Origin of the sequence: Cellulophaga sp. 3_MG-2023 (assembly GCF_030546975.1) — a bacterium.
In the GTDB taxonomy this organism is placed as follows: domain Bacteria; phylum Bacteroidota; class Bacteroidia; order Flavobacteriales; family Flavobacteriaceae; genus Cellulophaga.
Genome location: NZ_JAUOPS010000004.1, coordinates 173015 through 230685, shown reverse-complemented (window position 1 = coordinate 230685; position 57671 = coordinate 173015). Strand labels below are relative to the sequence as shown.

Genomic DNA, 57671 nt, shown 5'->3' with positions numbered 1-57671 from the left:
AGGTTTTTGCGGTCTGGACGGGACTCGAACCTGTTGAATTGATTTATTTTTTAATTGCTTGTGTGCTACTTTATTTGTTTTTAAAATCAACAATTTCAATGTCTTGTTGTGTTTTTTAATTATTTAATTAAATTTAATGTTATTTAAATAAATATAAAAATGGTTTAGTAAGTGTTTAGTAAAATTGTTTTTTTGATTATATTTGAGTATTCAAATGTTTGAAATATGGCAACTTTAAAATTCGTGTTACAGAGTAAATCTGAGAATGCTCCAATATATCTTAGGTTATCTGTTAAGAGAGGGCAGATAATATATAGAAAAACAGGTCTTACTGTAAATCCTAAAAATTGGAGTTCTACAACTGGTTTGCCTAAACAAAATGATGCGACCAATAAAAACCTAACTGTTAAGTTGAAGAAATTGAATACTTATGTTTTTGATAATATCAACAATACAAATGTTATAAATGGAGATTGGCTTTTACATCAAATAGATGTTTTCTTTGGTAGAGTTTCAGAAAATAAAATAAGTCAAAACGTTTTAGATGTGATACAGGAGATTATAGATGATGCTCCTACGCGAAATAATGGCAAGGGAGGTATTGGATTAAGTCAAAGTAGAATAAACTCTTACCGTCGCTTATATGAGTTGTTTAATGAGTTTCAAGGGAAAGAAAATTATATAGTTTCTCAATTAGATAAACAGTTGTTTGAGAATTTTAAAAAATGGTTGCTTAAAAATAAAAAGTATTCAGATACTTATACTTTTAAAAAACTATCAGATTTAAAAGGGGTCTGCAAAGAAGCGAGAGCAAAAGGGGTGATAACCTCATCGGATTTAAACGATATTAAAACCAAACAAGTTTCCGCTTATGATGATGATATGGACGTTATCACATTAACTAATGAAGATATTGAAAAAATAGAAAAAGCAGATTTAAAAAGCGAAGCACTTATAAATGCAAGAAAATGGCTAATATTAGCGGCTTTTACGGGTCAAAGAGGACAGGCATTAACTCAGAGAGTAAAAAAGGAGAACTTTGAAAAGTATGGTTTAGATCTTGTGATTAAGATAAAGCAGAAGAAAGGAAACAAGCACGTAATAATACCCGTTCTACCAAAAGTAAAGGAGATATATGAAAATGGAATGCCTTATGTTGTTTCAACTCAGAAACTAAATGAACACTTTAAAAAAATTGGAGAAATTGCTGAGGTTGATGAAATGATATTAGGTAGAAAACAGGAGAATAGAAGAGGGGTAAAAAAATTACGCCCAAAGTATGAGTATATTAGTACACATATAGGTAGAAGGACTTTTGCAACGATACACTACGGTAAAATACCAACACCTATTATAATGCGTGTAACGGGGCATAGTAAGGAGTCTACATTTTTAACCTATATTAATCAGAGTGATGATAGCCACATAGATACATTCTTAGAGTATTATAAGACAAAAGAAAGAATTGTTAGTCGAAAACCTAAAATGGAAGTAATTAAAAACTTAAAAGGTTTATAATAGATTTAATGCAATATTTTGGTATTTAAGATTATTGCCGACTCTTTTTGTTAAAAAAACAAACAAATCATTGGATAAACTAAGATTTAGACAAAATAATTTAATCTTTTAAGTACAGATATAATCGATAAAATAGACGGTTAGTCTTGTTTTTATGATGTTGATAAATTCCTGTCAACAACGGGTTAAATTTTTAAGTGTTTTGTTTTTAAGTGTTTAGGGCGTTTTTGAGGTTTGTTTTTTATGGTAATTGTTAATAACCTTTATTTGATTACAAATTGCACGTGATTGCATTTATATAACTTTGAATCAAATAAAAAAAGGATAATAGTTTACTATCGCAAATCTAATACCCTTTAAAGTGTGAGAACTACAAAGGTAGAAAAAATGATAGTGATTATTGTTTAATTATTAATTAAATTTTAATCAATGCAACAAATTCAATTCGTTCAGGTAACCCCTGAGCAACTTCAAAACGCCATAATTGAGGGTGTTAAAACTCAATTGCAAGACCTTAAAAAACATTTTGAGCCGAAAAGCCCTAATGTGTATCTTACGAGGTTGGAGGTAGCGGAAATGCTGAAAATAAATATTTCTAGCGTTCATAATTGGACTAAAAAGGGGGTGTTAACCGCCTATCAAATTTCAGGGCGTGTATATTATCTACGTGATGAAGTAGAAAAAGCAATAGTTAAATTAGAAAACTAAAGTTTTGGCTACGGTAACGATAACACCTGTTATCCATATTTATAAGGAAATAAATGTGGGTAAGTATAAGAGCGTAAAACATTATGAGCTTATAAGTACGAAAAACGGATCAAGTAAACTAACAGATTTAATTAACATTAGTAAAGATAGGAATTGTGCCAAGTCAAGCCCTGTATTTTGGTTACAAATTAGGAAAGGTAATAAATGGGTTAAACCTCGTTTAACAGGATTATTTAAAACCAGTGAAAAAGGTTTTTTTAAGGGAGATTTAGATAAACGTAGATGCTTATTGATTTTTCAGTTTGTAAATGATGGTCTAGTTATTTATTGCTTTGAGAACTACTATCCTAAAAACTTAAATAGTGTTTTCTCTGTGATTGAAGAATTCATTGTTAACGACAAAAAAGTAATACCTGTTTACTTATAAACCTTGCTTACGCAATATAATTAACATAGTATTTTTTTTAATGAGAAAAGAGGTTGTTTTAATAACTAAAACAACCCCTTTTTAAGTGTTCAAATGCTTGTGCTACAGCAATGTAGTTCTAGTGCAAATATAGTATTTATAATTGATAGATTACGTAAAAATATTAGTTTTAAAGACTGATGTAGATAGGCTGTTAAGATGTCTAGACTTTAAATCCGAGATATCGGAAAATACAGGGGAAATCTACGGAAAGAAAGTAGCATTGTATCATTATTGCAAAATAGTGATGTACGATAGTGGTTTAGTGTTGTTTACAGGAAGTATACATAAAATGTTTAATTCGCTTTGCAACATAAAATCACCTAATTACAAAAAATATTCAACGTCAGATCACCCTGATGGATTTAGGGAAATTTACAAAGGTTATAATGGAAACCAATTTAATATTAATAATGTTTTGAAAATAAAGGAGCATTTAATAGAGTTGTTTGATTGTAGTGCTAATGAGTTAGAATTTCAAAATATAGAATTTGGTATTAATACAGAGCCTAAATTCAATCCAGATATATTTATTAAAGGTTTAATGTATCAGAAGGGTAAAATGTTTGAATTTAGATTTGATAATAGTTTCGCGCAAGTGGTTCATCAAAGGTATTTTTTTAAAATATATAACAAGTCTAAGCAATACGGTATGTCAAAAGATACCCTAAGGGTTGAGTTAAAAATAATTAAAAGTGAGTATCTAAAAGAGATTGGTATTAAAACCTTTGAGGACATCAATGAAGCAACTCTAAAAAAGGCTATAGGTTTACTTTTAAGACGTTTTAAAGAGGTCGTTTATTATGATTATACAATAGATAAAAAAAAGTGTTTAAAGCGGAATTTAAAATTCTTAAAATCATATTCAAATACTAGGTTTTGGATATATGATTTAAAACCTCAGCATAGGGATAGACACAAAAAAAGATTAGAGAAAATTATTAATGAAAACTCGTTAAAATTAAAGAGTCAAATTAATGATGAAATAAATAAAAAGTGTGTAATAAATAACCGCCTTTTAAATTCTTTTAAGTGTGTAATAAGTAACAATTCAAATATAGAGTTATTGATTACACATAGTAAGTCAAATAGTAATGCTTTTTTATCTTCATAAATCGTTTATAAAACAAATAACTTTCCCATTACTTAGGATTTAAATAAATGTTTAGAAACTAAGTAAAATGGATTTATTATAGGAGTGAAATAAAAAAGTAAGATAACATAGTGGTGCTAAGGTTTTACTAAGGTTTTTGTAGAGTCATACGCGTACACGTAAAAGGGTCAGAGAGGATTGCATTAAAATAACCCCTAGATTACCCCCATTGTTGCTTGAGAAGATTAAAAACGAAACAGTACGCACGCGCGTGACTTCTAAATACTCTTTATATTTGATTAGTCCATAAACATCTTAGTATTAATTTAAAGTGTGTTTTCTATTTTGATGACATTGCGCTAAAATAGAAAACTTTTGTTATTTGCATTTTTGTAAACTAGAATATACCTCAACCTTATTATAGTTCATATTTTTAACCATAGGGATATCTCCTTCTTTATATGGGTAGAACTCAATCCCTTCTGTTTCGCAAATACGAATAGACGAATATCTATTTGGATCTGTGTATACAGCAGGGTGCATTACTGTTTCGCATTCACAATCAAAAGATTCCTCTTTTTCTTGTTCATCATCCTTTGAGCAAGAAAATACTGATGTTGTAATTGCTAAAATAATAAGTCTTTTTTTCATTTCATTCGTTCTTTTATGAACGAAAAGTATTACATTTTTAGATTGGGGTAGGTAGTATATTGATAAAGTGTGTGTTATTGACGATAAAAAACATTTTTTATTTGTTTTTATGACTCTTATATTCAATAGGAAACAAAACATAGTAGTATATACATTTTAAAATATACTTAATATATCTTATCCAGTATGGTTTTTTGTTTTGTTCTCTCATAAGATAAAGGTATAAATAAATTAGTAATATTGTATTTTGTAAGAAAATATTGCTCTTATATTTATCCTTGTTAACTTAAAATAAAAAATGTGCTTACAATAAATATAAATTTAGACGATCGTAAAGGGTTTTATTCTGTATTAAAGGCTTTTGATGGGGTTGATAAAAAGCAGGATATTACATTGAACTTAAATCATAAGTGTGGGAAAAGTATTCAGGTTGAAAAATATCCTGTTTTATGTTCAATAGTAAATGAAGTTAGGTCTTTGGGGTTTAGAGTAGTTGTTAATTTGGAAATTGACTATAACTGTAAGCAGTTGCAGTATGCTGCAAGAATGGGTTTTCTTGAGGTTTTAGGATTGAAATATAATTATCCACATGCAAAACACAGTTCCCGTGGTAGATTTATAGAAATTGAGAATATACCTATGAGCGTATCTGGTGCTTATTACCCTAAGGAAAGTCTAACGGAATTATTTGTTACAAATTTTGGTTTTACAAAGGAAGAGGCACAGGATGTTACTCTTGTTATTGGAGAAATGGGGAACAATTGTGTAATGCACTCTGAAAGTAAAGGTGGGGCTATGTTGTATAGTCAAAAATATAACGAAACTAAATTTCTTAATTTATTTTTAGTTGATTCAGGTGTCGGAATTGTTAAGGGTATGCTTGTCAATAAGAAATATGATAATTTAACCGAGAAGCAAATATTTGCTAAAGCATTTGAATTTGGTGAGGGTAATGGACGGGGGTATGGACAAGGTTTATTTCTTGTTTCTGAGTTTTTAAGATTAAATAACGGATATTTGCAAATATTAAGCGGTAAATATCGTTGTGTTATAGAAAGCGGTAGGAAAGCAATTTGGACAAATGCTAGTTCGTATGATGGTGTTATTATTAAATTAAGAATTCCATACAATATTAAATTTCCTATTGATAAAATTATGAAAATTGCAACAAATGATGTAACTTAAAAAAAAGGAAAGTATTATGGATAAATTAGAATTGATTAAATATGGTGAGGAATTTCTATCTATAGGTCAATATAGTGCAATATCTGGGGCTTTATTTGAAAATTATAATAACTCGAATTTAGTTGTGCTAGATGCCTTTGGGGTTTCAGTAATCGCTCCCTCTATTATGACAAAAATAATTGATGGGCTTTTTGATAATGGAGTAAAGAAAGTGATTTTAATAAATGGAAGTCCAAAATTGACTAGTACTTTTAATTTTGCGATGTTCTCAGTCAATAAGAAAAGACAGGTTTTAGTGGGAGTTTAAAAAAAATAAAATTTTGATAAAAAGGGAGGTGTATTAGTATGCTTCCCTTTTTTTATGAATAAATGTTTTTTTTTATCGTTTAGTAGATGTTTTGTAAAAAGGTTTTGTAAATGAAAAAAGCACTTGAAAATCAAAGGATTAACAAGTGCTTTTGCGGTCTGGACGGGACTCGAACCCGCGACCCCCTGCGTGACAGGCAGGTATTCTAACCAACTGAACTACCAGACCGTGGCGTTTAGCGGTTGCAAATATACAGAGGTTATTTGGTTCCACAAAACTTTTTGAAAGAATTTTTAATTTTTTTTTAAAATTTTTGTCGCTCTACCATATACGTGTTAAAAACTGAAGCAAAATTTTCTGCAATATCAACAGCCACATATTTTATCTTGTATTGAGCGCATTTTAATTTGATATCTGACAGATAAGAAGTTAGCTCTTTTTGGTATGCTTCTTTTACATTTTCTGCATACAAATCTATGTGCTGGTTGGTCTCTACATCTACAAAACGCTTAGGTGCATCATCAAAATTAAAAAAAAGTTCTTTTTCTTTATCTAGCAGATGAAAAAGTACAACTTCATGTTTATTATATTTTAAATGTTGTAGTGCATCAAACAATTTTTCGTCCTCTTCTTCGGTCTGAAACATATCTGTAAAAAGAAACACCAGACTACGTTTGTGCATTTTTTCTGCTATTTGGTGCAAATAGGTATATGTTTTTGTTTTCTGAGCCGGATTTTTATCAGTTACTACTTCACTCAACTTTGCTAAAAGCATTTGGTGGTGACGTTCGCTACTTTTTTCAGAGGAATAAAAATTATAAGCATCAGAATAAATACTTAAACCAACAGCGTCTCTCTGTTTTTTTAAAATATTCATTAAGCCTGCAATAGCCAAAACACCAAATCCTATTTTATTAAGGTTGGTTACGCTTAGTTTTTTTACTTCAGGATAATACATAGATGCAGAACTGTCTAAAATCATATGACACCTTAAATTGGTTTCTTCCTCGTATCTTTTGGTGTATAGCTTATCTGTTTTAGCAAAAAGTTTCCAGTCTATATGTTTTGTACTTTCTCCTTTATTGTAAATCTTGTGCTCTGCAAATTCTGCAGAAAACCCGTGAAACGGACTCTTATGTATTCCGCTAATAAAACCTTCTACTACCTGCTTGGCTAAAAGCTCTAAGTTTAATAACGGTTGCGCATTTAAATTGTCCTTAATGTTCATAAACCTACTTTTTTATAGTTTGCGCTCTTTTTAAGTCATCTGTAGTCTGTAAAAGTTTTTTTAACAGAATAGGATTAAAGTTAGGGTTTTTACTTAAAAAGTCTTGTAATATTTGGTATGCATCTTTAGATGTGTACTTACCAATAGAACTTGCAAGCCAACCTTTAGGAAAAAAAATATCTCCTGTTAATTGTACTTCTTCTAACTTATTTAAACATTCTTTTAAATGTTTTTTACTTTCTTCTTGTCTTAACGGGTGATGTATGTTTGCTAAAGCACTTTGTACCCAAGATTCTTTTTCTCTGTTTTTAGCATTAAATAAAGACACCATAAAGGCATCTCTTTCTTTACTATTGTTGCTTAAAGATGGTTGTAACCACACAAACCTTGTAAGTTTATCTGGGTTGCTAATACGCTTTTCTTGTTCTTTTAAAATTTCTGTAGCCTTTGGGTGATTTTTTATAACTAATTCGCCAGCAAGACTGGTATAATCGTCTTCGTTTAAAAACAATGATGGTATGCTTATTTCTTTTTTCCAAAAAGCATATAATTTATCTATTGCTTTGTTTGATGTTGCAATGGATGTATAAAGGTTAAAAATAGTTTTTTTAAACGTTTTTGGTTTATCACTTTTTACAAGATTAAGTAAAGTATCTTCAGTACTAATTTGTATTTTTTCTTTGTTTTTTTCTGATAAAAAGCTCCAATACAAATCTCTAGTTCTTCCGGTAATATAATTAAGAATAAGTTCATTTTTTTCTGATGCTACTCCGTCTAAAAACACATTAAAAGCATCTAAAGCAGGTACTTTGTTATTTAAAAACACTTCGTATAAGTTTATATAGCTGTAACCACGAGCAGTAGCATCTTTTATGTCTTTTATTTTTGAAATCTTAGCCACATCAACCGGAAAAACTCCATATCCAAAACCGTTAGCGTTGTAAATAATTTGCAGTGGTTTTGCAAGTCCTATAGTTTCATTTAGCTGAAGATTTTTACCACTTATTGATGTATTTATAGTTTTTACACTGTCTTTATATACAAGTTGTATAGTAAAAGATTGTGGCCATACTTTATCTGTGCCATCTTCTGCCTTTTGCGTAATTGTAAAATTGGTTATTTTGTTATCCTTATAGGTAATACTATCTGTAAAAACTGGTCTTCCAGGTTGGTTTACCCACACATTAGACCATTGTTTAATATCTACGTCAGATTTTTTATCTAAAATAGAAACCAAGTCGTTCCAATCTGCATTGTCATTGGCATACGTTTTTATATACTCTTGCATACCTTCTTTAAAGGCATCTTTTCCTAAAACAGCTTCTAATTGCTGCATCATTATAGGTGCTTTGTTATAAATGATTCTACCATATAAAGAACCTGCATTTTTTAGGTTATCTAAATTTTGCCTAATTGGGTTAGTGCCTTTGGTGCGATCTTCTGAATACGCACTAGGGTAGTGCGTCATCATAAATTTTAATTGATGATCTATATCTGGAAAAATAGGATTCATAATCTTATCTGCCATAAAATTAGCAAACACTTCTTTCATCCAAACATCATTAAACCATTGCATAGTAACTAGGTCTCCAAACCACATATGCGATGTCTCATGTGCTATTAATTTAGCACGAGATAATTTCTGATTCTGAGTAGCATTCTTATCTAAAAATAAAGACGATTCTCTATACTGTATGGCACCTACGTGTTCCATACCGCCATATTGAAAAGGAGGAATACTTGCAAAATCCATTTTTTGGAATGGAAATTTATAGTCGGTATAATCTATTAAGAAGTCTAAAGACTGTTGGTGAATGTTAAAAATCTCATTTGTACTCTCTGCAATTTTTTCTTTATTGTTTTCTCGGTATAAAAAGCGCATATCAAAAGCACCTGGATTTTTTATCTCTTCAGAAAATTTACCAGCAACAAATGAAAACAAGTAGGTACTCATCTTATCTGTAGTATTAAAAGTATGAGTAGTGTACTCTTCTTTTTCTATTTTTGCTTTTTCTGTACCACCGCAAAGTACTTTCCAATCTTTAGGAGCTGTAATGGTTAAGTCGTAAGTTGCTTTTAAATTAGGCTGATCTAAACAAGGAAACAAAGTACTAGCTCTATCTGGCACTAATAACGTATATAAAAACTCTTTGTTTCTGTTAAGTGATAACTCGCCTGCATTAAAAGAAATATCAATTTTATTTTCTCCTATTATTAATGTGTTACTATCTATAACTAAATGCTCGTTGGTATGGTTAATTGGTGTGTTTACACCATTTACGCTAAGCGTTTTTAAATGATCTTTGTCTTCATTAAAATCTAAAATAAGATCGTATTGTAAGTCAGCAATGTATGCCGTAATTGTTAAGGTGGTAGGTATTGGGTCTTCTAGGTTTTTAGGAATAGAAAAATCTAACGCATAGTGTAAATCTTTAATTTGTTCTTTTCTGTAGTTAGCAAGATTTAAAGAAATACCTTTTTCTATAGGTAGGGTAGTAGGCCTTTCTTTTTTTTGAGGACAACCAACTAAGGTTAAAGCTAGTAAAACAAGGAGCGTATATTTTTTCATATAAGAAAGATAGATAAGTAGTAAAAATAAAAAAGGGTTTGACAAACGCCAAACCCTTTTTTATAATTGTATGCTTTAGACTATAATAAAGCGTCTATTGCGTCTGTGTAAACTTGTTTTGGAGAAACACCAACTTGTCTGCTAACCATTTCACCATTTTTAAATACTAATACCGTTGGTATGTTACGTACACCGTATTTTGCAGCAAATTCTTGATTTGCATCTACGTCTACTTTACCAACAATAGCTTTTCCTTCGTACTCAGAACTAACTTCGTCAATAATAGGACCAACCATTCTACATGGACCACACCAAGCTGCCCAAAAATCTACAACAACTGGTTTGTCACTTTTTAAAACAACTTCGTCAAAAGTTGCGTCTGTTATTTCTAATGCCATAATTTTATTTTTTAATATTATACAAAGTTAGTCAAATAAATTCCTATTTCCTTAACAACGAGTTATACCTATTATCTATTGTTCTATTAGATATTTTTATAGAACTGTGTTAGGGTAATTCTTTGTAAGAGGTTTTAAAAATAATTGTATTTATACCGCTACGCAAATAAATTATCTAATAATTGATCTTCAACAAGGTTAGGAACAGTAACCTTTAACTCTGGTGTTCTTTTCATTTCTCTTTCTATAGCAAAAATAGCTTCCTTATTACGTGCCCAGCTTCGTCTAGATATACCGTTATTTACATCATAAAAAAGCATATTTTTTAATTTTCTAGAAGCTTCCGTAGAGCCATCTAACACCATACCAAAGCCGCCATTTATAACTTCTCCCCAGCCTACGCCGCCGCCATTGTGTATAGATACCCATGTTGCGCCTCTAAAACTATCGCCAATTACATTATGTATGGCCATATCTGCGGTAAACTTACTACCATCATAAATATTACTGGTTTCTCTAAAAGGAGAATCTGTACCACTAACATCATGATGGTCTCTACCTAAAACTATAGGAGCAGAAAGTTCTCCTGTTTTTATAGCTTGGTTAAATGCTTCTGCAATTTTTGCTCTACCTTCTGCATCTGCATATAAAATACGTGCTTGCGAGCCTACAACCAGTTTGTTTTGTTCAGCTTCTCTAATCCAAGTAATATTATCTTGCATTTGTTGCTGAATTTCTTTTGGAGCTGTTGTTTTTATTTCTTCCATTACTTGCAAAGCAATAGCGTCTGTTTTTTGTAAATCTTCAGGTTTGCCAGAAGAACATACCCAACGGAAAGGTCCAAAACCATAATCAAAACACATAGGTCCTAGAATATCTTGTACGTAAGATGGGTACTTAAAATCTATATTGTTTTCTGCCATAACATCGCCGCCTGCACGAGATGCTTCTAGTAAAAAGGCATTGCCATAATCAAAAAAGTAGGTGCCATTTGCAGTATGTTTATTAATTGCAGATACTTGTCTTTTTAAAGATTCTTGTACTTTTTGTTTAAAAGCATCTGGATTGGTACTCATTAACTCGTTAGATTCTTCAAAAGAAATGCCTACAGGGTAATAACCACCTGCCCAAGGGTTGTGCAAAGATGTTTGGTCGGATCCTAAATGAATAAAAATATTTTCATCATAAAAACGTTCCCAAACCTCTACAATATTCCCAATGTAAGCAATAGAAACAACCTCTTTATTTTGCTGTGCTTTTTTGGTTCTTATAACTAGATCATCAATAGTATCTATTAAAACATCTACCCAACCTTGTGCGTGTCTTTTTGTTGCGGCAGCTGCATTAACCTCTGCGCAAACTGTTATACAACCAGCAATGTTACCCGCTTTTGGTTGTGCGCCACTCATACCACCTAAACCAGCAGTTAAAAATATTTTTCCAGCTGAATCTTCATTTGGTTGCAATACTTTTCTAAACGCATTCATAACCGTAATTGTGGTTCCGTGCACAATACCTTGCGGGCCAATGTACATATAAGAACCAGCAGTCATTTGTCCGTATTGTGTAACACCAAGTGCATTGTATTTTTCCCAGTCGTCTGGCTTAGAATAGTTAGGAATCATCATACCATTAGTAACTACAACACGTGGAGCCTCTTTAGTCGATGGAAAAAGTCCCATTGGATGACCAGAATAGATATGCAAAGTTTGCTCGTCTGTCATTGTTGCTAAATACTGCATTGTTAGTAAGTATTGCGCCCAATTCTGAAAAACAGCTCCATTACCACCATATGTAATTAGTTCCTCTGGATGTTGTGCAACCGCAGGATCTAAGTTATTCTGAATCATCAACTGTAAGGCAGCTGCTTGTGATGTTTTAGCAGGGTATTCTGATATTGGTCTTGCGTATATTTTATAGTCTGGCTTAAACCGAAACATATAAATACGACCATAGTTTTGTAATTCACTCGCAAATTCTTCTGATAATTCTGTATGCCAAGCAACAGGAAAATAACGCAATGCATTTCTAAGCGCTAACTTTTTCTCTTCTAAAGAAAGAATGTCTTTTCTTTTTGGAGCATGATTAGCATCTAGCGCATATACTTTTTTGACAGGCAATGAAGATGGAATACCTTGAAGAATTTGAGATTTAAAATCCATTTTAATCTATTTTAATATTGAAATATTTTTAACTATCTTATTGATCTAAAAATCAATTTTAGCACCGTTTTTCCAAACCATTTCTGGTTTTAGTTGTCCTTGTTGGTATAAAATTTCTTTATAGTTTGATGTAGGAAAGGCGGTAAAATCTGCTAACAAACCACTTTTTAATACACCTCTATCTTTAAGGTTTAAAGCAGCAGCAGCTCTAAATGTAATACCAGATAAAATTTCGGCATTACTTAGTTTTTGAAAAGTTCCTAAAATTGAAGCTTGTGTAAGTAAATCTCCCATAGGAGCAGAACCCGGATTATGGTCACTGGCAATAGCAATTGCACCTCCAGCATCTAATATTTTACGAGCAGGTGTAAATGCACATCCTAAACCAATACTTGCACCAGGTAAGGCGGTAGCAATAACTGTACTCTTTGCTAATATTTCTATTTCTTCAGCGGTACTAGCTTCTAAATGATCTGCGCTTATTGCATTAAAATCTACAGCTACTTTACTACCACCAGTAGAGAACTGATCTGCGTGTACCGTAATTGTAAAACCCATTTCCTTTGCCTTTTTAAAGTAAGGCGCAATTACTTCTGCAGTAAATGCACCTTCTTCAATAAAAGCATCAATTCTAGTAGTTAAACTTTCTTCTTTTAATAGGGGGAAAAGGGAGATGCTTATTTCTTCTAAATATTCACTTGCGGTACCAGGATAATCTTTTGGGTGCATATGTGCAGCCAAACAAGTAGAGATTAAATCGGCTTTAATTCTGTTATCTACATTTTTTATAGCGCGTAACATTTTAAGTTCTTCGTAAACCGATAAACCGTAGCCACTTTTAACTTCTATAGTTGTAACGCCATTTTTTAAATGTTTATTTGCTCTTTTGGTAATACCTTCTTCTAGTTCTAAAATACTAGCTTTTCTGGTTTGTGTAACGGTATCCCAAATGCCACCACCAGCGTTAGAAATCTCTAAATAAGTTTTACCGGCATTACGCATAGCATAATCATTAGCTCTGGTGCCACCAAAACAAATATGTGTATGTGAGTCTATAAAACCAGGTAGGCATACAGAGTCGCCCTTTACTTCTTCAAGTAATGTGTCTTTTATATCTATCTGTTTTAATAAATCTTTGTACTGGCCAATAGCAATTATAATATTATTCTCTACTATAATACCACCATTTTCTATGACTAATAATTGCTCGTCTTTTACTGCTCCATTAACAGTAATTCCTGTCATTGGTAGTAATTGCGTAAAAGGGCCTATAAGTTTCTGTTTCATATTAATAGTTTTCAAATTCGTCAGCAAACGGAATTTCCATTGTAAGTTGTTCGCGTTCTTTTACTTTTTCTATAGCGTTTAAAATAGTTCTGTTTTGTATCATTTCTATTCCTGCTTCTATATCCGTAGAAAAAACACGGTCTTTATCTGCAAAAGCAACTTTTTTACGTATTTCGCTATGTACTTCTTCTAAAAATAATCCAGATTTTAGCGGTTTTCTAAATTCAAATGCCTGTGCTGCAGTTAGCATTTCTATAGCTAATATTTTTTCTACATTACCAATAACCTGTAACGCTTTACGTCCGCCAATAGAACCCATACTTACGTGGTCTTCTTGTCCTAAAGACGTTGGTATACTATCTGCGCTAGACGGAAAACAAAGTCCTTTATTTTCACTAGCCAAGGCAGCAGTAGTGTATTGTAAAATCATATAACCAGAATTAATTCCGGTTTCATTCATTAATAGTTTAGGAACTCCAGGACTATTACCTTCTAGAGCTAAGTATATTCTTCGGTCAGATATGTTACCAACTTCAGATGCTGCTAAACAGGCATAATCTAAAGCCATAGCTAATGGTTGCCCGTGAAAACTACCACCACTAATTGTTAGTTCTTCATCTATAATAATAGGGTTATCTGTAACCGAATTTAATTCAATCTCTAACAATTCTTTTAAATGTAGCCACGCATTTCTAGATGCACCGTGTACTTGTGGTATACAGCGTAAAGAATAGGGGTCTTGTACACGATCACAATTTGCATGATCTTCCATAATTTCTGACCCTTTTAGCAAACGTTTTACTTTTTTTGCAACATATAAATTACCTTTAAATGGACGTAATGCGTGTAATTCGTTATAAAAAGGTTTAATAGAACCTTGCAAACCTTCAATCATCATTGCGCCAATAATATCGGCTTGTGCAAGACAACTTTGTAGTTTTTCTACCACTTTTACTGCGTGTGCTGCAATAAACTGTGTGCCATTAATTAAGGCTAAACCTTCTTTAGGGCCTAAGTCTACACTTTCCATCTCTGTTTTTTCAAACAAAGAAGAAGTCTCCATAATATAACCATTATAGTCAACCTTACCTAAACCAATTAATGGTAAAAATAAGTGGGAAAGTGGAGCTAAATCACCAGATGCACCAACAGAACCTTGAGACGGTACAATAGGAATAGCGTTATTATCTATATGCCATAAAATACGGTCTAAAGTTGTTTCTGCAATGCCAGAATATCCTTGAGCAAGGCTATTCATTTTTAAGATAAGCATAAGTTTAGCAATCTCCTTATCTATTGGTTCTCCAACCCCAACACTATGACTTTTTAAAATATTAGATTGTAATATTTTAGTTTCTTCTTTAGATATTTTAGTAGTACATAAGGGACCAAAACCAGTGTTTATACCATAAACAGGGTCTCCTTTTTCTACTATGTTAGCAACAGTTTTACTGCTGTTTCTTATTTTTATACGAGAAAAATCTGAAATTAATCCTTTGGTTTTACCTCTAGCAATAGATAATGCAATACCTGCGGTTAAGTGATCTTCTCCAAAATTAAATGTCTTAGGTGCTTTAAGCATGGCTTATATTTTAATACTATAAATTTATTGATTAAGTTTGATAATTACCAATATCATATTTATCAATTACTAATAACTATGGGTTATCAAATAGAGCTTCGTCATTTTCATTATTTTTTAGCTGTTGCAGAAGAATTACACTTTAGAAAAGCAGCAGAACGTTTATTTATATCGCAACCCGGATTAAGTAGGCAAATAAAACAAATGGAAGAAATTTTAGAGACACAGCTTTTTATCAGAAATAAAAAAAAGGTCACTTTAACAGCTGCTGGGGTTTATTTAAAAGATGAAATAGAGTTTATTTTAAATCACTTAGAGTTAACAAAACGACATATAAAGTTGGTGAGCCAAGGTAAGTTTGGAGAGCTTAATATAGGTTTTCTAGGCTCTGCAATGCAAACCGTAATTCCAGATTTGTTATTAAAGTTGAAAGATGCTTTCCCGGAAATAAACACAAGTTTAGAAGAACTATCTAACAACGCACAGTTAAATGCAGTACTAAAAGATGGTTTAGATATTGGTTTTGTACGTATGTCAAGAGTACCAAAAGGGTTGGGGATACATCCTGTTTTTAATGATACTTTTTCTGTAGTTGTGCCGGCAAACCATAATGTAACTACAGCTAGTTTTAAAGGAATGCAGCAGTTTATAGAGGAGAATTTTATTTTGTTCTCTCAAGATTATAGTCCGCTGTATTATGATACGGTAATGAGTATTTGTGAAGATGCTGGTTTTACACCAAAGGTTTCTCATAAGTCTGTACATGCGCAAACTATTTTTACATTGGTAGAAAACAATTTGGGAGTTGCCATTGTACCTACTTCTTTGCAGCAAGGTTTTAATATGAAAGTAAAATTTATTGAACTTAAAAAAATACCACAGCGAGCAGTATTGTCTGTTATTTGGAAAGAAGATAATAGAAATCCGGTTTTAAAACATTGTATGCAGTTGTTGTTGGGTGAGGAAAAATAGATGCAAACAATTAACAAATGCTTTTAAAACGTATACTGTCTTAACTTATATATTTGTAACACTTAAAATTGAATTATGATTTTTGATATAATAAAGAAGAGGAGATCTGTATTTCCTGCACAGTATAATGATAAGCCAATAGCTAGAGAATTAATTGAAAAAGTATTGGAGGCTGGTAATTGGGCACCATCGCACAAAAAAACAGAACCTTGGCGTTTTAAAGTAATTCAGGGTGAAACCAGAGCAAAATTAGGAATGTTTTTGTCTTTAAAATATATGGAGAATGATCCTAAGCCAAAGCAGTTTAAGGTTGAAAAGCTTATAAATAACCCGAAAAAAGCAGGAGCAATAATTGCTATTTGTATGCAAAGAGATCCTAATGAGTCTGTACCAGAATGGGAAGAAGTTGCAGCAACTGCAATGGCAGTGCAAAATATGTGGCTTACGTGCACGGATTTAGGTATTGGTAGTTATTGGAGTTCTCCTGGCTTAATAAAACATATGGGAGAATTTTTTGCAATGGAAGAAGGGGAAATTTGTTTAGGTTTCTTTTATATGGGGTACACAGATGATGAGTTACAAGATGGTGAAAGAGGAGCTGTTGAAGATAAAACAACTTGGCTTTAACTATTAGAGTTCCTTAATAGTAATATACAGTTGCTGAATAACGGCACTCATTTTATTTATGTTTAATGTTTCAAGAGAATCTTTATTTGTGTGGTAATTCTTGTTGCGGTAAAAAGAGGTATTGGTGATCATAACTGCTGGGTAATTTAAATTCCAGTAGTTTAAATGATCCGAAAAATCTACGCCAGTAACAAGAGAAGAGCCTTTAAAAGATACAGTAGGTATCAGTTTCTGTTTCTTCATTAAGTTTTCAATTTTAGAACCAAAATTGCCACTTTTTTCATTTTGAACAACAGTTATAAAATTAGCACGATTGCCATAAATGGCGCTCATCTCTTTAATTGGGTAGGTTTGTGTATTGGCTTCGTCCTTATAATAACCAATCATCTCTAAGCAAATCATACCTTTTACGTTTATGCTGTTTTCCTTTAAGTAATTTGCATGCACATAACTTCCCATTTTCTCAGTTCTAAAAAAAGGAGGTTCTTCTAGAGTATAGGCAACAAAATCTATTCTATAATCAAGTTTCTCTTTAGCTAATAACCGCGCCAATTCTAATAATCCTGCAACGCCACTTGCGTTATCATCTGCACCTTCTTGATCGCCGTATACATCATAGTGGGCACCAATAATTAATCGTTCTTTATGTTCTGTGCCAATAGAGCCAAGGACATTTTTATAAGTTTCATTCTCAACCTTATATTCTTGGTAAGCTGTAGTGTCGCATACCTTAGCAAGTTCCACTTTAATGTAGCTCGCAATTGAGTTAAGTGTTTTTATATTTTTATAATTCCTGCTATTTTTTGTTTTTGTAATTTTTAACAAGTCTTTTTTAATACGTATCGTATCTATATTAGTTACAGTTTGGGTGCTACTCTTTTTTTCCACAAGAAATTAAATAAGGAAAGTAGTAGAATGGCTGATAGTATTTTTTTCATACTTATGGTTTTAATTGTAGAAAAACGGAAAAAGTTCTTCGCTAAATTCCCAAACTTTAGCAATAAACAGACCTATATATATTATAGAGAGCATAAATTTTAAAAAAGTACCAGTTAAAAAGCCAATAAAAGAACCAAATGCGGCTTTAAAAGCTGTTTTTTGGTCGGCTTTATTTATAAGTTCCCCTACAAAAGCACCTACAAAGGGCCAAACTACAATTCCAAATATACCCAATACAGGAAAAAATATAGCAACCAATAAACCAATAGTTGTACCTATCATACCAGCTTTTGTACCTCCAAATTTTTTAGTTCCAATTGCGGGAATAATATAATCCAAAGCAAAAACTACTAATGCTATTACCAATGTTATACCAAGAAAAACCCAGTCGTAGGGTATTGCTTTTGTTAAGTATAGCACTAGTAAACCTAGCCAACTTATTGGTGGCCCAGGTAAAACAGGTAAAAAACTACCAATAATACCAGTTAACATTAGAATAATACCTAGTACTAAAAGTGCTATATCCATTATTTAATTTACTTGTTTGACGAATATAGTGACAATTTGTTACAAATTTTTCACCTAAAATATTAGTTTAAACTAAAATATTAGTTATATTAGCGGAAGAATATCAGATAAATAGTACTAAATTAATATTCACCGTATTCTAGAATTTACATAAATTAAAAAAGAATGAAGCAGTTAACTAAGGCAGAAGAAGAGATTATGCAGGTGCTATGGCAGTTAGAAAAAACGAGCGTAGCAGATGTAATAGAGGAGTTGCCAACACCAAAGCCAGCATACAATACAGTATCTACTATTGTACGTATTTTAGAAAATAAGGGCTTTGTTGGTCACGAAAAATTAGGAAGAGGCTATTTGTATTTTCCGTTGATAAAAAAGGCCGATTATAGCAATCAGTCTATTAATAAATTAATGGAGGGTTATTTTCAAGGTTCATTTAAAAGTATGGTATCGTTTTTTATGAAAAAGAACGATATGAGTTTATCTGAATTGGAATCTATTTTAGAAGATATTAAAGAAGACGATAAAAAATAATAGTTATGGTACAGTATATAGTTTTATTGGTAACATTTCAGTTGTTGTTTTTAGCAATTTATGATTTGTTTTTAAAAAAGGAGACTTTTTTTCAGAGCAACCGGGTGTATTTAATAGGTACGTTTTTAGTGTCTTTATTTTTACCTTTTGTAAAGTTGCCAGTATTTAAAACTGTAGTGTCACAACAATATGCAGCCATTGTTTTAGATGAAATTGTAGTAACAGCAAATTCATCACAAGCTGCAGCAGAGAGCAGTTTTCCTTGGCTTAAAGTGGTATTTGTAATTGGAGCAGTAATATCATTCGCTTTATTTGTTTATAAAATTTATCAAATTATAAAATTGAAGCAATCGGGAGAAAAGCAAAAATTCATAGACTATATAAAAGTTACAATCCCTAAAAGCAATAATGCCTTTTCATTTTACAATACCGTTTTTATGGGCGATGCGGTTACAAAAGAAAATGAAGAAGGAATTTTAGAGCACGAGTTAGTACATGTGAAGCAAAAACACACGTTAGATTTATTATTTTTTGAGGTAATGCGCATCGCTCTTTGGTTTAATCCGCTAGTGTATGTCTACCAAAACAGAATAGCAGAAGTACACGAGTTTATAGCCGACTCTAAAGTGAAAAAAACGAGTAAAAAAGAACAGTATGAGTTGCTGCTGTCTCAAATTTTTGAGACAAAAAACATCTCATTTATCAACCATTTTTATAAATCATCATTAATTAAAAAACGAATAGTTATGTTACAAAAATCAAAATCGGGCAAAGTTTTAAAGTTAAAATATTTAGCATTGGTGCCACTAGTTGCAGGTATGTTATTCTATACCTCTTGTGAAACAGAAAACAATGCTGAAATAGATGCAGTAGAAGCAAAAAGTAGTGTTGATGAGGTAGAGGCATTAGATGAGATTGTTATTGTAGGTTATGCTGCAGATCCAAGTACAATACAAACAAATTCTGATGTTAAGCTAATTAAGTATTCAAGCAATGAAGAAGCAAATAATTCTAGTGTTTTTGATGAAGAAGAAGGTGATTTAGTGCCTTTTTCAACAATAGGTACACCACCAGCTTTTCCTGGTAATGAAAATGCAGAAAACCCTAGAGAAAATTTTAATAAGTCGTTAAATGAGCACATTAGAAAAAACTTTAATTACCCAGAAGAAGCTCAAGAAAAAGGCATACAAGGTAGGGTAAGTATTAGCTTTATTATAGAAGAGGATGGCTCTGTAAAAAACTTGCAAATGCGTGGTCCAGATAAACTTTTGGTAAATGAAGCTGCACGTATTATTAGCAGACTGCCTAAGTTATCTCCAGGAATGGAAAATGGTAAGGCAGTTAAAGTTCCTTTTTCATTGCCAATAACCTTTAGATTAAAGTAATAAAAATTTAAATAAAGATGGTACAGTATATAGTTTTAGTAATCACATTTCAGTTATTGTTTTTAGCAATTTATGATTTGTTTTTAAAGAAAGAGACTTTTTTCCAAAGCAACCGAGTGTATTTAATAGCTACGTTTTTAGTGTCTTTATTTTTACCCTTTGTAAAATTGCCTGTATTTAAAACTGTAGTATCACAACAATATGCAGCCATTGTTTTAGATGAAATTGTATTAACAGCAAATTCATCACAAGCAGCAACAGTTAACAGTTTTCCTTGGCTTAAAGTGTTATTTGTAATTGGAGCAGTAATATCATTTGCTTTGTTTGTTTATAAAACGTATCAGATTATAAAATTGAAGCAAGCAGGAGAAAAGCAAAAATTTACAGACTATATAAAAGTTACAATACCTAAAAGCAATAATGCTTTTTCATTTTACAATACTGTTTTTATGGGCGATGCGGTTACAAAAGAAAATGAAGAAGGCATTTTAGAGCATGAGTTAGTACATGTGAAGCAAAAACACACTTTAGATTTATTATTTTTTGAGGTAATGCGCATCGCCCTTTGGTTTAATCCACTAGTGTATATCTATCAAAACAGAATAGCAGAAGTACACGAATTTATAGCCGACTCTAAAGTAAAAAAAACGAGTAAAAAAGAACAGTACGAGTTGCTGCTGTCTCAAATTTTTGAGACAAAAAACATCTCATTCATCAACCACTTTTATAAATCATCATTAATTAAAAAACGAATAGTTATGTTACAAAAATCAAAATCGGGTAAAGTTTTAAAACTAAAATATTTATCATTAGTACCATTAGTTGCAGGTATGTTATTCTATACCTCTTGTGAAACAGAAAACAATGCAGAAATAGATGCAGTAGAAGCAAAAAGTAGTGTAAAAGTTGAAGAATTAAAAGAAACAACAATAGTTGCTTTAGCAGATCCTGACAAATTAGCTTTAATTTCTGAACAAGATATTATAGAGGATTCAAAAGATAAGTTTGACTATAGTAAATATAGCTCTAAGGATTTGGTAGCTTTTTCGGCTTTAGAAGTGAGTCCTACTTTTCCAGGGGACGAAAATGCTGAAAAAGGAAAACAAAGTTTTGATAAAGCTATAAATAAACACATAAGAAGGTGTTTTATGTATCCAGAAGATGCACAAAAAAGAAATGTTCAAGGAAAAATAAACGTAGGGTTTGTGATACAGGAAAATGGTTCTATTACAAATTTGGAAGCCTTTGGAGATGATGAGTCTCTAAAAGCAGAGGCAGTCAGAATTATTAGTAAATTACCTAAAATGAATCCTGGTATAAAAAACGGTAAGCCTGTTAAAGTTCCATTTGTTGTTCCAATTACATTTAAGCTACAGTAATAAAATATAAAAACGATGGTGCAGTACGTAATAGAAAGTCTTGCTTTTCAGTTAGTTTTCATAATTATTTATGATGTGTTTTTAAGAAGAGAAACCTTTTTTCAATGGAACAGATTGTATTTGTTGGGTACGTGTGTGCTATCGTTTTTAATGCCACTAATAGCTTTAGATATATTTAAAAGTAAGGTACCAGATGCAGTTGCCGTTTACACACCATTTATGTTTTCTAATTACGATTTAGAAACAAATGCAGCTCTTTTAAATAATACCAATGTAGCACAACAATTAACAATGCCTTGGTATGGTATTATCTTTAGTATTGGGGTGGTGGTAGCACTTTTTTTATTTTTATTTAAAATACGCCAGCTGCATAAATTACGTAAAAGAGGAGAAAAAACAGTTTATACAGATTTTACTGAGGTTGTTTTAAAGCAAAGTAACAGTGCTTTTTCGTTCTTTAAAACTATTTTTTTGGGTGATAAAATAAAAACTAAAGAGTATGCTAATATTATTGAGCATGAGTTAGTACATATTAGACAAAAACACACAGTAGATTTATTGTTTTTTGAGGTATTACGTATTGCTCTTTGGTTTAATCCTCTGGTTTATATTTATCAAAGTAGAATATCAGAAGTACATGAGTTTATTGCAGACGCAAAAGTAGCTAAGACTCATAGAAAAGAACAGTATGAGTTATTATTGTCTCAAGTTTTTCAAACAGAAAATATCTCATTTATAAATCACTTTTTTTCATCATCATTAATTAAAAAACGAATTAAAATGTTACAAAAAAATCAATCTAAAAAAATATGGGCAAGTAAGTATTTGTTATTGTTGCCAACTATAGTATGTATTCTTTTTTATACATCTTCTAAAGGGCAAGAAAAAGATACAAATACAGAAAGCGATATTCAAGAAGTAAAAGAAACTCCAGTTAAACAGGATGTAATAGTAGAAGTTCCTTTTTCTGTAATAGATGAGGTTCCTGTTTTTCCAGGTTGTGAAAATGCTACAGATAAAAGAGCTTGTTTTAATGATAAAATAAATGAACATATTAGAAAACATTTTAGTTATCCAGAATCTGCACAAAAAGAAGGAGTACAAGGTAGAGTTTCTGTGCGTTTTGTTATGATGGAGGACGGTAGCATTGGTAAAATTCAGATGCGTGGACCAGATGTTAGATTGGAAGAAGTTGCGTTGAATATTATAAAAAAATTACCAAATGTTACGCCAGGTAAGCAAAGAGGGCAAAATGTAAGAGTTCCTTTTTCATTGCCAATTTCATTTAGGTTAACGCCAGAGAGTGATAAAGAAAAATTAACTAACGATGTAAAAACAGCATTGTTGCGTAAAGAACAAGAAGAAAAAGATAGGTTGTATAAAGACGCAAAAGAAGTTCCTTTTTCTGTAATAGATGAGGTTCCTGTTTTTCCAGGTTGTGAAAATGCTACAGATAAAAAAGCTTGTTTTAATGATAAAATAAATGAACATATTAGAAAACATTTTAGTTATCCAGAATCTGCACAAAAAGAAGGAGTACAAGGTAGAGTTTCTGTGCGTTTTGTTATGATGGAGGACGGTAGCATTGGTAAAATTCAGATGCGTGGACCAGATGTTAGATTGGAAGAAGTTGCGTTGAATATTATAAAAAAATTACCAAATGTTACACCAGGTAAGCAAAGAGGAAAAGCCGTGAAAGTTCCTTTTTCATTGCCAATTACATTTAAGCTGCAGAAAAAAAATGACTAAAAGTTTTTATGCAATACAATTAATTGTTCTGTTTTTAACTTTAAAAGCTGGGGCGCAATCCTCGGCTTTTAAAATTGCAGAGGTAATTAAAGCAAAAATCAGAGTCTAAAGACTCTAGTAGTCAGTATTTTGTAGTGTTTGCAGAAAAACGAATTTCAGAATTAAAGAGTGAGATTTTTGCGAAAGGCGGATAAATTTTAGTAGATAATTGTCAATTTCTTCAATCTAAGACAAATTTAAAATCACAATCTGCTTTTATTATTTTAGAATATTGTTTTTTATATGTACATTCATCTGTTAGAAAAAAACAAAGTTCATTTTGAAAAAAGTTATCACCCTTAAACACATAGCAAGAGAGTTAGAAGTGTCTATATCTACTGTTTCTAAAGCACTTAAAAATAGTGAAGAAATAAGCAGAGATACCAAAGAGCGTATACAAGCTTATGCAAAACTTTACAACTACAGACCAAACAATATTGCAATTAGCTTAAAAAATAAGCGAACAAAAAATATAGGGGTAATTATACCAGATATTGTACATCATTTTTTTACAACTGTAGTACGTGGTATAGAGAGTTATGCCAATTCTAAAGGGTATAATGTTATTGTTTGCCTTTCTGATGAGTCTTTTGACAAAGAAGTTATAAATATGGAAATGCTTGCCAATGGTAGTATAGATGGTTTTATAATGTCTTTGTCTGTAGAAACACAATTAAAAAATGACTACAATCACCTTAAAGAAATTACAGACCAAGGTATTCCTTTGGTAATGTTTGATAGGGTTACTGATGAAATTGAATGCGATAAAGTAATTATAAATGATAGAGAAGGTGCTTATTTAGCAGTTAAAAAATTAATAGCAAACGGACGTAAAAAAATAGCATTAATTACCACAGATAATTATTTAAGTATTGGTAAACAGCGTACAGAAGGATATTGTGATGCTTTGCGTGACCATGGTTTAGAGGTAAATGAAAACCTAATTTTAAGCTTGCCACAAATGAAAATGGATGAGCAAGCCATTAGCGATTTTTATGACAGAGAAGAGGTAGATGCTGTTTTATGTGTACATGAGTTATTTGCAATGTATAGTATGCGTGTAGCACTTAAAAGAGGATTAAAAGTGCCAGAAGATATAGAGTTTATTGGCTTTACAGATGGTAATTTGTCTAAATACGCTTATCCAAGTTTAACTGCAATTGCACAACATGGAGAGCAAATGGGAGAAATGGCTTCTAAAATGCTAATAGAAAAAATTGAAAGCGAAAAAGAAGAAGAAACCTATGTTACAGAGGTGTTGCAATCTACACTAGTAGAACGTGAGTCCACTAAAAATTAAGAATTAAAAATAGAAGAAAAAGGACTAAAGCTAAGTTTTAGTCCTTTTTTTATGCAGTTTTTTTACAATTTTACTTTGTGTATTTTTACTGTAAATACTAGTTTGTATGACTAAAAAATTACTTGTTATTGGCCATAGAGGAGCAATGGGTCATGAGACCGAAAATACTTTGGCATCTATTAAAAAAGCCTTAGAATTAAAGGTTGATATGATAGAAATTGATGTTTTTAAAATTAAAAGCGGAGAAATTATTGTGTTTCATGATGATGAGGTAAATAGACTAACAAATGGCACCGGTAATGTTGAAGATTATACATGGCAACAACTACAAGAGCTTACCCTTGTAGGCAACCATAAAATACCATTACTAACAACTGTTTTAGACACTATTAATGCTAAAGTTCCTGTAAATATTGAGCTAAAAGGTGCTGGCACAGCAAAAGATGTAAACACAATACTAGAGGATTATATCAATACAAAAAACTGGAAATTAGAGCAGTTTTTTATTTCTAGCTTTAATTGGGATGAGCTAATAGCAATGAGAACAATTAATAGCAAAATAGCTATTGGTGTGTTAACAGAAGAAGATCCGTTACAAGCAATACCTATGGCAAAACAATTGGGAGCACTAAGTATAAACCCAGATGAAAAAGATATTACAGCAGCTGTTGTAACTACTATAAAAGGAGAAGGTTTTAAACTGTATACGTACACTGTTAATGCCCCAGAAAATATAATAAAAATGAAAAATTTACTTGTAGATGGTATATTTACAAATTATCCAGAACGTATATATTAATGTTTGATGTTATTATAATTGGCGGAGGCGCCGCAGGTTTTTTTACAGCTATACAAATTGCAGAACAAAATAGTAGTTTAAAAGTTGCTATTTTAGAACGTGGTAAAACAGTTTTAGCTAAAGTAAAAGTTTCTGGTGGTGGTAGGTGTAATGTTACGCATGCCGAGTTTAATCCGGCAGACTTGGTGCTTAATTACCCACGAGGAGAAAAAGAACTACTAGGACCTTTTCATAGTTTTTGCACAGGAGATACTATGGCCTTTTTTGAAGAAAGAGGTGTGCCATTAAAAATAGAAGAAGACGGTCGTATTTTTCCACAAAGCGACTCGTCACAAAGTATAATAGACTGTTTTATTAATGAAACAGAACGTTTGGGCATTAAGGTAATGAAACTTTGTCCGGTTTCTAATATTGCTTATGCAGATAAAAACAAGCCAGAATTGGGTTTTTTTGTAACTACTCCTAAAAAAGAGTTTCAGGCAAAAAAAGTAGTTGTAGCAACAGGTAGTAATCCTAAAATATGGAATTTACTAGAAGGGTTAGGACACAAAATTGTACCACCAGTACCATCGCTTTTTACATTTAATATAAAAGATAGTCGTATTACAGGCATTCCGGGCGTGAGTACTACAGCAAGAGTAACTGTTTTTGATTCTAGAAAAGGAAAAACAAAAGTATCTAGCAAAATAAAAACAACGGTTAGTAAAAAACCGCTGTTAGAGGCAGAAGGTCCTTTGTTAATTACACATTGGGGAATGAGCGGACCAGCAATTTTAAAACTATCTGCTTGGGGAGCAACGCTATTGCACGCAAAAAATTACCAGTTTGTAGTACAAGTAAATTGGTTGCCAGATATGGTTCCGGGTGCAGTTTTAGAGTATCTAAACTCGGTTAAAGAAACAGATCCTAAAAAAACAATTTTGCGTACAAAAATATTAGATATTCCTAGGCGTTTGTGGGTAAACTTGGTAAAAGCATCAGACATAGACGAAACTGTAAAATGGGCTACAGCTACCAAAATACAGTTACAGAATTTAGCAGATCAGTTAACAGAAAGCGAGTTTTCTGTAAACGGAAAAAGCACCTTTAAAGAGGAATTTGTAACCGCTGGCGGTATAGATTTAAAAGAGGTAAACTTTAAAACATATGAAAGTAAAGTAGCAAAAAACCTGTATTTTGCTGGGGAAGTTATAAATGTAGATGCCATAACTGGAGGTTTTAATTTTCAGAACGCGTGGACAGGTGGTTTTATAGCAGCACAAGCAATTTCTAAATTATGATAACTTATATAGCGCTTTTAAGAGGTATAAACGTTAGTGGTAAAAATAAAATTTTAATGGCAGATTTAAAGCAAATGCTATTACAATTAGGACTCTCTAATATTACAACCTACATACAAAGTGGTAATGTTGTTTTTACTTCTGATGAGGTTGATGCAACTGTTTTATCAGAAAAAATACAAACCCAAATTTTAAACACTTTTAAGTTAGATGTTCCTGTTTTAGTGATAGCATCATCAACCTTACAAACAATTTTTAAGAACAATCCGTTTTTGGCTGAAGAAGAAAAAGAAATTTACTTTGTGTTGTTGGCAACTACGCCAAGCGCAACGTTGGTATCAGAAATAAACAAAGGAACATATGCTACAGAAAAGTTTACAATTACAGACTATTGTGTGTATTTGCATTGCTTAAACGGTTTTGGTAAGGCAAAATGTAACAATAACTTTTTTGAGCGTAAACTAAAAGTGCAAGCCACAACCAGAAACTACAAAACAATGGCTAAGCTTATAAGTTTATGTGAGGCTTTAGAAGCTTAAAATATATTTTTATATTGCCATATAACCCAAATCTACTGGGAATTTTCTTTTTATATTTGCTAAAATTTTAAAATATGACCCAAGAGGAGTTTGTGCCTAAAGCGTATACAAATGCAGCTTTAGAAGGAACCGTAAAATGGAAATCGCCCAGTAATATTGCTTTGGTAAAATATTGGGGTAAAAAAGATAATCAAATTCCTGCAAACCCATCTATTAGTTTTACTTTAGATGCCTGTGCAACAACAACCTCTGTTACGTATAAAAAGTTAGATAGTAAGGCTGATAATTTTTCATTCGATTTATTTTTTGAAGGAAAACCTAAAGAAGATTTTAAACCAAAAATTGAAACTTTTTTAACTAGAATTGAAGCTTATCTTCCGTTTTTAAAGGAGTATCATTTTAAGATAGAAACATCAAACTCTTTTCCGCACAGTAGTGGTATAGCGTCATCTGCTAGTGGTATGTCTGCTTTGGCGTTGTGTTTTATGAGTTTAGAGAAAAAACTAAATCCGTCTATAACAACAGCATTTTTTAATAATAAAGCATCATTTTTAGCACGTTTGGGCTCTGGTAGTGCTTGCCGTAGTATAGAAGGTCCGTTGGTACAATGGGGAAACCACGCAAATACAAAGGGCAGTACAGATTTGTTTGGTATAAAATACCCAAACGAGGTACACTCTGTTTTTAAAAATTACCACGATACGATACTGTTGGTAGACAAAGGACAAAAGCAAGTAAGTAGTACAGTTGGTCATAATTTAATGCACAACCACCCATTTGCTAAAGAGCGTTTTGCACAAGCGCACACAAATTTAGACGATTTACAAACTGTTTTTAAAGAAGGTAATTTAAAAAGATTTATAGAAATTGTAGAGAGTGAGGCGTTAACCCTGCACGCTATGATGATGACAAGTATGCCGTATTTTATTTTAATGAAACCCAATACTTTGCAGATTATCAATAAGATATGGGAATTTAGAGCAATAAATAAGTCAAATATTTGTTTTACCTTAGATGCTGGTGCCAATGTACATGTTTTGTACCCAGAGAGCGAGAAAGAGCAAGTATACCAGTTTATTAAAGATGAGCTTGTTGCATATTGCGAAAACGAGCAGTATCTTTGTGATAGAATTGGTTTAGGCGCTAAACAATTGTAAATTAGTAATTAGATATTTAAAAATGAAAGGACCTTTATTTTACTCAAAAATTCTATTATTTGGAGAGTACGGAATCATAAAAGATTCTAAAGGACTTTCTATACCTTATAATTTTTTTAAAGGAGCATTAAAATCTTCTGATGAATTAACTGATGAGGCTAAAAAATCTAACGAGAGTTTACAACGTTTTGCTCTTTATTTAGAAAAAGTATCTGCAGAAGATAATAGCTTTTCTTTTGATATTGAAGCTTTAAAAGCAGACGTTGAGCAAGGTATGTATTTTGATAGCTCTATACCGCAAGGGTACGGAGTAGGTAGTAGTGGCGCGCTTGTTGCTGCTGTTTACCATAAATACGCACACAATAAAATTACTGTTCTAGAGAATTTAACTAAAGATAAATTGCTTACGCTTAAAGGGATTTTTGGTAAAATGGAATCTTTTTTTCACGGTAAATCTTCTGGTTTAGATCCTTTAAATAGTTATTTAAGTTTACCAATTTTAATAAACTCTAAAGATAATATAGAGTCTACAAGTATACCGTCTCAAAATAACCAAGGTACAGGAGCTGTATTTTTGTTAGATAGTGGTATAATTGGCGAAACTGCGCCAATGGTGCAGCTTTTTATGGAGCGTATGAAAGAAGATGGTTTTAGGCATATGCTTAAAGACCAGTTTATAAAACATACAGATGCTTGTGTTGAAGATTTTATTAGCGGTAACGTAAAATCTTTGTTTGGTAATATAAAACAACTATCTCACGTAGTGTTAGATCATTTTAAACCAATGATTCCGTCTCAGTTTCATAAACTATGGAAACACGGTATAGACACTAACAAATACTACTTAAAACTTTGTGGTTCTGGCGGCGGCGGTTATATCTTAGGTTTTACAGAGGATATAGATAGTGCACGTAAAGAACTTAAAGATTATAACTTAGAGGTAGTTTATAATTTCTAAAATTTTCATTTTTACTTTATGCTTAACAGAAAGAACAAACACCTTGTTTTAAAGTTCTTAAGTCTGTTTTCTGTGGTTAGAGGTTACAATATTTTAGTAATTGCTCTGGCTCAATATTTGGCATCAATTTACATACTGGCGCCAAACTTACCATTGCGTAGAGTAGTTTTTGATCTTAATTTATTTATAATAGTACTTGTATCAGCAATGGTTATTGCATCGGGCTACATTATTAATAATTTTTACGACTCGGAGAAAGACCTTATCAACAAACCTAAAAAAACAATGTTAGACAGGTTGGTGAGTCAGCGTACCAAGTTAACAACCTATTTTGTACTTAACTTTTTGGCTGTGTTTTTTGCCAGTTACGTATCATTTAAAGCTGTACTTTTTTTCTCGTCTTATATTTTTGGAATCTGGTACTATTCACACAAATTAAAAAAGATACCATTTTTAGGTAACTTTGTGTCTGCAACATTAGCTATAACACCTTTTTTTGTGGTTTTTGTGTATTATAAAAACTTTGAAACAGTAATTTTTGTACACGCAATTTTCTTGTTTTTACTCATTTTAGCACGTGAAATGATAAAAGATTTAGAAAACATAGCAGGAGATTTAGCTCAAAATTACAAAACAATTCCTGTGATTTACGGTGCAAAAACCTCTAAAATAGCAATTACTATTCTTATAGTATCTAGTCTTGTACCATCATTATTACTTATTTATAATTTTGATGTTGGCCATATGCACTACTACTTTAAATTGGCGGTTTTACTATTAGTTATTTTTTTAATATTTCTATGGAAATCAGACACTAAAAAGCAATACAATACATTACATAATATCTTAAAGTTTGTAATTATAAGCGGTGTTTTTAGTATTTTGTTGGTCGATATAAATCTCGTCCTAAACAGAATTTTATAATGAACAACATTTTAAAAGTTGGTTTGGCTCAAATTTCTCCGGTTTGGCTAGACAAAGAAGCTACATTAAAAAAAATTGAACATACAATTGTTGCAGCCGCAGAACAAAAAACAGAACTTTTAGTTTTTGGAGAAGCATTGTTACCTGGTTACCCTTTTTGGTTGGCGCACACCAATGGTGCTTCATGGGATTTAAAAGTAAATAAAGAAATACACGCACATTACGTTCGTAATTCTATACAAGTAGAGGCAGGAGAGTTAAACAGCATATGCGCATTAGCTAAAACTCATAAAATGGCTATTTATTTGGGTATTATGGAACGTGCTAAAGACAGAGGAGGACACAGTATTTATTGTTCTTTGGTATACATAAATGAAAAAGGTGAAATAAAATCTGTACACAGAAAATTACAACCAACGTATGATGAGCGCTTAACTTGGGCGCCGGGAGATGGCAACGGTTTGCAAGTACACCCTTTAAAAGATTTTACAGTAGGCGGCTTAAATTGCTGGGAAAACTGGATGCCTTTACCAAGAGCAGCATTGTATGGTTTAGGAGAGAATTTGCACATAGCAGTTTGGCCAGGTAGTGATTACAATACCAAAGACATTACAAGGTTTATAGCACGTGAATCTAGAAGTTTTGTTATTTCTGTATCATCTTTAATGAGAAAAGAAGATTTTCCTAAAAGTACACCACACTTAAGTAAAATTTTAGAAAATGCTCCAGATGTTTTAGCAAATGGAGGCTCTTGTATTGCTGGTCCAGATGGCGAGTGGGTAGTAGCACCTATTTTGCACAAAGAAGGAGTAATCTGCCAAAAAATAGACTTTAATAGGGTGTATGAAGAACGACAAAACTTTGATCCCGTTGGGCATTACTCAAGACCAGATGTTACTAATTTACAAGTAAATAGAGAACGACAAAGCACTGTTATGTTTAAAGATTAATTTTTTAGTTTAAATATTTGTTTAACGGCACAAGCAAAATGCTTGCGCTAGCGGGGACCTAAAGTCTAAAGGATATAAATTAGTTATTGAACCACACGTTAGTACTTTAGGGAAAAACCCAAAACCTGATTTATTACTTTTTGGAAATAAACAAATTGGTAGTGTCGTAAGATCAGATGTTGTTTATCTTGAAATAAAGTATATTGAAGATGTTGGTTTTACAGATGCCCAAAAGGCCATCACTAACAATTTACCATCTACTGTTATTGAAAAAAGTCGTCAAGCAATAATTGATAGAGTTTCTGGGCAGGAAATAATTCCTAGTAACCAAAATTTTATTATTAATGAAGTAAAGAAATTTACAGTAGATAAGGTAACATTAGAAATGAAATTTAAGTAAGTAGATGAAAAAAGAAGAATTAGAAGAGGTAATTACCGAGACTTTCAAAAACATATGTAGTTATTATAATTTTTATAATGAAAAAACTATTGATGGCAAAGTTGGAGGAACTAATTATAAGAAATCAGATGAATATATTGATTCTTTAAGTCTTTCACAAGTTGTAACAATGGGTGTTTATGATAATCAGTTTGAAATAACATTAAATGCTTCTTGTTCTGTATTAGAAATTGAAAATATATGGAATGATTTTAAAGGTTTAGTTAACCCTGTATTAGAAGATAAAAACTATCAAAAGTTTTTTGAGAAAAAAATCCCTCCAACCTATTCTGTAAGTTATGATAAACTAAAAATAAAAGATAGATTTCCGAATAATACTAAAGAAACAGGATGGCTCAGTTTTGATATTAGTAAAACTGGAATAGAGCAATTTAAAAAGGTAATAGAGTTTATTATTGAAAAAGAATTATTACCTAAATTAGAGGACTATCGTTCTTTAGAAAGTTTAGATAAACAACTTAATTCATCCATTGAATTAGGATACCTCGATAGTTATAACGTAAATTCAAATGGGATTTTATTTAGAAGAGTAATAATAGCTAAGCTTGTAGGTAATCCTTTGTTTGAAGAGATTTGTGATAAAGAAAAATCTTTTTTCACTGACTATATTGAGCTATCAAAAGAAAAAGGGTATGAACATTATAAAAATATACCTATTGTCTTTGAAGAGGTTTACAACCGTTTAAAATCCAATAAAAACTATTAGCCCCCGCTAGCGCGAGCGTCACGCTCGTAACGTAACAAGTAAGCAGAGCAACAAAACAATATAAAAGTAAAATGAGCAGAAAATACAAATTTAATAATCCAACAGCAGCTTACTTTGTAAGTTTTGCTACTGTTTATTGGATAGATGTATTTACAAGACAAACTTATTTTAATGTATTAGAAGAAAGTATAAATTATTGTAGAAAAGAAAAAGGAATGGGTATTTGCTTATTGTTTTATGCCTAGCCATATTCACTTAATTTTTAGATCAAATGAAGAAGATCCTTCTGGGCTTCTTAGGGATTTTAAAGGTTTTACGGCTAGAAAATTAATTAAAACAATTCAAGATAACCCACAAGAAAGTAGAAAAGAATGGTTGCTTTGGATGTTAGAAAGAGCTAGCAAAAATAAAAGCAATGTATCTAAAATGCAATTCTGGCAACAACATAACAAACCAATAGAATTATGGAGCACAAAAGTTATTCAACAAAAAATAGATTATATCCACAACAACCCTGTAGAATCTGGTTTTGTAACTAATCCTGTTGATTGGAAATATAGTAGCGCTAGAAATTACCAAGATGACCAAACCATTTTAAATATTGATATATGATTATTAGTAAAACTTTTAGTTTGTTTAACGGCACAAGCAAGATGCTTGCGCTAGCGGGGCCAATAAAAATAATTTAAAAGAACTTTGGAAAAAAGCATTTCAAAACACAGATGCTTCAAAAGGACTAACTAAGACACAGATTTTTAATAATATGAATGACGAATTAAAGGAATTTTTAAGTGTTCGAAGAATTTCTGATTTAACAGATTCTAAAATCGATGAAATATTAAATTCAATGATAAAAACTGAATAATGAAATTTAATACAATAGACAAAAAGAAAAACGTTAGAGGATACGCTTTAAAAGAAAATGAAGTTTGGTGGAATTCAGATTTTGAAGTATTTAATAATAAGGGTATATCAGTTATAAAATCGAATATTCATTTACAGAAAATAAATTCAGACAACAATTCTCTATTTATTTCTGATATAGAGGGCAGTTCTTTTTTAATAGATAAAAATGTACTTTTTTTAAAAGATGTATTTATTCTAAAAAAAATATGTAAAAATGAGTTATTAGTAGAACATTTAAATAGAGTTGGTACAGAACTATTAGATATTAAGAATAATAAATTTAAGAAAATTCTTAATGAAAGATTATTTGGATTCTTAATTAAGAAAAACACTCTTTTTTATAAAAAAGATAAAATTCAAATTAATTCAATTTCTATTCTAAAAGCCAAACTTAAATGGCAATATAATTTAGAAGATTTAGCGCAATATCAAGACAGAAACGGTAAGATGCAAAATTATGAAGTTCATAAGTTTATAGGAGCTTGGCAGAACTCTATATTAGTTGCGTGTTCTGGACAATTGGTTTTAGATATTAATAGTAACACAGGTGAACTAAATAGAAAATGGCAAGCATTGCCTGGTTATGGAAGTTCTGCTTTTCAAGGGCGTTTGCAACATAAAATACCTTCTACTGATGGTTTTCAGTTAGATATCTCTAAATCGTACCTATACCACTTAGCAGGTGCTTATTTAGTAACAATAGATTTAGTTACGGGCAAAGCAGATTATCAGTCATTAAAAAATACTTTAGAAGAGCACGTCTTTTCTGGTTTTAGATGGAGTACTGGCTACGCAGAAGATGAAACTCACATTTATACTATAGCAGAAATGAACCGTTTAAAGTTAGGTTTAGACTATATACCGCAATGTATTGTTGCATTTAATAAAAAAACACTAAAAATAGATTGGCACTATAGGTTTGAAGGAGATTGGATAAAAACTGACATTCCTCAACTAGCCAATAATAAACTATATCAACTTAGCGGAGATAACACATTGTATATTTTTGAAAAAGAAGAATAAATTAGCTTAACTAAAGTGTAGTAGGAGCGTTGTAAAATTGAGTAAACTAAAATTGTATTCCAACTCAGATGTTACTAATTTACAAGTAAATAGAGAACAACAAAGCACTGTTACGTTTAAAGATTAATTAGTTAAACTATTATATAGTTATTCAAATTCCTTTGCTACCTTTGCAAAAAATATAATACAATGAGTAAATCTGACTATAATAAGGACAGAAAATCTTCAGGAAAGGATAATGGAGGAACAAGAAAGAGGAATTTTACTGGTTCAGGTGCTCCAAAACCAAAAAATACTCCAAAGCCATTTAATCCAGATTCTATAAGATTAAATAAATATGTTGCTAATTCTGGAGTATGTTCTAGAAGAGAAGCAGATGTTTTTATTGCTGCTGGTAGTGTTACCGTAAATGGTAAAGTAGTATCAGAAATGGGATATAAAGTAAAACTATCAGACGTTGTTAAGTTTGACGGTAGGCACTTAAACCCGGAAAAAAGAGAATACGTTTTATTAAACAAACCAAAAGACTTTAGTACAATGGTAAGAAACGAGCAAGGGAAAAGAAACGTTGCTGGTTTAATTTCTAATGCATCTAAAGCTACGTTATTGCCAGTAGATAAAATGGCAAAAGCATCTACAGGGTTATTGTTGTTTACTAATGATATGGAGCTAACAAGACGTTTAGTTAACCCTAAAAATGGTTTACGTAAAATTTATCATGTAGAATTATCTAAAGCATTAAGTGCTGCAGATTTAAAAAAGATTCAAGACGGTATTGCTATTGATGAAAAAGTAGTAAATGTACACGATATTAGTTATGTAGATAACGCACCTAAGAACCAAGTTGGTATTGAACTTTTTAGTAGTAGAAGTAATATTGTTACTAAAATTTTTGAACACCTAGGTTATGAAGTTGCTAAATTAGACAGAGTAATTTACGGTGGTTTAACTAAAAAAGATTTACCACGCGGACACTGGCGTTACTTAACAAAACAAGAAGTTGTTAACCTAGGAATGGTTAATTAATAAAAAAAGCCGTGTTTTTAAAAGCACGGCTTTTTTTATTTCTAATATTTAACAGACACTTAATACCAAAACAACTGCAAGAATAATATAAACAAGAATAGCTTTCATATTTTACATTTTTAGTTTGATGTAAAATTAGTTAGAGAAAAATATTTTTAATAGCTGACTTATAGCCAAAATAAAACCCCTGAGATCAGGGGTTTTATTTTTGTTTAGGGGAAAAGGTGTAAAATTTAATCAATTAATTTATTTCTAATTTCTTGCAAGCATAAATTACCCAAGCTGCCTTGGTGTGTGTGTTTAATATCTTTTTTAGGAGAAAAAGTACCTTCATTAATTTCTATGCCCATTTTTTTATAAGCATCTCTAAATGGTATTCCGCTTAAAACCAACTCGTTTAAGGTGTCTACGCTAAATAAATAATCATATTTAGGGTCATCTAAAATGGCTTCATTTACACGTACTTCTTTTAAGCTAAAAGTCAGTATTTCTAAACAAGCTTTAATATCTTGTATGGCAGGTATAATAACTTCTTTTACCAATTGTAAATCTCTGTGGTAGCCACTAGGTAGGTTGTTAGTTATTAAAATTAACTGGTTTGGTATAGCTTGTAGTTTGTTGCATTTACCACGTATTAACTCAAAAACATCTGGGTTTTTCTTATGTGGCATAATGCTAGAACCCGTTGTAAGTTCATCTGGAAAAGAAATAAAATTAAAATTCTGACTCATATACAAACAAATATCCATTGCCATTTTAGATAGGGTAGCGGCTACATTGCTAATGCCAAAAGCAGTAGCTTTTTCTACTTTACCACGGCTCATTTGTGCAGCAACAACATTGTATTTTTGTGTAGCAAAGTCCATTTCTTTAGTAGTAAAATCTCTGTCTATAGGAAAAGAACTTCCGTAACCAGCAGCACTACCAAGCGGATTTTGATCTGCTATTTTGTATGCAGCATCAACAAAATATAAATCATCTATTAAACTCTCTGCATAGGCAGAGAACCAGAGTCCAAAGGAAGATGGCATAGCAATTTGCAAATGCGTATAACCAGGTAATAGTACACCTTTATATTTTTCGGCAAGGTTTAAAAGCAGGTCAAATAAAACTTTTACTTCGCTCTTAATTTCTTGTAATTCATCTTTTAAATACAAATGCATAGCCACTAAAACCTGATCGTTTCTAGAACGTGCTGTATGTATTTTTTTGCCAGTATCTCCTAGTTTTTCGGTTAGTATAAACTCTATTTTAGAGTGCATATCCTCAAAAGAATCTTCAATAACAAAAGTTCCTTTTTCTATAGTTTTTGCAATTTCATTAAGCTCTTTTACCAAACTTTCTGCTTCTTGTGCTGTAATAAGCCCTATTTTGCCAAGCATTTTTGCATGAGCTTTAGACGCTATAACATCGTATTTAGCAAGTAGCAAATCTAATTCTCTATCGTTACCAACAGTAAAGTGATCTATTTTTTTATCGGTACTAAATCCTTTATCCCAAAGTTTCATAATCTTTTTGTTTTTATAGTTGATTGCTTATTACAGAAACCCGTTTAATATTTTAATATATAAATCTATACCTTCTTCAATTTCATTTACATAAATAAATTCATCTGCAGAATGTGATCTAGTGCTGTCACCTGGACCTAATTTTAAAGATTGACACGTAAGTGCCGCTTGGTCTGATAGTGTTGGTGAACCATAAGTTTCTCTTCCTAATGCAATGCCAGATTGCACTAATGGGTGGCTAATATCTATAGCTGATGAATTTAATTTTAAACTACGCGGAGTAATTTTGCAGGGAGCTTCTTTTTGTAGCATTTCTGCAACCTCTTTATTTGTATATTTATCATTAACCCTAACATCTATAACCAAGTCTACTTTAGCAGGTACTACATTATGTTGCTTGCCAGCATTAATTTGTGTTACCGTAAGTTTTACTTCGCCTAAAACATCAGAAACTTTAGAAAAAGTATAATTTTTAAACCACTCTAACACCTTTATAGTGTTGTAAATAGAATTATCATTATTAGGGTGCGCTGCATGAGATGGTGTTCCTTTTACTTCTGCGTCAAAAACAACAAGTCCTTTTTCTGCAATAGCCAACTGCATTAAAGTAGGTTCACCTACAATAGCAACATCTATTTTTGGTAGTTTAGGTAGTAAACCTCTTAAGCTATTTGGTCCGGCAGATTCCTCTTCCATAGATGCAACCATAAGTATGTTGTGGTTTAAGTTCTCTGCGTTGTAGTAGTGAACAAATGTAGCCAATAAAGACACCAAACAACCGCCAGCATCATTACTACCTAAGCCGTATAATTTTCCGTCTTCTATATGCGGATTAAATGGATCTTTGGTGTAAGCAGAGTTTGGTTTTACAGTGTCATGATGCGAGTTTAAAAGCAGAGTTGGTTTGCTATTATCCCAATATTTATTTTTTGCATAAACATTGTTATTGTCTCTAGTAAACGGAATATTAAAACTTGTAAACCAGTTTTCTATTGCATCTGCAGTTTTGTCTTCTTCAGAAGAGAACGATTGTATAGATATTAGTTCTTTTAATAAATCTATAGCCTTTTCTGTAAGCTGTTTTTGTTCCATTTTATAATGTTATAGTGGTGTAAAGCGTTTCATTTTTATTTAACATAGAAACATCTCCTATGCAGACCGTAGTTACTTTTTTGTGCAATGCATTAAAGCAGTTCTCAAGTTTTGGGAGCATACCATCTGCAATTATCTTACTATCTAAAAGTTCTTTGTAAGTATCTGTATTTAATTGTTTTACTACAGAGTTATTATTAGTTACGTCTAGTAAAACACCTTTTTTCTCAAAGCAATAATACAAGGTAGTATCATATAAGCTACTCATTGCAATTGCAATTTCTGAAGCAATAGTATCTGCATTGGTATTTAATAATTGACCAGATTTATTATGTGTAAGTGCACAAAAAACAGGAGTCCATTTGTTTTGTAGCATAGTATTAATAGCGTTGCTATTAACAGTTACAATATCACCTGCAAAGCCATAATCTATGTCTTTTACTGGTCTTTTTACTGCTTGTATAACATTAGCATCTGCACCGCTTAATCCTATAGCGTTACAATTTATACTTTGTAATTTAGACACAATGTTTTTATTAGCCAAACCACCATATACCATTGTAATTAACTCTAAACTTTGTGCGTCTGTAATACGTCTTCCGTTTATAAGTGTAGATTCTATACCTAGTTTTTTACCGAGTTCTGTAGCTAATTTTCCGCCACCGTGAACTAATATTTTTAGGCCTTCAATTTTAGAAAAAGCAATTAAAAACTTACTTAGTTCTTCTTTGTTCTCTATTACGTTACCGCCAATTTTTACAATGGATAATTTTTGTGCCATAGTTACTGGTTTTCTAATATTTTTTTTAGTGCTATTTGTGCAGCAAAAGTTCTGTTATTGGCCTGTTCTATTACTAAAGATTGGTTGCTGTCTAAAACAGCATCTTCTACAATTACATTTCTGCGTACAGGCAAGCAGTGCATAAATTTAGCAGCTCCTAATTTTTTTAAAGTAATTGTCCAGTTTTTATCTTGATTTATAGTTTTACCATAATCTTGGTAGCTGCTCCAGTTTTTAACGTACACAAAATCAGCATTTTCTAAAGCCTTTTCTTGGTCATATTCTATAGTAGCACCTTTAGTAACATTAGTATTTAACTCGTATCCTTTTGGGTGTGTAATTACAAAGTCAGCATCTTGTAAATGCATCATTTCTACAAAAGAATTGGCTACTGCGTGCGGTAAAGCTTTAGGATGTGGAGCCCAAGAAAGTACAACTTTTGGTTTAGGTTTTGTGTTGTTTTCTGCCAAAGTAATAGCGTCTGCCAATGCTTGTAACGGGTGGCCAACAGAACTTTCCATATTTAAAATAGGAACTGTGGCGTGTTTTATAAATCCGTTAATAACCAATTCTGACTCATCTTCTTCTTTATCTTGTAAATTTGCAAAGGCTCTAATACCAATAACATCACAGTACTGAGAAACTACCTGTGCAGCTTCTTTTACGTGTTCAGATTTACCTTGGTCCATTACAGTACCATCTGTAAATTCTAGTGTCCAACCTTCAGAGCCAAAATTCATTACAATAACCTCCATACCTAAGTTCTGGGCAGCCTTTTGTGTGCTTAACCGTGTTCTTAAACTGTTATTAAAAAATAATAATACAATGGTTTTGTCTTCCCCTAAGTTTTTATGTTTTTTAGGGTTTTTCTTTAATTCTATGGCTTCATCAACCCAATTGGGAAGAGAATCTATATCTGTTATGGAAACGTAATTTTTCATTATAATTTATTTAATTCGGCTTGTAAAGCATCAAAAAACACATCTATTAAAGCTGTGGTTATGTTTAGCGCAGGCAGAATACGTAATAAGGTTTTATCTTTAGCTCCGCCAGTAAATACAAACTGATTGTATATCATTTTTTTTCTAAGTTCGCTAACTTCAAAATCAAACAGAAGCCCCAACATTAATCCGCGACCTTTTACTTTTTTTATTTGGGGTACGGTAGCTGCTTTTTTCAAAAAGTAAGCATTCATTTTAGCAGCATTGCGTAGTAAATCTTCTTGCTCTATAACTTCTAAAACAGCTAGTGATGCTGCACAGGCCAAATGATTACCACCAAAAGTAGTTCCCAATAAACCGTATGATGCTTTTATTTTTTCTTGAATTAGAACACCGCCCACAGGAAAACCATTACCCATACCTTTGGCAATTGTTACAATATCTGGTTTTATATTATGATGCTGATAAGCAAAAAACTCGCCAGTTCTTCCGTAGCCAGATTGTACTTCATCTGCAATTAAAACAACATTGTGTTTTTTACATAATGCTTCTATATTTTGATAAAATTCTGTAGTAGGCTCATCTAAACCACCAACGCCTTGTACTGCCTCTAAAATAACAGCACAAACATCATCTTTTTCAATTTCAGTAGTAAAAGATTCAATATCATTAAATGCTAAAAAAGTTACTTTCTGTTGTTTGTTTATAGGTGCATTTATAGCAGCATTGTCTGTGGCAGCAACAGCAGCAGATGTTCTACCATGAAATCCGTTATTAAAAGCAATAACTCTAGATTTGTTGGTATAGAATGATGCCAATTTTAATGCGTTTTCATTAGCCTCTGCACCAGAATTACATAAAAATAAATTGTAGTCTGCACAATTAGATAATTGCACTAATTTCTCTGCCAACTCTCCTTGTAATGGGTTTTGCACAGCATTGCTGTAAAAGGCAATTTTATCTAATTGCTCTTTAATTCTGCGTACGTAATGCGGATGAGAATGTCCTATAGAAATAACCGCGTGACCACCGTAAAAATCTAAATATTCCTGACCTTTATCATCTATAACCTGACTGCCTTTTGCAGAAACAGGAGTAACATTATATAAAGGGTATACATCAAATAAATTCATACTTAATTTTTTACTTTAAACTCACTTATTTTATCAAACGAAGCCACAATTCCTCTAATTAAAGAAGAACTTAATCCTTGATGCTCCATCTCATTTAAACCTTTAATAGTGCAACCCATAGGTGTTGTTACACGGTCTATTTCTTGCTCTGGATGATTGCCAGATTCTATTAATAAACTAGCGGCACCGTTACACGTATGCATTGCCAATTCTTGCGCTTCTTTAGCATCAAAACCTAGTTGTATTGCTCCTTGTGTAGTAGCACGTATTAGTCGCATCCAAAAAGCTATTCCGCTTGCACAAATAACAGTTGCAGCTTGCATTTGACTTTCAGGAATTTCTAAAGAATGTCCCATTCTGTTAAAAATAGCTTTAGCCAATTCTATACGTTTTTTACCCATTTCATTGCTACAAACACAGGTCATAGACTGCCCAACAGAAATTGCTGTGTTAGGCATACTTCTAATAATATAAGTGTCTTTACCAAGCACAGCTTCAATTTTTTCAATGCTAAAACCGGTTATGGTAGATATTACAATATGCTTTTCGGTAAGCAAATCTTTAACATCATTTAAAATAGCTTCAAAATGATTGGGCTGTACAGCAAAAATTAATACGTCAGAATTTTTTACAGCCTCTCTATTGTCTGCAGTAACAGTTACGTTGCCATAAGTTTTATACTCTTCAATACTTTCTGTACTTCTTTTTGTTAAATACATTGTAGTTGCACCGTTAGAATTTAAAATTCCTTTGGCAATAGATAATCCTAAGTTTCCTGCACCTATAATAGCTAATTTCATATCGGTTTTTATTTTTTTAGATTGATGTTAAAATGCGGATGCTTTTAAGTTTAGACCTTCATCTTCATTAAAGCCGTACATTAAATTCATATTCTGTACAGCTTGTCCAGAGGCACCTTTTAGTAAATTATCTATAGCAGATGTAATTAATAAATTGCCATTGTGTAGGTGTAAATGCAAGTGACATTGGTTTGTGTTTACTACTTGTTTTAAATGAATTTCTGTGTCAGATATGTTTGTAAACTTTGCATTAGCATAAAAATTAGTATACAACTCATAAGCATCTTGTATACTACCTTTATATTTTGTGTAAGCAGTAGCAAAAATACCTCTGGCAAAGTTTCCTCTTTGTGGGAGAAATAGTAGCTCGCCAATTTCATTTTTAAAAGACTGCAAACTTTCGCCTATTTCACCTAAATGTTGGTGTGTAAATGGTTTGTACCAAGACACATTATTGTTACGCCAGCTAAAATGGGTAGAGTCGCTTGGTTTTACACCAGCACCAGTACTACCAGTTACAGCATTTATATGCACATCATTATGCAAAATATTTGCTTTTGCCAATGGCAGTAATGCAAGCTGAATTGCTGTAGCAAAACAACCTGGATTTGCAATGTAATTAGCTGTTTTTATTTTGTCTTTATTAGTTTCTGGTAGGCCGTAAATAAATTCCTTCCCGTTTAAAATAGCATCATTATGTAGCCTAAAATCATTACTTAAATCTATAATTTTAGTGTTACTTGAAAATGAATTTTCTGTTAAGAAAGTGGTAGAGTTACCGTGACCAAGGCACAAAAAAACAAGATCTATATTTAAGTTTACATCGCCAGTAAACTTAAGATCTGTTTGTCCTAATAAATCTGGATGTGATGTTGTAATATTTTTACCAGCTCTAGTTGTGCTGTAAATAAAATCTATATTTACTTTAGGGTGATTTAAAAGTAACCTTATTAACTCTCCACCTGTGTAACCAGAACCACCAATAATACCTATGTTAATCATCCTATTTAATTTTTATTTACGTGATTGTATATTTTACCAGAGTTAGATAAAATTTTAATAAACCCTTTTGCATCGTCAGCTGTCCATCCTTTATTCATTTCTCCATAACTACCAAAAGAAGCATTCATAAGATCATGTTTAGATGCTATTCCATTAAGCTCAAACCTGTATGGATGTAGCGTGATAAATACATCTCCGGAAACATTTTTTTGAGTGTCTTTAAGAAAAGCTTCAATGTTACGCATTACTTCATCTAGGTAATTACCCTCATGTAATAACATACCATAAAAGTTACCTTGTTGTTCTTTTTGGTATTGTTGCCATTTTGTAAGTGTGTGTTTTTCTAACAAATGGTGTGCTTTTATAATTAGTAATGATGCAGCTGCCTCAAAACCAACTCTACCTTTAATACCAATAATTGTATCGCCAACGTGTATATCTCTACCAATAGCAAATTTAGAAGCAACATCATTTAACTTTGTAATGTTGTTAATAGGCTTATCTTGTTCATCATTAATAGCGGTAAGTTCTCCTACAGTAAAAGTTAACTTAACGTCTAAGGGGTTATTTTCTGTAAGCTGACTAGGATATGCAGTGTCTGGCAATGGAGAATGTGATGTTAGTGTTTCATCACCACCAACAGAAGTTCCCCAAAGCCCTTTGTTAATAGAGTATTTTGCCTTTTCCCAAGGGTAGTCAACACCATTTTCCTTTAAATATACAATTTCTACTTCTCTAGATAATTGATTGTCTCTAATAGGGGTAATAATTTCTATTTCTGGTGCAATTATCTGAAAAATCATATCAAACCTAACCTGGTCATTACCAGCACCTGTACTACCGTGCGCAATATATTTTGCACCTATTTTTTTAGCGTGATTTACAATTTCTATAGCTTGTACAATACGTTCTGCACTAACAGACAATGGGTATGTGTTGTTTTTTAAAACATTACCAAAAATTAAATATTTTACAACTTTGCTGTAAAAGGTCTGCACAGCATCTATAGAAGTATAGCTGCTTGCACCTAATTCTATGGCTTTCTTTTTAATGTTAGAAATTTCTTGTTTAGTAAAGCCGCCAGTATTTACACTAACAGCGTGTACTTCAAAACCTTTGTCTTTTGATAAATATTTTGCGCAGTAAGACGTATCTAAACCACCGCTATATGCTAAAACTAATTTACTCATCTTTATTTTTCTTTTTTAAGAACAATTGTTCTTTTATGCTTTTTAATCTTTTAAATACTTTGCTATCTACCTCTTTTTTTTGGGTAGCTTTTTGTTTTGCAGCAGGGTTGTATAACATACCAGTGCACAAACACATTTTTTGTTCTGTTCTGGTTAGTACATCAAAATTTTTACAAGTTTGGCAGCCTTTCCAAAATTCAGGGTCATCTGTAAGTTCAGAAAATGTAACAGGTTTGTAACCAAGCTCGTAGTTCATTTTCATAACAGCTAAGCCTGTAGTAATACCAAATATTTTTGCGTCAGGAAATTTTTCTCTAGAGAGCTTAAAAATTCGTTCTTTAATTTGTTTTGCAAGTCCAAGATTTCTAAAATCTGGATGAACAATAAGTCCAGAATTGGCAACAAATTTATTGTGTCCCCAAACCTCTATGTAACAAAAACCTGCAAATTTTTCTCCGTCTAATGCAATAACAGCATTACCATTTTGTAGCCTTTTTAAAATATATTCTGGCGTACGTTTGGCAATACCAGTACCGCGTACTTTGGCAGAATCTGTTATTGTATCAGAAATTATTTGCGCATATTTAATATGCGATGCATTAGCAATTACAATTCTCATTGAATGTTGCTTTTATGTTAGTATTGTAAAATTTTATGTCTTGAAAAACGGAATTGGACTCACCTAATTCCTATATAGAAGTAATACCCTTACGGGCGGCGGCGTGTAGGAACAAGCGTAGCTAAGGGTGTAGAAACCCTGCTAATAAATAATATGTTTGTGTTCTTGTTCATTACAAGATCAAATGTACAAATTAAATTGAGCTAGCCTAATTTAGAAGTTTCTTTTTTTGAATATAATAAGTTTTGTCTTTTTAACTTAAGTATTTCGTAAATAATAACACCAAATATTGCAATATACTCAATTGCGAGTACTCCTAAATGCTCTTTAAAATCTGGGTTTGCATATGCCCAATAGCTTAAGAAAACAGCTGCGGACCATATAATAGCAAATCTAAACTTAGTAAATACACTAAGTAATATTAAAAATATAATGTACCAAGGGTGTACTGTAGTAGATATAAAATAGTAAATAGTTAGTACCCAAAGCATACTAGTAAATAAGCTGGTAATGGTTTTATTGTTTTTTATAAATGAAAAAAGCAAGACCATAATAATAGTTATGTAGGGAGAGATTTTACCAAAAGCCTTTATCGTTTCCCAGTCTTTATTACCATTAATTTCGGCAACTTTTTTAATAACATTATAGATGCTAGCATTAAACTCAAAATTACTAAACCAAAGTCCTATAGTTGTGGTGTAATTATTTATAAATTCTGATGAATAAAAAGGGATTAAAAGAGCAAGAACTGTAACACCAATAATAGTATAAAACGGAATTGCTTTTTTTAAACCTAGATGTCTTATAAAAAGAGGTAGAAAAATAAGAGGAACCAACTTTATGGCTATTGAAAGTGCTAAAATTGGCGCAGCTAACAAATACTTTTTTTGAGCAAGCAAGTACATACTCCATATAAAAAAGAAAAGCATTACACCTTCAAAATGAAGATTTCCGGTAAGCTCTATAATAACTAGCGGGTTTAAAAAATACCAAAATAGTAAATGTGATGATAAGTTTAGCTTTGCTAGTAATTTGCGGCCAAAATATAGAATGCCAATATCTGCAAGTATAATAATAATACGCATTGTTAGTATGCCTCCAAGCATACTTTTATCACTAAAAAATGCAGCTAAGGCAAATATAAACTGATTTAAAGGAGGGTAGTTACTAAAATTTTTAGCACTAATTTCTCCCATACTAGTATACAGGTGAGCAGCATTATCTATGCTAATTTTTCCTAGCTCTACAATGGTGTTTGGAGTTTGTAAATAAGGGTTTAAACCTTGTAATACTAATTCTCCATCCCAAATAAACCTATGAAAATCCTGAGAAAGCATTGGCTCTACAAACAAAAACACAAGTCTAAATAAAACACCAGCAGTGAATAATAGTTTTAAGTTCCATTTTTCAAACTGAATAAGCTTGTAGCATAAAAAGAATAGTGCTGCAGCTAATGTAATTAACTTAGGAAAATCTGTGCGTACCAAATGGTAAGCAAAAGTGTAGTAAAATAGTAAGCTAGCAAGTAGTAATAATATAGGTATTTTGTGTAACCTATAATATGATAAAATTTTTACTTGCATTACAAAAATTATAATTTACATTAACTGCTCTAAAGTACTAAAAATTATACAATTCTTTTTTTCTAATTATTGGTGTTAGAAATATGATGTATAAAAACAATAGTCACAAAAACTAGCGTTTCCTAACAGAACAATAGTTATAGATAAATTTAAGTAATAGTTTGATAATAAGATAGGTCTGTGGCCAAAATTTATTGCATATATAAATCAGGCTATTTACAATTTTTTATTTGGTAAATAAAAAAAATCATACACAAGAAGTAGCAAAGAGAAAGATTTTAAACTGTTTAATTCTGTGCCATATTCGGTGTCGTACCCATGTAAAACAGCGTGCCGATTTAAACCAGTTGAGGTTTCAAAATCATCAGAAAAATATTCATCAATTTTATTCTCCCTTAGAACTGAATTAAGTATTTTAAGAAAAAAATCATTTTTTATTTCTCCTTTTACTAGTCGTTTAAGTTCTCTTTTTTTATCCTTTGTTTTAAATAAAAGTTTATTACATATACCATCTGCCTGTGATAAAAACAAAGATACAGATGCATAATATTTACCTGAAAAATGACAATTAATAGCCTCTTTTATTATTAAAGAACGCTTAGATTGAGATCTATCAAATGAATATACTCTTTCTGATAATTCTTCTTTATAATAGTTAGTTAGATATTTATTGATGTCTGATACTCTCTCTTTATGGGCTAACTCCATTAAATAAGATGCTTGCACCAAAGACATTTTTCCATTAATATACCAACCAAAATTGGCTAGCTTTATAAAAGCATCTTTTTTTTCAAGTGATTCGTATCTTTCAATGCCAACTTTTATCTGATTAATTATTTCAGGAGAAATATGAAATTCAAATTTATTCATACAAAGATGATTAAACTTATTATACTGTAGAATAATATTTCTAAGCTTTAGCTGTAAGCGAGTTAAAGAAAACGTAACCAAAGCCTAAAAACAACATAAAATGGAATGGAAAAAGACCAAAATCGTTTAAAGGAATTGCAGAGTACATACCAAATAAGAAATATAACATTAGTCCAAATTCTATAATCATATTTGGAGATAATTTTTTAGCAAGGTATTTGTTCCCTTTCCAACTATCAGAAATATTATTGATATTAAATTTAGGAGTACGTACAAATTCGCTTCTTTTTCCTCTGTGACCTTCTAAAACAGCAAGTGTATTGTGTAAAGAAAAACCTAGAGCAATAGAAAAGAATGTAAAGAAAAGTCTTATATAGTCTATAAACTTACTAAGGCTACTACCTTGTATACTTTTAAAAGTAAACCAGTAGCATACAAATAGTATAACTGTACTTAAAATAAAGAAACTAGTTACTTCAAAAACCCAACCTAAAGATTCGTTTCTACTTTTAATGTATAACATAGGTATGCTTAAAAGTGCTACTAAAAATACGCACAAAAACATAGAACTATTTAAAAGGTGCATTACTCCGTGAAACTTAGTTTTAAAAGAGATGTTTTTAGCAGAAACAACGCTAACCACAGATTTTCTAAAGTTTTCTGCACCACCTTTGTTCCATCTAAATTGCTGAGAACGAGCAGCAGAAATAACAACAGGTAATTCTGCAGGTGTTTCTACGTCTTCTAAATATTTAAACTTCCAATTTTTTAATTGTGCACGGTAACTTAAATCTAAATCTTCAGTTAAAGTGTCGCCTTCCCAGTTACCAGCATCTATAATACAGGTTTTTCTCCATATACCTGCTGTACCGTTAAAATTTATAAAATGTCCTTTTGCGTTACGCCCAACTTGTTCTAATGTAAAGTGTGCATCTAAAGCAAAAGCTTGTATTCTTGTTAAAACAGAATAATCTCTGTTAATGTGTCCCCATCTGGTTTGAACAACACCTATTTCTTCGTCTTTAAAGTAAATAACTGTTTTCTTTAACCAATCTGAGTCAGGTAAAAAATCGGCATCAAAAATGGCAATAAAATCACCTTTTGCAGATATTAAACCTTCTTTTAGGGCTCCGGCCTTGTAGCCTTGCCTGTTTGTTCTTCTAATATGTTGTATATCTAGACCTGTTTCTTGTAAAGCTTCAATTTGTCTAGCTGTTTCAATTACAGAGTCATCTGTAGAATCATCTAAAACTTGAATTTCTAATTTGTTACTAGGGTATTCAATTTTAGCAATGTTTTCTAACAATCTTTCTACAACGTATTCTTCATTGTAAATAGGAAGTTGTATTGTTACATAAGGAACTTCTTTAGCGTCTAAAAGGTTGTATTTAGGGGCTTCTTTGTTTCTTCTTTTATAACCCAAATAATTAACAAGTAAGTTAAGTTGAGCTAAACTGTAGAAGAAAATCAGTAGAAGAGCTAAACTGTATATACCTATAATTATGTATGTAATTGCAATTTCCATATTTATTTAAAACTGTATTTAAATATCCATCCAAGGATCTTTACACCGGCAAATATAGTACCTTTTACTGTGCCTGAGACCTTTGATACACCAATTCTTTTTTTATAACGTACAGGAACCTCTAAATATTTTAACTTTTTCTTTAGAATTTTGAGTTGCATTTCTACGGTCCATCCATAGGTTTTGTCTTGCATTTCTAAATCCAAAAGTGTATTGTATTTAATGGCTCTAAATGGCCCAAGGTCTGTAAAATTAGCACCAAAGAAAATTTTCATTAACACGGTGGCAAGCTTATTTCCAAAAACCTGCTGTGGTGTCATACTACCATTTTCTCTACCTTTTTTGGTTCTGGCACCAACAACAAAATCTACTTTATTTTTTAGTATGGGATCTACAATTTTTATCAGTTCTTCTGGATAATCTGAGTAATCTCCGTCAATAAATACGATAATATCTGGCTTGTTGGACTTTTTTGCAATGTAATCCATACCTTTTAAACAGGCATAACCGTATCCTTTTCTGTTTTCAGTAAGCACGGTAGCACCTGCTTCTTCTGCATTACTAACGGTGTTATCTGTAGAATTGTTGTTCACAACAATAATTTCGGAAACAATTGATGGTATGTCTTTTATAACTTTACCTATAGAATCGGCTTCATTATAAGCCGGAATAATTACGTTTATTTTTGTCATTACCTTAAATCGGATAAATTGTTTTCCTTTTTAAAACCTGCAAAACTAAACCATTCTTTAATTTTTTTACCATTTTTATATTTTTCGGCAGAGGAAAGCTTTTCATTTTTATACTTTAAGCAGTATCCATTTTTAACATTATAGGCTAATTGGCATTTGTGGTTAATTTTACCATCACTAGTATAAAATAGCCACCAACCAGTTTTATCACCGTTTTTATAATGGCCTTCTTTTTCTAGTGTTCCTTTTGGGGTGTAAAAGTACCAATAGTTTTCTTGTTTATTATTGGTGTAATGTCCTTGTTTGGCAAGAGTTTTATTCTCATTATAAAATTTCCAAAAACCTTCTTTATTGTCATTATTTACCCATCCTTCTGCTTTTAGCACGCCAGAGGCATAATATTCTTTACGGTATTCTTTAGTATCTACACCATTAAGGTTTGCAAATATGACAAGTGAAATTAAGACTAAACGGAATAACATAATTTATTTTTTGTTAACCAAGTCCATTAAGTCAACATCGTTACCTAATAAAACTTCAGTAGGGTTAATACGTCCTTCTTCTGGTCCGTTTTCTAATTTTAAAACTCCACGTGGACAAACAGCAGAACATACACCACAACCAACACAGCTAGAGCGCACAATGTTTTCTCCTTTTTGCGCATATGCACGTACATCTATTCCTTGCTCACAGTAAGTAGAACAGTTACCACATGATATACACTGGCCACCATTAGTTGTAATTCTAAACCTAGATTTAAAGCGTTGCACAAAACCTAGGTAAGCAGCTAATGGACAACCAAACCTACACCAAACTCTGTTGCCAAAAATTGGGTAAAAACCTGTACCAATAACACCTGCAAAAATAGCTCCTATTAAAAGGCTGTACACGTTTTGTACGGTTTGTGTTTTTATACCTAAAACAGTACTAGATTCTGCAAAAAAGCTGTAAAGTGTCATAAGCGTCATCCCAACTGCAAAAACTAAAACAGCGTGTATTAACCAGCGTTCTACTTTCCAAGAAAATAAAGATTTGCTAGAGTGCTGCCTGTATGGGTCTCCTAATGTTTCTGCTAAACCACCACAGCCACATACCCAAGAGCAATACCATCTTTTACCAAAGAAATAGACCATTATTGGTACAATAACCAAGGTTAGAGCTATACCCCAAACAAGAATAAAAATACCAATGCCACCATTAGCAATAAGGTCTTTTAAATTCCATTGAAAAAAGAAATCGTAATCTAAAGGAAATGCATTTTTAAAATCATAATACGGCATTTGCAAGCGCACCATAATTTCTGGAATTAAGAATGCAAATACTATCTGAAAAAATAAAACAGACGTAGTACGAAAAATTTGGTACATATTATGTCTGTATTTAATGTACATACGTACAGCCATTACCGTCATAACTACACAATACATAAAACCATATACAAACCAATGGCCCGCAGGGTTGCCGCTAAGAGACTCACTAATTGGGTCTACTAAAAATGTCCAGTTTACTGCGTATTCAGAATAAAAATAAAGTATAATATAAAAGCTAACTAAAAAGAAGAAAACTAGCCAAGCAACTATACCACGGTTTGTAGCACTTTTTAAATAAATGCCATCATTTTTTATTCCTTTTTTGCCTAGTAAAACTACATTAGGTAGTATAAACATTAGGGCTCCAATAATACCTAATCCAAAGGTTAAAAACCACATTGTACCTTTGTTTTCTGGTATAAAACCATAACTAGAAGCTTTACGAATTGCCGCCGCCATATTGTCTCCACTAGCATATGTTTTTTTGCCCCATTCTTTATTTTTTATGTGCGTGGCATTTGCTTTGTCTATAGCATCATCAAGCACGGGAGCTAAAAAAGTTGAGCTAGAAAAATCCTTACCAACTAACTTAGATTCAAGATCTTTAATTAACAGTTCGCTTTTAACACCTTGACTGCTAATTGTTTCGTCAAAGGTTTTTTGGTCTAGTTTAAAATTTCCTAAAAAAGGAGTAGCTGCAAAAATGCCCAATCCTACTAAAAATATAACAAGGCCTAAATATTTAATTGTTTTCATTTTTTTATTGATTAAGCGATGTTGAATATTCTTTTTAAACTTTTCTTTTTTGCTGATAAATTGGTGTTGAATTCAGCATTGTATTTTGATAAAATTTCGGTTTCATATTGTTTATAAAACTCGGGGTCAAAATTGGCATCTTTTAAATGTTGAAGCACAAATTCTATATCCTTTTTTTGAGTAAGCCATTTGTTAAAAACCTCGTGACGCATACGAATACCAAAGGTGTTAATGCCTAAAAACTCTTTAGTGTCTTTATGGTAAGCAATTGTTATGCAAATATTTTCTTTAGGGTGTCTCCAATGAAAATGTGCTTCATAATCTTGTTTGTTACGCTCGCTAAAAACCCAACCATAAGTTTGGTATTCTATATCTAAAAACTTAGCAGAGTTAAACCAATGCCCCGGTTTGTATTCTAATTTGTTGCCGCAAATGGTTTGGGCTAAGGTTTCGCCCATCATTCTACCAGTATACCAAACAGCTTCAATAGGTCTTCTGTTTCCTATGCTTTGGTGTTGTTCTGCACAATCTCCAATGGCGTAAATATCTTTAATGTTTGTTTCTAAAAACCTATTTGCTTTAACACCACGGCCTAATTCTATACCAGATTCCTTTAAAAAATCTATGTTAGGAGATACGCCTGCAGTTAAACCAACAACAGTGCACTCTATGGTTTCTCCTTTATCTGTAGTAATAGCTTTAGCACGCCCGTTTTCATCGGCAATAATTTCTGCTAAGTTGGTGTTTAAACGTAAATCTATGTGGTGGTCTAAAATATGTTCGTTTATAAGTTCAGACTCTCCTTTTGGTAAAACACCGTTCCAAAAACTAGTTTCTCTTACTAAAAAGGTAACAGGTATTTTGCGTGAGCGTAGCATTTCTGCCATTTCTATACCAATTAATCCGCCACCAACTATTACAGCTCTTTTACAAGTTTTATTGTCCGGAGCGTTTTTTTGTAACTGTTCTAAATCTTGTTTAGAGTATAAACCTTGCACACCTTTTAAATCTTGTCCTGGCCAACCAAATTTATTAGGTTTAGAGCCAGTTGCAATAATTAGTTTGTCATAAGAAATAGATAAATTTTCTAAATCTACCTTTTTATTGGAGTGGTCTACATTGTTCACATATCCGTTTACAAGTTCAATTCTGTTTTTTTTCCAAAACCAATTTTCATAAGGCTGTGTATGTTCAAACTTCATATGACCCATATACACGTACATAAGCGCAGTTCTAGAAAAAAAGTACTCAGATTCAGCAGAAATAATTGTAATTTTTTTGTCAGATAATTTCCTAATGTGTCTTGCGGCAGTTACTCCTGCAATACCATTACCAATAATAACAATGTGCTCCATAGTTTTAAATATTAAGGTGTCTGTCGGGTTTAAAGATCTAAACTTAACGTTGAAAAGTTTATTTATATATTTTCTAAATAAGAATAAACTTGATTTCGTTTTGTTATCAAAATGTGATACTTAACAAGTTTCTTTGCTTCAAATAAAATTAAGATGTTGTTGTATGTTTTAATAAAAAGCAGCGACACACTTATTAAATAATACCAAAAGTAATATGAAAAATACTATTAAAATATCGGTCTTACTTATTCTATTTAGTATGGCAACTGGTTTTTCTCAAGATACAAACAACTTTTTTACTAAAGCTAATGCTTTTTTTAATACCAATGTTATGAATGGTAAAGTAGCTTATAAAAGTATTAAAGAGTCGCCTAAAGAGTTAAACAACCTTGTAGAGCAAATGAAAACTATAAAAGTAGCTAAGAGTGATGTTGCTACCTATCAGGCTTTTTGGATTAATGCTTACAATATTAGTGTTATAAAAAATGTAGTAGAAAATTACCCGTTAAAATCTCCTTTAGATAAAACAGGTTTTTTTGATAAAATAAAACATACTGTAGCAGGCAAAGAGCTTACTTTAAATGATATGGAGCATAAAATGCTACGTGCAGTTTTTCCTAAAGAGCCGCGTTTTCATTTTGTACTGGTTTGTGCAGGTTTAGGTTGTCCTCCAATTATTAACAAAGCCTATATGCCAAGTATAATAGAGGATCAATTGCAAATGCAAACAGAAATAGCCATTAACAATCCTAGCTTTATTATGGTGAATAAAAATAAGGTGAAGCTTTCTCAAATTTTTGAGTGGTATAAAGGAGATTTTACACAAGACGGTACATCTTTAATAGACTTTGTAAATCTTTACAGAAAAGACAAAATTGATGCTAAAGCAAAAGTGTCTTTTTATGCATATGACTGGACACTAAATAAGCAATAAAAATAAATAAGTAAAACAACAATCAACAATAAAAGAATATGAAACAATTAAAAACAATAGCCTTACTGTTAGGTTTACTAACTACGTTTGCAGGATACTCCCAAGAAGATGAAGACGATGCTCAAAAAAGTAATATACAGCAGTATACACCATCTAAATTAATAGGAAAAGGACAGTTTGATATTAAATGGTTTAATAATATCTACACAGAAACAGAAAGTACATTTACAGACGGTAAGCAGCCAAGACAAACATTTTTCACCTCTACATTAGAAGGTTATACAGGCGTAGGACAAAACAATAGATGGAATATAGGTGTGATATTAAAAATACGCTCTAATACCATTAATGGCTCTGAAACTTTAGATGCTTTAAAATTTAAGAGTGAAGACGGTATCTCTAGAGCTGGTTTAACATCTTTTGCGCCATCTGTAAAATTTGTGCCTTTTGAATCTGTGGGTAATTTTTCTATACAGAGTTCTTTATATGTTCCTTTGGTAGATAATGAAACAGAGAACGATGTTTTTTTAGATCAAAACGGATTCATATGGCAAAACAGGTTTTTTTATGATTATACTTTTCCTGGAGATAAGTGGCAATTATTTACAGAGTTAAACACAGAGCTTAATTTTGGAGACAAAGAAAAGAGCTTTGCTAACAATAGTTTAGGGTTAACTCCTGGTGTTTTTCTAAGTTATTTTCCGGCAAATAAATTTACGGTTTTGGCTTTAGCGCAACACTCACAACGTATAGATTTAGGAAATAATTTTAGTCAGAACTACACAGCTTTAGGTGGTGGAGCAAAATACCAATTAACAAATGCACTTAACTTAGAGTTGTTGTATACCAATTTTGTTGGAGGTGATAATACAGGACTGGGTGAAACATTTAACTTAGGACTAAGAGCAATTTTTTAGGCACTAACATTAAATACCTTAATTTAGGAGGTTTAAAATTATAGTTTGTGAAAAAATTAGGCCTCCTTATATTGTTTTGTTTGCAATTCTCATGCAATAGCCAAGTAGAAAAAAAGATAAACGGAATAAGCTTTGTCTCTTCAAGAGATAAAGTTACTCAGAAAAATATAGCTCCTATTTTGGCTATAAATGCAAATGCAGCATCTGTTATGCCATTTGGTTTTATAAGAGATGTTAATGAGCCCGATTTAATTTATAACTCGGACAGGCAATGGTTTGGAGAACGAAGAGATGGTATAAAGCATTATGTAGATATTTTACATAAAAATAAGATGAGTATAATGCTAAAGCCTCAAATTTGGATTAGAGATGGCAAGTTTACGGGCACATTAGAAATGAAAACAGAGGAGCATTGGCAGAAGTTTGAAAAAAAGTACTCAGATTTTATCTTAACATACGCGGCATTAGCAGAAGAAGTTAATGTAGATATTTTTTGTATTGGTACCGAGCTTGAAAAATTTGTACTGCATAGACCAGATTTTTGGAACAAATTAATAACAGATGTCAAAAAAGTATATAAAGGTAAGTTAACCTATGCGGCCAATTGGGATGAGTATCCTAGAGTTCCTTTTTGGAAAAGTATAGATTACGTTGGTGTAGATGCATATTTTCCTTTGTCTAAAGAGCAACACCCAACTGTAGATCAATTAAAAGCAGGATGGCAACCACATAAAAAGGCATTAAAACAAATGTCTAACACTTTAAATAAACCAATTTTATTTACTGAATATGGTTACAGAAGTATGGACTTTACAGGAGAAAAACCTTGGTTGGTAGACCGTAACCAGACCAAAGTAAATTTAGAAGCACAATCTAATGCTACTAAAGCTATTTTAGAGATGTTTTGGACAGAGGATTGGTTTGCTGGAGGCTATGTTTGGAAATGGTTTATAGACCACGACAAGGTTGGTGGTGAAGATGATAATAGGTTTACACCGCAAAATAAACCAGCGGAATTGGTTTTAAAACAATATTATGGATTTAAGTAAATTAAAATATTTTCTTCTTTTTTTAATTTTGATAACGTACGGTTGTTCAGAAGATGGATTAACTAGTTTATCTTCATTAAAATTTGCTTTAGACGGTGAGACTGTGGTTAAAGACAATGTTATTGCTTGTGCAGCTAGTGGAGACAAACAAGGAGAAGTAAATGTGTTTTTTTACCCAAGAGAAGGAGCTACCAATTTTAGGTATTTTGAAACAGAAAATATAGCTGCAGATAAAAATAATTTTGAAGCATATACAGAGTTAGCTCCTGAAATATTTAATGTTTTTAACGGAAAAATAAAGCGTTTCTTAATTAACTCTTCAGAAGAAAAATGGGTTATTGTGTCTTTTAAAGAAGATGGTAAAACACATATATGCAACCCAATACGCTTAAAACATATTACTAAGCCTACAGAAAAAATTAATACAGTATCTGTTGATAAAACAGAACCTACAATGCCAATTTTTTCTTGGAAAGAAGGCTTGTATACAGATTCTGTTATTTATTTTCAGGTAGTAACAGATAATCAAAATAACTTTTTGTCGGGCACATATACTAATGACAAAATGTTTCAGTATTACAAACTAGACAATGTAGTGCTTAACATTACAACTAAAGAACCACCAACTTTAAATAAAACACAAACCTACGGTTTTACTTTAATGGCAGTTAGCCAAGATAATTGGGTTAACTTATTAACAGAAACCGACTTTTCTCCTTAAATTATGAAAAAACTAATTTATTTATTTTGTTTCCTTTTTTGTGGAATTATAGTTTCTCAAGAACTAAAAATTGCTGATGTTAGTTTTGTTGGAGCTAAAAAAACCAAAGTATCATTCTTAAAAAATATAGTGCCAATAACTCCAGGTGCTGTTACAGATTCTACTGCTATTTTAGAGGCTGTTAATCAGCTTAAAAAATTACCTTCAATAGCAAATGCTACTTTTCAATTGGTTAACAATACTGTAGATAAAACGTATAATTTGGTTTTTACAGTAGAAGAAAATTTTACCATAATACCATTTGCAAATTTGTATACTTCTTCTAATGATGATTTTGCTTTTAGGATAGGTATACAGGAGTTTAATTTTACGGGGCGTAATATTACTATAGGTGGTTTTTATCAGAAAGATATATTTAACTCTTATGGTTTGCTTTTTAGAGCTCCCTATTTGTTTAGTGCAAAAGCGGGTTTGGCTGTAAGCTATAACAATTTAAAAACACAAGAGCCTATTTTTTTTGATAACAGCACCGCAGATTACAAGTACCATAATGAAGCTGTGGAAATCTTGGGCTTGTATCAATTTAGTCAAAGACATAGCTTAGATTTGGGTGTGAATTTTTTTACTGAAAAATACAACTACATACGTGGAGCAACTAATGTAAACGTACCACAAGCATTAGATGTAAATAAATTTTCATATAAGGCAATTTATAAATACAGTAATATACAATATCATTATCAATATTTAGACGGATTTAAAAGTACTTTAAATACTCAATATGTGCATAGCTCTACAAAAGAACTAGATAATTTTGTAGTTGCTTTTAACGACTTTGTTTACTACAAAAGAGTAGGTGAACGTGGTAATTGGGCTAATAGGTTACGAGTAGGTTTAGCTACTAATGATGAAACACCTTTTGCTCCGTTTTCTGTAGATAATAATATAAATATAAGAGGCGTTGGTAATATAATAGATAGAGGTACGGGATCTATTGTTTTAAATACTGAATACAGATATACTCTGGCAGATAAAAATTGGTTTGTGTTACAAGGAAATACATTTGTAGATGCTGGTACTTGGCGTAATCCAGGCGGGCAATTGGATGATTTTATAGATTCAGATAATTTAAGAGTATATCCAGGTGTTGGTTTACGTTTTATTCATAAAAAGATTTTCAACGCAATTTTTAGGATAGATTATGGGTATGGTGTAACAAAAAATGCATCAAAAGGCTTAGTTTTTGGAATTGGGCAGTATTTTTGATAATATTTGTGTAAAAGTCCACTAATGATATTGAAAAAATATGCAATTTTAAGTATAATGCTAGTAATAGCAGTTACTCAGCTCTATTCTCAAGATAAAGAAAAAACGGTTGTAGCTCAAAAAGGAGAGGGTATTTACACCTTACTTCGTAAGTTTGATATGAGTCCGTCTAAATATTATTCAGATTTTATTGCTTTAAACGAAAAAAACTTAAGAAACGGCAAACATTTATACGAAGGTAGAACTTATATTATACCAGATAGACTTATAAAAGTTGACGGAGAAGAAAAATTACC

54 protein-coding genes, 1 tRNA gene and 1 pseudogene (1 of these 56 cut by a window edge) are annotated in these 57671 nt (G+C 31.7%); 30 read left to right on the top strand and 26 right to left on the bottom strand.

The genetic code is table 11. The features are described from left to right. Positions 1-243: 243 nt before the first annotated feature. From Q4487_RS12330 to Q4487_RS12315, 4 genes are all read left to right on the top strand, one after another. Entirely contained in the window at positions 244-1518 is a 1275-nt protein-coding gene (locus tag Q4487_RS12330; RefSeq protein ID WP_303542975.1) for a phage integrase SAM-like domain-containing protein, read from the top strand. 429 nt (positions 1519-1947) lie between these two features. Continuing rightward, entirely contained in the window at positions 1948-2226 is a 279-nt protein-coding gene (locus tag Q4487_RS12325; protein WP_303542977.1) for a helix-turn-helix domain-containing protein, read from the top strand. A 4-nt stretch (positions 2227-2230) separates the two neighbouring features. Continuing rightward, complete coding sequence (locus tag Q4487_RS12320) at positions 2231-2653, top strand: hypothetical protein (RefSeq protein WP_303571890.1); 423 nt, start codon at positions 2231-2233, stop codon at positions 2651-2653. Positions 2654-2795: 142 nt separating this feature from the next. Then, positions 2796-3806 carry a hypothetical protein gene (locus Q4487_RS12315; protein ID WP_303542980.1) on the top strand — a complete coding sequence of 337 codons (1011 nt, stop codon included), beginning with the start codon at positions 2796-2798 and terminating at the stop codon, positions 3804-3806. A gap of 357 nt (positions 3807-4163) precedes the next feature. On the opposite strand, the gene Q4487_RS12310 is transcribed toward Q4487_RS12315, so the two are convergent. Next, positions 4164-4436 carry a hypothetical protein gene (locus Q4487_RS12310; protein WP_303542982.1) on the bottom strand — a complete coding sequence of 91 codons (273 nt, stop codon included), beginning with the start codon at positions 4434-4436 and terminating at the stop codon, positions 4164-4166. 300 nt (positions 4437-4736) lie between these two features. On the opposite strand from Q4487_RS12310, the gene Q4487_RS12305 reads away from it, so the two are divergent. Together Q4487_RS12305 and Q4487_RS12300 are read left to right on the top strand one after the other, a co-directional pair. Further along, on the top strand, positions 4737-5621 hold the full coding sequence (locus tag Q4487_RS12305; RefSeq protein ID WP_303542984.1) for a hypothetical protein: 885 nt from the start codon (positions 4737-4739) through the stop codon (positions 5619-5621). A 16-nt stretch (positions 5622-5637) separates the two neighbouring features. Next, complete coding sequence (locus Q4487_RS12300) at positions 5638-5928, top strand: hypothetical protein (RefSeq protein ID WP_303542986.1); 291 nt, start codon at positions 5638-5640, stop codon at positions 5926-5928. Positions 5929-6082: 154 nt separating this feature from the next. Here Q4487_RS12300 and Q4487_RS12295 read toward each other — a convergent pair. The 7 genes from Q4487_RS12295 to hutH all read right to left on the bottom strand — a co-directional run bounded on the left by Q4487_RS12295 (position 6083) and on the right by hutH (position 15154). Beyond that, positions 6083-6156: transfer RNA gene (locus Q4487_RS12295), tRNA-Asp, on the bottom strand. Between the two features lie 76 nt (positions 6157-6232). Next, complete coding sequence (locus Q4487_RS12290; RefSeq protein WP_100894842.1) at positions 6233-7156, bottom strand: DUF58 domain-containing protein; 924 nt, start codon at positions 7154-7156, stop codon at positions 6233-6235. 4 nt (positions 7157-7160) lie between these two features. Beyond that, positions 7161-9725, bottom strand: a complete 2565-nt coding sequence (locus Q4487_RS12285; protein WP_303542989.1) for a M1 family aminopeptidase — start codon at positions 9723-9725, stop codon at positions 7161-7163. 80 nt (positions 9726-9805) lie between these two features. Beyond that, entirely contained in the window at positions 9806-10123 is a 318-nt protein-coding gene (gene trxA, locus Q4487_RS12280) for a thioredoxin (protein WP_072304266.1), read from the bottom strand. A gap of 158 nt (positions 10124-10281) precedes the next feature. Beyond that, complete coding sequence (locus Q4487_RS12275) at positions 10282-12285, bottom strand: urocanate hydratase (protein WP_303542991.1); 2004 nt, start codon at positions 12283-12285, stop codon at positions 10282-10284. A gap of 45 nt (positions 12286-12330) precedes the next feature. Next, positions 12331-13572 (bottom strand): imidazolonepropionase, encoded by a 1242-nt coding sequence (hutI, locus tag Q4487_RS12270; protein WP_303542993.1) that lies wholly within the window; start codon positions 13570-13572, stop codon positions 12331-12333. Between the two features lies 1 nt (position 13573). Then, positions 13574-15154: a histidine ammonia-lyase gene (gene hutH, locus Q4487_RS12265; protein ID WP_072304263.1), complete on the bottom strand. Its 1581-nt coding sequence runs from the start codon at positions 15152-15154 to the stop codon at positions 13574-13576. Positions 15155-15232: 78 nt separating this feature from the next. On the opposite strand from hutH, the gene Q4487_RS12260 reads away from it, so the two are divergent. Both Q4487_RS12260 and Q4487_RS12255 read left to right on the top strand, forming a co-directional pair. Beyond that, the gene (locus Q4487_RS12260) at positions 15233-16126 is read left to right on the top strand and encodes a LysR family transcriptional regulator (RefSeq protein ID WP_303542996.1); all 894 of its coding nucleotides are present in this window, start codon (positions 15233-15235) and stop codon (positions 16124-16126) included. A gap of 75 nt (positions 16127-16201) precedes the next feature. After that, complete coding sequence (locus Q4487_RS12255) at positions 16202-16753, top strand: nitroreductase (RefSeq protein ID WP_303542999.1); 552 nt, start codon at positions 16202-16204, stop codon at positions 16751-16753. 3 nt (positions 16754-16756) lie between these two features. On the opposite strand, the gene Q4487_RS12250 is transcribed toward Q4487_RS12255, so the two are convergent. Continuing rightward, positions 16757-17641, bottom strand: coding sequence for a M28 family peptidase (locus tag Q4487_RS12250; protein WP_303571889.1), 885 nt, complete (start codon positions 17639-17641; stop codon positions 16757-16759). A gap of 60 nt (positions 17642-17701) precedes the next feature. After that, complete coding sequence (locus tag Q4487_RS12245; RefSeq protein ID WP_072304260.1) at positions 17702-18220, bottom strand: DUF456 domain-containing protein; 519 nt, start codon at positions 18218-18220, stop codon at positions 17702-17704. A gap of 165 nt (positions 18221-18385) precedes the next feature. Here Q4487_RS12245 and Q4487_RS12240 point away from each other — a divergent pair, with 165 nt between their 5' ends. The 16 genes and pseudogenes from Q4487_RS12240 to Q4487_RS12165 all read left to right on the top strand — a co-directional run bounded on the left by Q4487_RS12240 (position 18386) and on the right by Q4487_RS12165 (position 35331). After that, entirely contained in the window at positions 18386-18751 is a 366-nt protein-coding gene (locus Q4487_RS12240; RefSeq protein ID WP_303543004.1) for a BlaI/MecI/CopY family transcriptional regulator, read from the top strand. A 5-nt stretch (positions 18752-18756) separates the two neighbouring features. Next, positions 18757-20136: a M56 family metallopeptidase gene (locus Q4487_RS12235; protein WP_303543005.1), complete on the top strand. Its 1380-nt coding sequence runs from the start codon at positions 18757-18759 to the stop codon at positions 20134-20136. 17 nt (positions 20137-20153) lie between these two features. Then, the gene (locus tag Q4487_RS12230; RefSeq protein ID WP_303543007.1) at positions 20154-21515 is read left to right on the top strand and encodes a M56 family metallopeptidase; all 1362 of its coding nucleotides are present in this window, start codon (positions 20154-20156) and stop codon (positions 21513-21515) included. A gap of 15 nt (positions 21516-21530) precedes the next feature. Next, complete coding sequence (locus Q4487_RS12225) at positions 21531-23264, top strand: M56 family metallopeptidase (RefSeq protein WP_303543009.1); 1734 nt, start codon at positions 21531-21533, stop codon at positions 23262-23264. Positions 23265-23583: 319 nt separating this feature from the next. Next, complete coding sequence (locus Q4487_RS12220) at positions 23584-24603, top strand: LacI family DNA-binding transcriptional regulator (RefSeq protein WP_100894857.1); 1020 nt, start codon at positions 23584-23586, stop codon at positions 24601-24603. Between the two features lie 106 nt (positions 24604-24709). After that, positions 24710-25402 carry a glycerophosphodiester phosphodiesterase family protein gene (locus Q4487_RS12215; RefSeq protein ID WP_303543011.1) on the top strand — a complete coding sequence of 231 codons (693 nt, stop codon included), beginning with the start codon at positions 24710-24712 and terminating at the stop codon, positions 25400-25402. After that, positions 25402-26682: an NAD(P)/FAD-dependent oxidoreductase gene (locus Q4487_RS12210; protein WP_303543014.1), complete on the top strand. Its 1281-nt coding sequence runs from the start codon at positions 25402-25404 to the stop codon at positions 26680-26682. Before Q4487_RS12215 ends, Q4487_RS12210 begins: the two co-directional genes overlap by 1 nt. After that, positions 26679-27221 (top strand): DUF1697 domain-containing protein, encoded by a 543-nt coding sequence (locus tag Q4487_RS12205; protein WP_303543016.1) that lies wholly within the window; start codon positions 26679-26681, stop codon positions 27219-27221. Before Q4487_RS12210 ends, Q4487_RS12205 begins: the two co-directional genes overlap by 4 nt. Positions 27222-27295: 74 nt before the next feature. Further along, a complete protein-coding gene (gene mvaD, locus Q4487_RS12200) occupies positions 27296-28378 on the top strand; it encodes a diphosphomevalonate decarboxylase (RefSeq protein ID WP_303543018.1) in 1083 nt (360 codons plus the stop codon). Positions 28379-28400: 22 nt separating this feature from the next. Further along, a complete protein-coding gene (locus Q4487_RS12195; RefSeq protein ID WP_303543020.1) occupies positions 28401-29336 on the top strand; it encodes a mevalonate kinase in 936 nt (311 codons plus the stop codon). Positions 29337-29354: 18 nt separating this feature from the next. Further along, complete coding sequence (locus tag Q4487_RS12190; protein WP_303543022.1) at positions 29355-30260, top strand: geranylgeranylglycerol-phosphate geranylgeranyltransferase; 906 nt, start codon at positions 29355-29357, stop codon at positions 30258-30260. Beyond that, a complete protein-coding gene (locus tag Q4487_RS12185; RefSeq protein WP_303543024.1) occupies positions 30260-31210 on the top strand; it encodes a carbon-nitrogen hydrolase family protein in 951 nt (316 codons plus the stop codon). Before Q4487_RS12190 ends, Q4487_RS12185 begins: the two co-directional genes overlap by 1 nt. A 404-nt stretch (positions 31211-31614) precedes the next feature. Next, positions 31615-32376, top strand: coding sequence for a hypothetical protein (locus Q4487_RS12180; RefSeq protein ID WP_303543025.1), 762 nt, complete (start codon positions 31615-31617; stop codon positions 32374-32376). Positions 32377-32447: 71 nt separating this feature from the next. Beyond that, a pseudogene (locus Q4487_RS12175) lies at positions 32448-32988 on the top strand (transposase). 252 nt (positions 32989-33240) lie between these two features. Next, on the top strand, positions 33241-34305 hold the full coding sequence (locus Q4487_RS12170; protein ID WP_303543027.1) for a hypothetical protein: 1065 nt from the start codon (positions 33241-33243) through the stop codon (positions 34303-34305). Between the two features lie 189 nt (positions 34306-34494). Further along, entirely contained in the window at positions 34495-35331 is an 837-nt protein-coding gene (locus Q4487_RS12165; protein WP_100894867.1) for a pseudouridine synthase, read from the top strand. A 233-nt stretch (positions 35332-35564) separates the two neighbouring features. Here Q4487_RS12165 and argH read toward each other — a convergent pair whose 3' ends face one another. The 16 genes from argH to Q4487_RS12085 all read right to left on the bottom strand — a co-directional run bounded on the left by argH (position 35565) and on the right by Q4487_RS12085 (position 52488). Then, positions 35565-36839 carry an argininosuccinate lyase gene (gene argH / locus Q4487_RS12160; protein ID WP_303543030.1) on the bottom strand — a complete coding sequence of 425 codons (1275 nt, stop codon included), beginning with the start codon at positions 36837-36839 and terminating at the stop codon, positions 35565-35567. Positions 36840-36869: 30 nt separating this feature from the next. After that, a complete protein-coding gene (locus tag Q4487_RS12155; RefSeq protein WP_303543032.1) occupies positions 36870-37931 on the bottom strand; it encodes a M20 family metallo-hydrolase in 1062 nt (353 codons plus the stop codon). Position 37932: 1 nt separating this feature from the next. Continuing rightward, positions 37933-38712: an acetylglutamate kinase gene (argB, locus tag Q4487_RS12150; RefSeq protein WP_303543034.1), complete on the bottom strand. Its 780-nt coding sequence runs from the start codon at positions 38710-38712 to the stop codon at positions 37933-37935. A 2-nt stretch (positions 38713-38714) separates the two neighbouring features. Then, complete coding sequence (locus Q4487_RS12145; protein ID WP_303543035.1) at positions 38715-39653, bottom strand: acetylornithine carbamoyltransferase; 939 nt, start codon at positions 39651-39653, stop codon at positions 38715-38717. Then, positions 39653-40786, bottom strand: a complete 1134-nt coding sequence (locus tag Q4487_RS12140) for an aspartate aminotransferase family protein (RefSeq protein ID WP_303543037.1) — start codon at positions 40784-40786, stop codon at positions 39653-39655. Before Q4487_RS12140 ends, Q4487_RS12145 begins: the two co-directional genes overlap by 1 nt. Before the next feature lie 2 nt (positions 40787-40788). Next, on the bottom strand, positions 40789-41586 hold the full coding sequence (proC, locus tag Q4487_RS12135) for a pyrroline-5-carboxylate reductase (protein WP_100894873.1): 798 nt from the start codon (positions 41584-41586) through the stop codon (positions 40789-40791). Positions 41587-41613: 27 nt separating this feature from the next. Then, entirely contained in the window at positions 41614-42588 is a 975-nt protein-coding gene (argC, locus tag Q4487_RS12130; protein WP_303543041.1) for an N-acetyl-gamma-glutamyl-phosphate reductase, read from the bottom strand. Between the two features lie 5 nt (positions 42589-42593). After that, positions 42594-43778 carry an argininosuccinate synthase gene (locus Q4487_RS12125; RefSeq protein WP_303543043.1) on the bottom strand — a complete coding sequence of 395 codons (1185 nt, stop codon included), beginning with the start codon at positions 43776-43778 and terminating at the stop codon, positions 42594-42596. Next, positions 43771-44397 carry a GNAT family N-acetyltransferase gene (locus tag Q4487_RS12120; RefSeq protein WP_303543045.1) on the bottom strand — a complete coding sequence of 209 codons (627 nt, stop codon included), beginning with the start codon at positions 44395-44397 and terminating at the stop codon, positions 43771-43773. Before Q4487_RS12120 ends, Q4487_RS12125 begins: the two co-directional genes overlap by 8 nt. A 203-nt stretch (positions 44398-44600) precedes the next feature. Then, complete coding sequence (gene mptB, locus Q4487_RS12115) at positions 44601-45980, bottom strand: polyprenol phosphomannose-dependent alpha 1,6 mannosyltransferase MptB (protein ID WP_303543047.1); 1380 nt, start codon at positions 45978-45980, stop codon at positions 44601-44603. A 216-nt stretch (positions 45981-46196) separates the two neighbouring features. Further along, positions 46197-46850, bottom strand: coding sequence for a hypothetical protein (locus Q4487_RS12110; RefSeq protein WP_303543049.1), 654 nt, complete (start codon positions 46848-46850; stop codon positions 46197-46199). A 40-nt stretch (positions 46851-46890) separates the two neighbouring features. Next, positions 46891-48375, bottom strand: coding sequence for a cellulose synthase family protein (locus Q4487_RS12105; protein ID WP_100894878.1), 1485 nt, complete (start codon positions 48373-48375; stop codon positions 46891-46893). 2 nt (positions 48376-48377) lie between these two features. Beyond that, entirely contained in the window at positions 48378-49067 is a 690-nt protein-coding gene (locus Q4487_RS12100; RefSeq protein WP_100894879.1) for a glycosyltransferase family 2 protein, read from the bottom strand. Continuing rightward, positions 49067-49549, bottom strand: a complete 483-nt coding sequence (locus tag Q4487_RS12095; RefSeq protein WP_100894880.1) for a toxin-antitoxin system YwqK family antitoxin — start codon at positions 49547-49549, stop codon at positions 49067-49069. The genes Q4487_RS12100 and Q4487_RS12095 overlap by 1 nt, the downstream gene beginning before the upstream one ends. A 3-nt stretch (positions 49550-49552) precedes the next feature. After that, positions 49553-51133 carry a 4Fe-4S binding protein gene (locus tag Q4487_RS12090; protein ID WP_303543056.1) on the bottom strand — a complete coding sequence of 527 codons (1581 nt, stop codon included), beginning with the start codon at positions 51131-51133 and terminating at the stop codon, positions 49553-49555. 11 nt (positions 51134-51144) lie between these two features. Further along, positions 51145-52488, bottom strand: coding sequence for an NAD(P)/FAD-dependent oxidoreductase (locus Q4487_RS12085; RefSeq protein WP_303543057.1), 1344 nt, complete (start codon positions 52486-52488; stop codon positions 51145-51147). 214 nt (positions 52489-52702) lie between these two features. Here Q4487_RS12085 and Q4487_RS12080 point away from each other — a divergent pair, with 214 nt between their 5' ends. The 6 genes in view from Q4487_RS12080 to Q4487_RS12055 are tightly spaced (at most 47 nt apart) and all read left to right on the top strand, a layout consistent with a single transcriptional unit that may run on beyond the window. Then, a complete protein-coding gene (locus tag Q4487_RS12080; RefSeq protein ID WP_303543059.1) occupies positions 52703-53422 on the top strand; it encodes a DUF547 domain-containing protein in 720 nt (239 codons plus the stop codon). Positions 53423-53460: 38 nt separating this feature from the next. Further along, positions 53461-54339, top strand: a complete 879-nt coding sequence (locus tag Q4487_RS12075) for a hypothetical protein (RefSeq protein ID WP_303543061.1) — start codon at positions 53461-53463, stop codon at positions 54337-54339. Positions 54340-54386: 47 nt separating this feature from the next. Then, positions 54387-55388 carry a glycoside hydrolase TIM-barrel-like domain-containing protein gene (locus Q4487_RS12070; protein WP_100894884.1) on the top strand — a complete coding sequence of 334 codons (1002 nt, stop codon included), beginning with the start codon at positions 54387-54389 and terminating at the stop codon, positions 55386-55388. Then, positions 55375-56109 carry a hypothetical protein gene (locus Q4487_RS12065; RefSeq protein WP_303543063.1) on the top strand — a complete coding sequence of 245 codons (735 nt, stop codon included), beginning with the start codon at positions 55375-55377 and terminating at the stop codon, positions 56107-56109. Before Q4487_RS12070 ends, Q4487_RS12065 begins: the two co-directional genes overlap by 14 nt. Before the next feature lie 3 nt (positions 56110-56112). Further along, positions 56113-57375 (top strand): POTRA domain-containing protein, encoded by a 1263-nt coding sequence (locus tag Q4487_RS12060; RefSeq protein WP_303543065.1) that lies wholly within the window; start codon positions 56113-56115, stop codon positions 57373-57375. A gap of 24 nt (positions 57376-57399) precedes the next feature. Beyond that, positions 57400-57671: the beginning of an N-acetylmuramoyl-L-alanine amidase gene (locus Q4487_RS12055; RefSeq protein WP_100894887.1), read on the top strand. It continues 745 nt past the right edge of the window; the window shows 272 of its 1017 coding nt (coding positions 1-272); it begins with the start codon at positions 57400-57402; its stop codon lies beyond the right edge, outside the window.

Bases quoted from the DNA above. Each gene is read 5' to 3' on its own strand.
- Q4487_RS12260 (WP_303542996.1), top strand. From the start codon at position 15,233: ATGGGTTATCAAATAGAGCTTCGTCATTTTCATTATTTTTTAGCTGTT.
- Q4487_RS12180 (WP_303543025.1), top strand. From the start codon at position 31,615: ATGAAAAAAGAAGAATTAGAAGAGGTAATTACCGAGACTTTCAAAAAC.
- Q4487_RS12120 (WP_303543045.1), bottom strand. From the start codon at position 44,397: ATGAGAATTGTAATTGCTAATGCATCGCATATTAAATATGCGCAAATA.
- Q4487_RS12300 (WP_303542986.1), top strand. From the start codon at position 5,638: ATGGATAAATTAGAATTGATTAAATATGGTGAGGAATTTCTATCTATA.
- Q4487_RS12170 (WP_303543027.1), top strand. From the start codon at position 33,241: ATGAAATTTAATACAATAGACAAAAAGAAAAACGTTAGAGGATACGCT.
- Q4487_RS12310 (WP_303542982.1), bottom strand. From the start codon at position 4,436: ATGAAAAAAAGACTTATTATTTTAGCAATTACAACATCAGTATTTTCT.
- Q4487_RS12245 (WP_072304260.1), bottom strand. From the start codon at position 18,220: ATGGATATAGCACTTTTAGTACTAGGTATTATTCTAATGTTAACTGGT.
- trxA (WP_072304266.1), bottom strand. From the start codon at position 10,123: ATGGCATTAGAAATAACAGACGCAACTTTTGACGAAGTTGTTTTAAAA.
- Q4487_RS12090 (WP_303543056.1), bottom strand. From the start codon at position 51,133: ATGAAAACAATTAAATATTTAGGCCTTGTTATATTTTTAGTAGGATTG.
- argC (WP_303543041.1), bottom strand. From the start codon at position 42,588: ATGATTAACATAGGTATTATTGGTGGTTCTGGTTACACAGGTGGAGAG.
- Q4487_RS12085 (WP_303543057.1), bottom strand. From the start codon at position 52,488: ATGGAGCACATTGTTATTATTGGTAATGGTATTGCAGGAGTAACTGCC.
- Q4487_RS12210 (WP_303543014.1), top strand. From the start codon at position 25,402: ATGTTTGATGTTATTATAATTGGCGGAGGCGCCGCAGGTTTTTTTACA.
- Q4487_RS12105 (WP_100894878.1), bottom strand. From the start codon at position 48,375: ATGGAAATTGCAATTACATACATAATTATAGGTATATACAGTTTAGCT.
- Q4487_RS12145 (WP_303543035.1), bottom strand. From the start codon at position 39,653: ATGAAAAATTACGTTTCCATAACAGATATAGATTCTCTTCCCAATTGG.
- Q4487_RS12075 (WP_303543061.1), top strand. From the start codon at position 53,461: ATGAAACAATTAAAAACAATAGCCTTACTGTTAGGTTTACTAACTACG.
- Q4487_RS12080 (WP_303543059.1), top strand. From the start codon at position 52,703: ATGAAAAATACTATTAAAATATCGGTCTTACTTATTCTATTTAGTATG.
- Q4487_RS12165 (WP_100894867.1), top strand. From the start codon at position 34,495: ATGAGTAAATCTGACTATAATAAGGACAGAAAATCTTCAGGAAAGGAT.
- Q4487_RS12215 (WP_303543011.1), top strand. From the start codon at position 24,710: ATGACTAAAAAATTACTTGTTATTGGCCATAGAGGAGCAATGGGTCAT.
- Q4487_RS12275 (WP_303542991.1), bottom strand. From the start codon at position 12,285: ATGGATTTTAAATCTCAAATTCTTCAAGGTATTCCATCTTCATTGCCT.
- Q4487_RS12125 (WP_303543043.1), bottom strand. From the start codon at position 43,778: ATGAGTAAATTAGTTTTAGCATATAGCGGTGGTTTAGATACGTCTTAC.
- Q4487_RS12205 (WP_303543016.1), top strand. From the start codon at position 26,679: ATGATAACTTATATAGCGCTTTTAAGAGGTATAAACGTTAGTGGTAAA.
- Q4487_RS12095 (WP_100894880.1), bottom strand. From the start codon at position 49,549: ATGTTATTCCGTTTAGTCTTAATTTCACTTGTCATATTTGCAAACCTT.
- Q4487_RS12235 (WP_303543005.1), top strand. From the start codon at position 18,757: ATGGTACAGTATATAGTTTTATTGGTAACATTTCAGTTGTTGTTTTTA.
- Q4487_RS12255 (WP_303542999.1), top strand. From the start codon at position 16,202: ATGATTTTTGATATAATAAAGAAGAGGAGATCTGTATTTCCTGCACAG.
- Q4487_RS12195 (WP_303543020.1), top strand. From the start codon at position 28,401: ATGAAAGGACCTTTATTTTACTCAAAAATTCTATTATTTGGAGAGTAC.
- Q4487_RS12240 (WP_303543004.1), top strand. From the start codon at position 18,386: ATGAAGCAGTTAACTAAGGCAGAAGAAGAGATTATGCAGGTGCTATGG.
- proC (WP_100894873.1), bottom strand. From the start codon at position 41,586: ATGAAATTAGCTATTATAGGTGCAGGAAACTTAGGATTATCTATTGCC.
- mptB (WP_303543047.1), bottom strand. From the start codon at position 45,980: ATGCAAGTAAAAATTTTATCATATTATAGGTTACACAAAATACCTATA.
- Q4487_RS12285 (WP_303542989.1), bottom strand. From the start codon at position 9,725: ATGAAAAAATATACGCTCCTTGTTTTACTAGCTTTAACCTTAGTTGGT.
- argH (WP_303543030.1), bottom strand. From the start codon at position 36,839: ATGAAACTTTGGGATAAAGGATTTAGTACCGATAAAAAAATAGATCAC.
- argB (WP_303543034.1), bottom strand. From the start codon at position 38,712: ATGGCACAAAAATTATCCATTGTAAAAATTGGCGGTAACGTAATAGAG.
- Q4487_RS12225 (WP_303543009.1), top strand. From the start codon at position 21,531: ATGGTGCAGTACGTAATAGAAAGTCTTGCTTTTCAGTTAGTTTTCATA.
- Q4487_RS12155 (WP_303543032.1), bottom strand. From the start codon at position 37,931: ATGGAACAAAAACAGCTTACAGAAAAGGCTATAGATTTATTAAAAGAA.
- Q4487_RS12060 (WP_303543065.1), top strand. From the start codon at position 56,113: ATGAAAAAACTAATTTATTTATTTTGTTTCCTTTTTTGTGGAATTATA.
- hutI (WP_303542993.1), bottom strand. From the start codon at position 13,572: ATGAAACAGAAACTTATAGGCCCTTTTACGCAATTACTACCAATGACA.
- mvaD (WP_303543018.1), top strand. From the start codon at position 27,296: ATGACCCAAGAGGAGTTTGTGCCTAAAGCGTATACAAATGCAGCTTTA.
- Q4487_RS12290 (WP_100894842.1), bottom strand. From the start codon at position 7,156: ATGAACATTAAGGACAATTTAAATGCGCAACCGTTATTAAACTTAGAG.
- Q4487_RS12140 (WP_303543037.1), bottom strand. From the start codon at position 40,786: ATGAATTTATTTGATGTATACCCTTTATATAATGTTACTCCTGTTTCT.
- Q4487_RS12185 (WP_303543024.1), top strand. From the start codon at position 30,260: ATGAACAACATTTTAAAAGTTGGTTTGGCTCAAATTTCTCCGGTTTGG.
- Q4487_RS12110 (WP_303543049.1), bottom strand. From the start codon at position 46,850: ATGAATAAATTTGAATTTCATATTTCTCCTGAAATAATTAATCAGATA.
- hutH (WP_072304263.1), bottom strand. From the start codon at position 15,154: ATGCTTAAAGCACCTAAGACATTTAATTTTGGAGAAGATCACTTAACC.
- Q4487_RS12100 (WP_100894879.1), bottom strand. From the start codon at position 49,067: ATGACAAAAATAAACGTAATTATTCCGGCTTATAATGAAGCCGATTCT.
- Q4487_RS12230 (WP_303543007.1), top strand. From the start codon at position 20,154: ATGGTACAGTATATAGTTTTAGTAATCACATTTCAGTTATTGTTTTTA.
- Q4487_RS12325 (WP_303542977.1), top strand. From the start codon at position 1,948: ATGCAACAAATTCAATTCGTTCAGGTAACCCCTGAGCAACTTCAAAAC.
- Q4487_RS12190 (WP_303543022.1), top strand. From the start codon at position 29,355: ATGCTTAACAGAAAGAACAAACACCTTGTTTTAAAGTTCTTAAGTCTG.
- Q4487_RS12065 (WP_303543063.1), top strand. From the start codon at position 55,375: ATGGATTTAAGTAAATTAAAATATTTTCTTCTTTTTTTAATTTTGATA.